Raw genomic sequence first — 46,158 nt, 5'->3', positions numbered from 1 at the left:
ATACACTCCATCCAGGGAGATAAGCGATAATGGACGCCGCCAGGCGCCCGAAGGGCTGAGTCCATGGATAGGCTCAGTCAAAGTAGGTCAGCGATAACTACTTATACGCTCTAGGCACACATTACCTTCCTGTAAATAAACTGCCAGGCTTTAATACAACAGAAAGGCACTTCGATAGGGGTGGCCTTTTTTATTATCTAAGGTTTAACAAGTAACCTTCTTGAATAAAGTGATGAATCAGCAAACTACTTGGTTAAATATCAACAAATTCTGTAGCGGAAACCACTACCTGATCCCGTCCATTATTTTTTGCTTCATAAAGAGCAATATCTGCTGCTTTAATAATGTCAGCTTTTTCGATAAGAGTGTTATGCAGATAAGCCACGCCAAATGATGCTGTGATAGGTGGAAGCGGTTTATTTTGATATAACAGTTCTAATGAGCTAATTTCATGGCATAGCAATTCAGCGCGCTTAATCAGATTGTCCTTGTCGATATCCGGCAGAATAATAATGAATTCTTCGCCACCATAGCGACAAATCACATCACTACTTCGAAAATGAGCTTTGAGAAGGTTGGCATATTCGACAAGTACAAGATCGCCAGCATCATGGCCGTATTCATCATTAAATTTCTTGAAATGATCAATATCAGACAGAATCAGACCGAGTCCATGCTGAGCTCTTGCACATCTATGAATCTCACGTTCAAGACTTTCTTCCATAAAACGACGGTTGAAAAGGTAGGTCAATGGATCACGGACCGATTGGGATTGCAGAGCTTCCTTAAGTTTTAAACTCACCAATGATAATGCAAGATTATCAGCAGTAATTTTTACCAGGCGTTTTCTGGATTCGACATAATAGGTTTTTTCTTCTCCGACTTTATGCTTTGCAGCATTAAATTCGATGTGCAGCATGCCCAACATTTCACCTTGCGCAATAATGGGTTCACAAATATAGGTGCTTATACCATCGCCGACATGTTTACATCGAAGACGGCCATCGTTATCCAGTGTTGTGTGTTCTTTACCTTGGCGAAGCGACCAACAGTCATCTGGCGCAATAACAGGAGCACTTTTAATTTCATCTGTGATTCCCCAGGTTGTCATCGATTCCACCAGGGTTTTCTTATCATTGAATAAATATAGAGCCCCAGTGCAATCGGGGAAAATCTGTTCAGCATAATAGGAAACAATAGGATATGTTTCATCAACTGAACGACAGACCTGAAGATAGGAATTCAGTTGATTGATCAGATTCATCTCATAGTTATATTGTGTTAACTCCTGATGAGATTTTTTAAGTTCGTCTTCGGATAGTTTTTGTTCTGTGATATCAGTTGAAGAGCCAACAAAACCAGAAAAGCGGCCGTGCCCATCAATATAGGGTTCGCCATGATCAATAAAATGTCTGTATTCACCATCTCGCCGACGTAACCGATATTCCATCGTGAACGGCTTATATGTCTCAAATGCGTCTTTGAAAACCGTCAGGCAATAGTCACGATCATCTGGGTGTAAAGCATTGAACCATGCTTTACCTCCAAGCCTCTCTACCTTTTCCCGTCCAATAAAATTTTTATATTGGTTGTTGGTAAAAATTATATTGCCATGAATATCAGTTAGCCAGAGAGTAACCGGTGCATCTTCAGCCAGTGTTTGAAAGTTAATTTCTTCCAGCGTTATGGCTGGTATTTGGAGATTTTCTTCACTCATACCTGTATCCAACTCCATTGTTGAATTGTTTCCTTGTTTCATAATTCATATCCATTGAAGGTAATAATTAAAGCAAACAGACCCTATATATTCATATTTTGGTGAAAGTATTCACTAATTAATAATTAAGTCATACACCATGGCTAGCGAATTAAATTAAGTCAAGTCAGACTGATAATTCTCTACTTCAAAACGAGGGGTACATAAGGCAAGAAAAATAAGATCTTTGGAGCTAATATTGGTAATTCGTTGACGGGTATTCGGCGGAATAATGACCACATCACCGGGTTTTACTGTCTGAGGCACATGATCTCCAATTTCTACAGCGCCACTACCGTCCAGAATGACGTAGCGTTCGGTTGTTTCTCTTAACTGGTGCCACTGAGTGGTTACACCTGGTTCAACCCGGGCTTGAGCAATAGAGAGTTCTGGGTCTTCTGACTGGTTAGACAGCTCATTGATATAACATCCTTCAACAAAATAGTATTCATTGTTGGATTGAAAACGTTGGATATGTTGTTTCATAAGCGTATAGGTGTCCTTGTGAGTAACAAACTGATTTAGTTAATTAGAAACGTCATCACAATAATTGGCATCTTTGATGCAGAATTTTTCGTGTCACCCATTTTGGAGGTGTTCCATGAAAATGTTCATGTTGCTATTTGTCATGTCATTTACCGTGCAGGCCAATGATATCTCATCCTGGAATCGTCTGATTCTGTCTGGTGGTTCACATATCATGATCGGCTTTGTTCCTCCTGATTTAAAGCAGGCCGAAGTGCTGAATATTTTTATTGAAGGGGATGGTGAACCTGGTGTCGCATTACGACTAGCGCAGGAGACCGGAGGTAATAGTGTCTATATTGGGCGTCCCTGCCAATATCTCAAAGCTACCCGATTTAATTCCTGTAATCGTGAACTATGGACATCACACCGCTATTCTCAAGCCGTAGTGGATTCGATGGATAAGGCTATTTCTGCATTGAAACAGCAGTATCAATCAAGTCAAATTCGACTTGTAGGCTATTCTGGCGGTGGGGCTATCGCCTCAATTATTGCATCAAAAAGGAGCGATGTTGCACTATTATTGACCGTGGCAGGTAATCTGGATCATAAATGGTGGACCGAGTTTAATAATTCAGCACCACTGTCTGGCTCTTTAAACCCAATTGATTACAGCGCAGCATTAGAGGCTGTACCTCAAGTACATCTGATAGGTGATCATGATTTTGTGGTACCCGGCTCGGTATTAATGTCTTATCTGTCAAAATTTAAAACGCGTGACAAAGTAAAAAGCTATCTGGTGGGAGGAGCGGATCACACTTGCTGTTGGTCAATGGCTGTAGCTGCAGTACTGCCTGAATAAATTCAAATGGCTGATTAGCCTAAGCTGCTCAGCCATTCATCATCTGAACCTTCATTCATTCCTTCGAACAAATAAGTGGATAAGTAGCGTTCTCCAGTATCAGGAAGCATAGCCAGAATAACCGAACCATCGGCTGCATTCTCAGCGACTTTCATTGCTGCTGCAACGGTGCCGCCACAAGATAATCCGCAGAAGATACCTTCTTCACTGGCTAATCGTAATGCCCAGTTTTTGGATTCCTCATCAGTAACTGGATATAGCTCATCGTAAACATCACGGTTTAAAACATCTGGAATAAAATCTGGAGTCCACCCCTGAATCTTATGTGGATGCCAGTCATCCCCAGCCAGCATGGAAGCTGCAGCAGGTTCTGTTGCAACAATTTTGGTATCTGGTCTGGCAAGTTTAATCATTTCTCCTGCCCCGGTTAATGTACCGCCAGTGCCCCAACCCGAGACCCAATAATCGAGTTGTTTACCTGCGAAGTCACGTAGGATTTCAGGGCCGGTAGTATTTCGATGAAAAGCAGGATTGGCAGGATTTTCAAATTGTCGAGCTAGGAACCAGCCATGTTTCTCAGCGAGTTCCTCTGCTTTTTTAACCATGCCAGTGCCTTTTTCAGCTGCCGGAGTAAGGATTACCTTGGCTCCCATAGCTCGCATGATTTTACGACGTTCAACCGAGAAGGTTTCGACCATGGTGGCAACAAAAGGATATCCTTTCGCTGCACAGACCATTGCTAAAGCAATACCTGTATTACCCGAAGTAGCTTCAATAACTGTTTGACCGGGTTTTAATACTCCACGTTTTTCAGCATCATCGATAACTGCAAATGCCAGTCGATCTTTTACAGAAGCCATCGGATTGAAGGCTTCGACCTTAACGTACATTTCGACGTGATTGGGGGCTATATTGTTTAGACGAACAATAGGGGTATTACCGATTGTGTCGAGTATGCTGTTATAAATCATAAAAACTCAGTCGATTTGATTGGAATAAACCAAGCTTACACTAAATTGCTTATGCAAAAAAATCCTGCAGCAAAATCAGTCGTGAATAGTTTAAAACTGTCGGTTAGCGGTTGTTTTAAAAGGAAAGTTATCTATCGGTCAGGAAACACTGTTACTGACATGAATATTTTGTTTTGTAGATTGCTTTGCTGGTTGCTTGCTATCAGGATTCGACGTCAGCTCAAGTGCTTTAAGAATATTCTGTCTGGTAATTGATCCGACTAAACGATTTTCTTTAATCACGGGCAAACACTTGTAGGCAGTTTTTAAAAACTTTTCAGCGACCTCAATGATTGATGCTTCAAAATCTATGGTCTCAACCTGATTATGCATATACTCTTCAACTTTTCCCGCTGATTCGCCCTGATAAGCAGCATTAAGCGCCACTTGCATACAGTCTTTTTCAGACAGAAAACCAATCAAATTACCATGTTGATCGATAACGGGAGCACCGGAGATTTTAAATTCAATCAGCTGATGAATTGCACGTAATACATCCATCTCAGGTGTAAAAGTGATCTTGGTGCCATTCATATGATCTTTGACTTTGAGTGATGCAAGCATGGGCTACTCCCTGACGCTGTTTAGTTTTGTTGTTGTGCCCGCTTACGGGCTTCACACTCTTCTTTTTCCTGAATCGAGCAGGCCCCGCCACAACTTCCCGACAGCCCAACCTGATTCAATCCACCACAACTGCCTTTTATTGCTGAGCGACCAAATATTACCCCGATGGCCATGGCTGTAACAGCCAGTAGAATAATCACAAATGCGGCAAGAAAAGTATTCATCTTAGCCTCCAAAGTCATCAAGCATGATGTTTTCCGGTTCAACACCCAAATCTTCAAGCATTTTGATCACCGCAGCATTCATCATCGGTGGCCCACACATATAATATTCACAATCTTCCGGTGCAGGATGATCTTTCAGGTAATTTTCGTATATGACGTTGTGAATAAAGCCTGTGTAGCCCGTCCAGTTATCTTCTGGCAAAGCATCGGATAAAGCGACATGCCAGGTAAAGTTGTCATTTTCCGCGGCAAGTTCATCAAAATCTTCGGTATAAAACATTTCACGCAAACTGCGAGCACCATACCAGAAGGTCATTTTACGCTTGGATTTCAGGCGGCGTAACTGATCAAAAATATGCGAACGCATTGGTGCCATGCCGGCACCACCACCAATAAATACCATTTCTCTATCCGTATCTTTGGCAAAAAACTCACCAAATGGACCAGAAATAGTCACTTTGTCACCCGGTTTGAGATCAAAAATGTAGGAAGACATGATGCCCGGTGGAACATCATCGGCATTTGGCGGTGGTGAAGCTATCCGCACATTCAGCATTACAATGCCTTTTTCTTCCGGATAGTTAGCCATAGAGTAGGCTCTAACCACATTTTCTTTCACCACTGACTTATAACGCCATAAATCAAATCGATCCCAATCCGGGCGGTATTCATCGGCAATGATGAAGTTTTTATATTCAACGGTATGCGGCGGACATTCAATCTGGATAAAGCCACCGGCTCGGAAATTAACGCTTTCACCCTCAGGTAATTCAAGAATCAGTTCTTTAATAAATGTGGCGACATTATCATTGGAACGAACGGTACATTCCCATTTCTTAACACCGAAAACTTCTTCCGGTACCTGAATCCGCATATTCTGCTTAACGGCAACCTGACAAGATAAGCGATCACCCTCTGCGGCTTCACGTTTAGTGATATGCGATTCTTCAGTGGGGAGAATTGAGCCACCACCTTCAAAAATCTTTACTTTGCACTGTGCACAGGTGCCACCGCCACCACAGGCAGAAGAAACAAAAAGATTCGCGTCAGCCAAAGCACCTAAAAGCTTACCGCCGGCCTTGGTTTTTATGGTTTTTTCATCATTAACGATAATTTCGATATCACCCGTTGCCACTAGCTTGGAGCGGGCGCTGAGAATTACAAATACCAGCACCATGATGATAAGTGTGAACAGAACAATGCCTAAGATGATTTCCATTAGAGTTGAATCCCCGAAAATGCCATGAACCCTAACGCCATCAATCCAGCTGTAATAAATGTAATGCCAAGACCTTGTAAACCATCGGGGACATCGGAATATTTAAGTTTTTCTCTGATGCCTGCAATTGCTGTAATCGCCAGAGCCCAACCAAAGCCACTACCTACACCATACACCGCACTTTCAGCCAGATTGTAATCACGTTCAACCATAAACAGCGTACCACCTAAAATGGCGCAGTTGACCGTAATTAATGGCAAGAAAATACCCAGAGCGTTATAAAGGGCCGGCACGTATTTATCCATTGCCATTTCAATGATTTGCACCATCGCGGCAATAACACCGATATAGCTTATAAGCCCCAAAAAGCTTAAATCTACATCCGGTAAGCCAGCCCAGGACAAGGCACCTTCTTTAAGCAGATATTGATAAATCAGATTGTTGGTCGGCACTGTGATGGCCTGAACCAGGACAACGGCGATACCCAGCCCCAAAGCAGTTTCGATTTTTTTAGAAACCGCGAGAAAGGTACACATGCCCAAAAAGAAAGCGAGCGCTAGATTTTCAACAAAAATTGAGCGAATAAATAGACTGAGGTAATGCTCCATTTACAAGACCTCCGTACGGTGTACTTGGTGAATCTGATAATCTGGTGCCTCAACTTGCTGTGGTTTCCAGCTTCGGATAGCCCAAATCATCAGACCGATAATAAAAAAAGCACTTGGCGGTAACAGCATCAACCCATTGGGGACATACCAGCCACCTTCATTCGCTACCGGAATAATGGTGTGGCCAAACAGTTTGCCAGCCCCAAATAATTCACGGAAGAACGCTACGACTAATAAGACCATGCTATAACCCAAGCCATTTCCGAGTCCATCCAGAAAGCTCATACCGGGAGAGTTTTTCATAGCATAAGCTTCGGCACGACCCAAAACGATACAGTTGGTGATAATCAGTCCGACGAATACAGATAACTGCTTACTGGCTTCATACGCATAAGCTTTGAGAATCTGGTCAACAATAATTACCAATGAGGCAATGACCGTCATTTGAACAATGATACGGATACTTGAAGGGATGTGATGACGAATTGAACTGATGATGGCTCCGGAGAAAGCTGTAACCGACGTAAGCGCAATACACATGATCAGCGCTGCGGTCATATTGGTGGTTACTGCTAGAGCAGAGCAAATTCCTAAAACCTGTAACGTTATCGGATTATTATCAATAATTGGATCAATAACATTATTTTTTGCTTGGCTTGCCATCAGTTAATCCCCTGTTCGGAACGCATACTTTGCAAATAAGGGCCAAATCCATCTTCACCTAACCAGAATGAAATCATATTGGAAACGCCTTTACTGGTCAGTGTGGCACCAGATAATCCATCGACCTTGTATTCTGCCTGTGGTGAATTGTTATCCACATAACCACGGGCAACCCTGAATTCCACATTGCCGTTTTCGTCATATATTTTTTTGCCTTCCCATTTGGCTAACCAGCGCGGGTTTTCTATTTCACCACCTAAGCCGGGCGTTTCTGCATGTTCGTAAAAACGCAACCCTTGAATAGTATTGAAATCACTACCTAAAGAAAGAAATCCGTACATGGTTGACCATAATCCATAGCCATGAATAGGAATAACCAGTTGTTGGATTTTATCGCCATCCCGAAGAATATAAACTGGGGCATATTTAGCTCGTGAACCAATTCCGGCTACATCCTGCTGATTATCTAGACGTACTCCCAAATCTGGAGAACCAGATGCTTTACGCTGATCATAAGTGGCTGGATCAAGATCTGTTTCAGCGTATTGGCCAGTGGCCAAATCGACTAAACGAACCTCAAATTTTTCAAAAGCTGCTTCCATATCCATACCTGGCTCAAACTGATCGGTAACGGCCAGAATATTTTGTCTGATATCGTTTTTTTGATTCACAATCTGGCGGGACTTCAATGAAACCGCAGCTGTTGAAACCAGAACCGAACAAACTAGACAAAGCACAATGGCAATGAATATAGTCTTTTTAGGATCATCGTTTGGCAGCTGCATCAGCTGGCCTAAAAACCCTTTTTTCTGCGTAATTTCTGCCATGATTAGCTTCGCTGTAGTCTTCGTTTAATGTTGGACTGAACGACAAAATAGTCGATTAGTGGGGCAAATATATTGGCGAACAGAATGGCTAACATAATACCCTCTGGGAAGGCAGGATTGACGACACGTATTAGTACCGTCATAAAACCAATTAAAATACCGTAAATCCAGCGTCCTTTATTGGTCATGGCAGCAGACACCGGATCGGTCGCCATGAAAACCATACCAAATGCAAAGCCACCCAGAGACAAATGCCAGTACCAGGGAAGTCCAAACATTGGATTGGTATCGCTGCCAATCATATTGAAAAGCCAGCTAGTGGCCACCATGCCGAGGAATACCCCGAAAATGATACGGAAAGAGGCAATACGCGTATAAAGCAGGAAAGCTGCACCCAGCAAAATAGCCAGGGTAGAGGTTTCACCTAATGAGCCGGGCATATGACCTATGAATGTCTGTGTCCAGGTGTAGCCTGCTTCGGTGACGGACTCCAAACCACCTAATGCTGCCAAAGCGAGGGGGGTCGCTCCTGTATAGCCATCAATAGCTGTCCATACTGCATCCCCGGACATTTGTGCTGGATAGGCAAAATATAGAAATGCACGACCCGTTAATGCCGGATTCAGGAAGTTTTTACCAGTACCACCAAAAACTTCTTTTCCAATTACCACACCAAAAATAATACCCAGCGCAACCTGCCAGAGGGGGGTAGAGGGCGGAAGCGTAAGGCTGTAGAGCATTGAAGTCACCAGGAAGCCTTCATTTACTTCATGGTTTCTCACTGCAGCAAAAATAACTTCAAATGTACCACCGGCGATTAGGGTGGTCAGATATATCGGTAAAAAGTAGAGCAGGCCATGGAACATGTTAGAGAACAGGCTATTAGGATCGTAACCAATACCAAAGCTGGTCAGGATCCAGCCGCGCCAACCTTCAATTGTCGACATGCCCAGTTGCGCCATGGCACTGTTGGCCTGAAAACCGGTATTGCACAACATCAGCATTAAAACAGGAAAAGTCGCTAGTACGACATAACTCATAACCCGTTTAAGATCGATACCATCACGAACATGTGGCGAGCCCCGGGTAACATCGCCAGGGCTATAGATGAATGTATCGATCATTTCATAAACGGCAAAGTACTTCTCGTAAGCTCCGCCTTTTTGGAATGACGGCTCTATCCGGTCTAGGAATCTTCTTAAACGCGCCATGGTTATCCTTCTTTTTCTATTTGTGTAAGGTTGGCTCTCAGCGCAGGACCATAGTCATATTTTCCAGAACAGACGTATGAACATAAGGCCAAGTCTTCTTCATCCAACTCAAGACACCCCAATGCCTGAGCAGAGTCAGTATCTCTGACCAATAAAGCTCTCAGCAGTTGCGTTGGTAAAATATCCATAGGAACAACGGTTTCAAAAACACCCACCGGAACCATGGCGCGTGGACTACCATTCTGTGAAGTGGTGAGCGGTAAATCTTTCTTGCCAAATATTTTGCTGAAAAAAACGTTCAGGGCAGAGTATTTATTGGTGCCACCTGGCCGGATCCATCCAAGTATCTCACGATGTGTCCCCTCTTCGAGAACAGATATCTGGGTATGAAAACGACCAAGAAATGCAGCCCAGTTATTGGCGGTATGACCATTGAATACTGATCCGGAAATTACACGGGAGCGAATATTCTGGACTTCTCCACGAACCAGTTCTTCAGTGTTGGCTCCAAGGCGGGTACGGATGAGCCGTGGCTTATTTACCATTGGTCCTGCCAGTGAAATAATCCGTTCTACCCAAAGGTGACCTGTGGTGAAAAGTTTGCCAATGGCGATGACATCCTGATAACCGATATGCCAAACTGTTTTTTTACTGCTGACAGGTTCAATAAAATGTATGTGAGTACCCACCAGTCCTGCAGGGTGTGGACCTGAGAATGTTGGAGTTTCAAGATTTTTCAGATCTGGAGTGGGTAGAGCTGCCTTCGGTGATTGACAGAGATAAAGTTTACCGCTGGTCAGATGACTCAATACTGTTAGACCGTTACGAAAATCGTCAGCATATTCGTTAATAATCAGGTTGGGATCAGCAGCAAGCGGATTAGTATCAATCGCATTTATAAAGATTGCCTTGGGCTCACTGTCCAGTTCAGGTGTTTTGCTGTAGGGACGAGTGCGTAGAGCGGTCCATAATCCAGATTCAACCAGATTCTGTTGAACCTGCTCTCGGCTGAGCGTCGGTAATTCATCCAGTGAGTAGTATTTAAAAGTGACTTCCTCGTCACCTTCAAGCTCAATCACCACTGATTGCAAAGCCCGTTTGGCCCCACGATTAATCGCTTTGATTATGCCAGCGCCGGGAGCCGTATAGGTTACGCCGGGGGTTTTTTTATCGGTGAATATGGCTTCACCCAGTTTAACCCGCTGACCCTCTTCAACCAGCATCGTTGGTTTCATGCCGACGTATTCGAGCCCCAACACAGCAACTGAAGCGACCGGATTAGCCTGGCTAATTTTTTGTTCCGGCGCACCAGCAAGGGGCAATGTCAGCCCTTTCTTAATTGAGAAATGCATATCCCACCTAGTCAGAAGCAGTGCATGAGCACTGTTGGCTTTGAAATTATCAATGCAGGAGTATAGCGGCTTTGCGGTACTTAAGGGAAGCTTACCATGTCAATAATGTGGTTGTTTTTCCGCAGAGGATTTGCTGCTTTTAAGCCAGATAAAGCCGATTAAAAAAGCACCTATCGCAGTTACAGCTGCCAGCATAAAAGTCATTTCCGGTCCCGGAGTCAGCCATAGATAGCCACTCAATAAACTTCCTACTGCGCCACCAGCACCAAAACTCATACTGCTGTACAACGCCTGTCCGCGGCCTTGATTACGACCAGTGAAGTGCTGATGTACCCATGCAATAGAAGCAGCATGAAAAGCACCATAACTGGCAGCGTGTAATGATTGTGCGGCGATAAGCATAACAACCTGGTCAGCATAAAGCGCAATCAGCAACCAGCGAAAAGCTGCCAGTAGCAGACTACCGAGTAATACCTTGCGAATGCCAAAGCGGGGTAGCCAGCGATGCATTACCAGAAAAACCATTAATTCAGCGACTACCCCTAAGGCCCATAATTGACCAATCAAAGTACGGCTATAGCCATGCTGTTCCAGATAAATACTGTAAAACGTGTAGTAAGGCCCATGGCTGACCAGCATTAAAAAGCAGATAGCTAAAAAGGCGCGAACAGCAGGTTGTTTGAGCACCTGTCTGATAGGGATGTGATTGAGACTCAGGTGACGACTGGCAGATTCAGGAACCGTGAGGCTGATCAGCCAGATACCGCTGATGGACAATAACAACGCATAGGGAACGATGCCGGCATCATAACGATCCATTAGCCAACCCAGTAAGACCACAACACAGATAAAACCAATAGAACCCCAAACGCGGATCTTACTGTAATGATGACTATGTTCACCAAGGTGCTGCAGTGTAGTGACTTCAAATTGAGGAAGCGAAGCGTTCCAGAAAAAACTGAAGACCATTAATACAACGGCAATCCAGTAATAACTCTGTGAAATAAAAATGCCTGAGAACGCCACGATACTCAGTAAGCTGGCCAGCCGAACGATTCGCAGACGTTGTCCGCGGTGATCAGCAATCCAGCCCCAGACATTCGGAGCAATGATTCGGGTTGCCAATAGAATGGCGGTTAATTCACCGATTTGTCGGGCGCTGAATCCTTCCCATTGCAGATAAAGCCCCCAATAGGGCACAAGAATGCCCAGAGTGGCAAAATAAAATAGATAAAACCCTGACAGCCGCCAGTAGGGTAGTCCGGAAAAAGGCACCAGCGATCAGGTTAGGCTTGTGCCGGGATAATCGGGGTGTCAGTGGTTACATCCATATTCTGGGCCCGATGACGTAACATATGATCCATCAATACCAGTGCCAGCATGGCTTCTGCAATTGGAGTGGCACGAATACCGACACAAGGATCATGACGACCATGAGTGACGACTTCGATGGCTTCTCCACGTGTGTTGATACTTTTCCCGGGAATTCGCAGACTGGAAGTAGGTTTGAGCGCCATGCTTACCAGCAAATCCTGTCCACTGGAAATACCACCTAATGTTCCGCCAGCATTATTGGTCAGGAAACCTTCCGGTGTCAGTTCGTCCCGATGTTCAGTACCTTTCTGGGTAACCGATTCAAAACCGGCACCAATTTCCACGCCTTTTACCGCATTGATACTCATCATCGCATGGGCGATATCAGCATCCAGACGGTCAAAAATAGGCTCACCCAAACCCGGAGGTACATGGCGTGCAATGACATTAATGCGAGCACCAATGGAGTTGCCTTCCTTACGCAAGGCATCCATATAATCTTCCAGCTCGCTTTCAATATTGGGATCAGGATTGAAAAACAGACTATTTTCGATATGCGCCCAATCCAGCGTTTCAGCTTTAATCGGGCCAAGCTGGCTCAAATAACCCTGAATTTCGATACCATAACGTTGTTTAAGAAATTTTTTGGCAATACCACCAGCGGCAACGCGCATTGCGGTCTCACGTGCTGATGATCGGCCACCGCCACGGTAGTCACGGAAACCGTATTTGTGGTGATAGGCATAATCAGCATGGGCCGGGCGGAATTGCTCGGCAATATTGCCGTAATCCTTTGATCGCTGATCCACGTTTTCAATCAACAAACCAATCGGGGTTCCAGTAGTCTTGCCTTCAAAAATACCGGAAAGAATTTTGACCTGATCAGGTTCACGGCGCTGTGTTTCATGGCGACTTTTACCCGGTTTGCGCCGATCCAGATCATTCTGAAGATCGGCTTCGGATAATTCCAGTCCTGGGGGGCAACCATCGACAATACACCCCAGAGCGGTGCCGTGGCTTTCACCAAACGTGGAGACTGTGAAAAGTTTTCCGAAACTGTTGCCTGACATAATCAAAAATCCGAGTTAAACGATAAATAGAGTAGCAAAACCGAGGAAAGCCATAAATCCGACTACATCGGTGACAGTGGTTAACAGAACGCTGCCGGACAATGCGGGATCAATGCCAATACGTTTTAATCCCAGGGGAATCATTACTCCGGCAACGGCAGCAGCCGTCATATTAACAATAATGGCTGCACCAATCATGATTCCCAGTAAAAAATTACCGAACCAGAGGTAGGTTACAAAAGCGATAGCAATTGCCCAAATCACCCCATTGGCCATGCCCACCAGAAATTCTTTGCGTAATAACCAGCGTTGATTTTTATCATTCAACTGGTCCAGAGCCATAGAACGGATGACCAGTGTTAATGTCTGGCTGCCGGCAATACCGCCCATGCTGGCAACTATTGGCATTAATACAGCCAAAGCCACCAGTTTTTCAATGGTGGTATCAAATAGCCCTATAACCCATGCCGCTAAAAATGCAGTCAACAGGTTGATACCAAGCCATACCGAGCGGCGATGAATACTTTTTTTGACCGGGGCAAACGTATCTTCGTCTTCACTTAAGCCGGCCATACTCAGTAAAGAGTGTTCTGCTTCATCCCGAATAACATCCACCACGTCATCGATGGTAATGCGGCCCAGCAGGTGATTATCTTTATCGACGACAGGTGCGGAGATCAGATCATGTTTTTCAAAACGGTGGGCGACATCATGGTCCGACATATTGGCGGGAATAGGATCGACCTGATGCGACATTGCTTCGCGTACAGTAAGTGAACGGCTGCGGCTGACAACCTGTGACAAGCGCAGCGTTCCAAGATATTTATCCTGATGATCAACGACATAAAGACTGTCAGTGTTTTCGGGTAACTCCCCATACTTACGTAAATAACGTAAGACCACTTCCAATGTGATATCCGAGCGGACGGTGACCACATCGGTGTTCATCAAACCACCGGCGGTATCTTCTTCATAAGCCAGAATGGCTTCAATCCGACGTCGACGTTGCGAGTTCATGGCGCGCAACACTTCCTGCATCACATGGCCAGGGAGATCCTGAAGAATATCGACAACATCATCGGTATCCAGATCTTCAGTAGCGCTCAACAGATCAGCAGTATCCATGCCGGTCATCAAGCCGGTACGAACATCTTCCCCAATATAGGAAAGTACCTCACCTCGTAATTCGGGATTGATGATTGGCCAGCATACCAGCCGTTCATTGGGAGGGAGGGATTCCAGTAAATGAGCGGTTTCAGCAGGGTGCAAGCTGGCTAATAAGCGACGCATTCTGACAAAGCGGCCGCTTTTCAGCGCCTCGGAAAAGGCATTCAGCGAGTGATTGAGACTGCGGTGTTGGTCCAGCTCAGACATATCCGGCTCCAGAGGGCGTCGGTACTTTTAGGGGGAGGTTACGCAGGCTATTTTAGCCTGCTTACCTGGTGCTGAATAGCTTTAAATGATTAGCCTTAGCGAAACAAATAGCAGCTAATGATGAATCGGTGCGTTGATTTGTTCCAATAACATATCGGCTTCAAGTGCATCTGACACTTGCATAATACTCAGCGTGTTATCCGGTAATAAACTCAAATCGGTTTCGTTAATGATTTGCTTTATTTCCAGCAACGCATTGGGATGCATACTGAAGTGTTCCAGTCCCATTGCCAGCAATAGCCGGGCATAGCGGGGATCACCAGCCATTTCACCACACATTGATACTGGAATATTAAATTTCCTACCCGCTTCCAGCGTCATATGAATCAGCCGTAAAACAGCAGGATGTAAAGGGTCGTAGAGATAGTTGACCGTGTCATCAATACGGTCGATAGCCAGAGTATATTGAATCAAATCGTTGGTGCCGATAGATAGAAAATCTACATGACGGGCAAACATTTCTGCGCAGACTGCACTGGCCGGGATTTCGATCATTGCGCCAATTTCTACCTGACGATCATATTCCAGACCTTCCCTATCCAGTTCGATCTTGCATTGTTCCAATAAATTACGTGCCTGTAACAATTCATGCATGGTGGATATCATTGGAAACATGATTTTGATTTTGCCATAGGCCGATGCTCTCAGGATGGCTCTTAACTGGGTGCGGAACATAGCGGGCTGAGTCAGGCAAAGTCGAATAGCACGCAACCCCAGTGCCGGATTAGTGACCACTGTCTGAGTCAGGTGCCGACCACCATCAACGGTCTTATCTGCCCCCAGATCGAAAGTCCGAATGGTGACTGGTTGATTATTCATACCTTCGACAACATCACGATAAGCGGCGAGCTGTTCTTCCTCTTCCGGTGGTGCCAACCGATTCATATAGAGAAATTCGGTCCGATACAGCCCGATGCCCTGTGCCCCGGCATTGGTGATAGTGGAAATATCTTCTGGCAATTCCGCATTGGCCAGCAGCGTAATGGTCTTGCCATCACGGGTACGCGTAGGCTGGGATTTATAGCGACTCAGAGATGAAATATGTTCATCAAACGCAATACGCCGTTGTTGATATTCCCTGAGTGTTCCTTCATCGGCACCGGCAATCATGATGCCAGCTTCACCATCGACGATCAGTGGTTCATTATCCTGCACATAGCGACGAACAGATTCCACACCGACAATTGCCGGAATACCCAGGCTGCGTGCCAGGATTGTGGTATGCGAAGTGGCGCCACCATGTTCGGTAACAAATGCGGCAATACCCTGATGTTGCATTAAAACGGTATCTGCGGGCGTCAAATCCTCAGCAATGATGATATGGCCTTTCAGGCGTCCATCAGCAATTTCGTGATCCGCTACTTCCTGATCGGCGAGAATCCGATGGATACGATTGACCACATGATCAACATCATCCCGTCGTGTCCGCAGATACGGATCATCCATTTCGTTGAATACGTTGATTAATGCATCACGTTGCAATTGCAACGCCCATTCAGCATTGCAGCGACGTTGACGGATCATATCGACCGGAACTTTGGTCAGTGATGAATCGTTGAGCATTAAGATATGCGTATCAATAAACGACGTCACATCAGCCGGCGCGTTGGCAGGGATATGGTTACGAATCGATTTAAGCTGTTGCTTGGCCTGTTCAATCGCATCAAGTAAACGTTCCACTTCCTGTTCAATGGAAAACGCCGGGATCAGATATTCACGAACATCCGGCTGGTTGTGAAACAGAATATGGGCACGACCGATCGCGATACCTCTAGAAACACCAATGCCTTGTAGCTCGAGCGTCATTGGCCTTCTCCGAAGTAATTGGCAATCAACTCCCCGATAGCTTTTAACGCAGATTCGGCATCATCACCTTCCGCGGTGACCTGAATTTCAGTGCCTTTGGCAGCGGCTAACATCATCACTCCCATAATACTTTTGCCATTAACCTGACGATTATCCTTTGATACTTGAATATCCGCATGGAACTCAGAAGCAGTGGTGACGAATTTTGCCGCAGCACGGGCATGTAATCCCAGGCGGTTTATGATGGTAAATGTTTGTTCCTGTTTCATGGACGATACCCTGAGTGATGACAACGTACAATGCCTTCCTGGCCACCACTAACCGCTTTGTGTTCAAGTTCATCAAGGCTTAGGGTTGGATAGTTTAAAACACGGATTAGCATGGGGAGATTGAGCCCTGAAACAATTCGGATATCTTCACGATCGGAGACTGCGCAAGCAATATTGCTGGGAGTAGAGCCAAACATATCTGTCAAAATCAAAATTCCATTACCCTGATCCAGTCCAATCAATTCACCATCCAGCTGTTTGCGTATGGCGTCTGGATTATCTTTGACTTCGATAGAGATAACTTTAGTGGGCAACGGGCAGCAGGAAAGCATTTGTCTGGCCGTGTTTATCAACTCGGTGCCGATATGATTGTGCGATACGATTAAAATACCTACGGTCATCTTGGTTCTCTTGGTCACCAGCGAAAGTCAGACTGGAAGGGCAGTTTACCGCCAATGAATGTAATGTATATGAGCGTTTTAGGCAAATATTGCTGCTTAAAATGCCATTTTATCAAGCTGCCAAAGCTGCATTTTTTCATGGTTGCCTTTATGTGACGCCTGCATTGTCAGCCAGCTATCAATTCGGGTTTTAAATGAGGCTGGATTTTCAACAGATAATGTCAATACAACTAAAGCTTTACCAAGAATGTCTTTGTGTTGTGTCGGAGTGTTAACACTGGCTTTAGGGTGATGGACTCGTTTCAGTTCAATGCACAAATCTGCAATGGTGCTGGCATGCCAGCTAGCTTCACCACAGACTTTGCGGATATCCATCAGTCCTAATTCACGGGTATGCAGTAAACCGGAAAGCAGTTTGGGGCAATGTGCTATAAGATCTTCATTTTTCAGGGAAAAATCCACCACATCATCGGCAATTAGTATTGCGCCATGATGAATTAATTCGAGTGCCAGACTACTTTTTCCAGCACCAGCTTCACCAAAAATAAAGATGCCTTTATCCCGATAATGAATCATCACACCATGATGACTATCCATGGCTGCTGGCAAAGACATAACAGATTATTCTTCGTCGATGGAAAGCAATAATTCAAAAATGGCTTCAGCACTGGAAGCCTGTCGAATACGGCTACAGATTTCTTCATCTCTAAACAATGTCACCAGACGTGACAAATGTTGTAAATGATGTTCGGTATCATCCTCCGGCACCAATAAACCAAAGGCGATATCAATCGGTTTACCATCAGCCGCTTCAAATTCGACCGGCGTTTCCAGTGTCAGCATTGCGGCCACGGTGTGGGTAAGATCCGGGACACGGGCGTGGGGAATTGCCACGCCCTTGCCTAATCCGGTACTGCCCAAACGTTCACGTTCGAGTAGAACTTGAAAGATTTTTTCAGCAGTCGCTGCACTCGTATTGGCTGCCAGCATACGACTGAGATTTTCGATCACCCGTTTTTTGCTGGTAGCTTCATCGTGGAAACTGATGTTGTCCGCATTTACGAGCAGTGCAGCGATAAGCATGAAATTTCCCGCTCCTTAACTAGCGTTATGTTTTTGAATGACACCATCAGCTTGATGGTGGTTAGTAATTTTATCTTTGTGCTTGATGATTTGTCGATCCAGTTTTGCAACCAGATTTTCAATAGCGGAATACATATTTTCCTGCTCGTCAGAAGCAAATAAGTCGGCGCCACTGGCATGAACAGTTGCTTCAGCTTTTTGCCGAAGTTTCTCGACAGATAACACTACATGCACGTTAGTCATGTGATCAAAATGACGAGTCAGTTTCTCGAATTTTTTATTGACGTGGTCCCGAAGGCTGTCAGTGATATCTATATGTTGTCCGCTTAGATTTAATTGCATAATGCATCACTCCTGTTGGTGGACTAAAACTGGTATTACACCAGTCGCTTACGCTCATTTGAGGGCGCTATCGCTAATGTTTCGCGGTACTTTGCAATAGTACGACGAGCGACATTAATACCCTGTTCTCCCAGAATATCAGCAATTTTGCTGTCACTCAGGGGTTTTCTCGGATTTTCCGCGGCGACCAGTTTTTTGATGATCGCCCGAATGGCTGTTGCAGAACATTCTCCACCACTTTCAGTACCGACATGGCTGGAGAAAAAGAATTTAAGTTCAAAAATTCCCCGTGGCGTGTGCAGATATTTGCGAGTCGTTACGCGGGAGATAGTGGATTCATGCATTTCCACGGTTTCGGCGATATCTGCCAATACTAAAGGTTTCATGGCCTCTTCGCCGTGATCAAGAAAGTCACGTTGACGTTCCACAATTGCTTGGGTGACTTTAAGTAATGTCTCATTACGGCTTTGTAAACTTTTCAGAAACCAACGTGCTTCCTGCAAATTATTTTTCAGATAAGTGTTCTCTTCACTACTATCGGCCCGGTTAATTAACGAGGCGTAATGTTCGGCAATCTGCAGTTTAGGTGCGTTGTCAGGATTGAGCGACAATTGCCATTTGCCGTGAACTTTTATCGCATAAACATCCGGTACGATATATTCAGTTTTGTCAGTTTGGATACTACTGCCGGGGCGCGGGTTAAGCAACTGAATTGAGCGAACCAGATCGGTTAATTCATCATCGCTGACTTTCAAAGCACGTTTGATCAGGGCGTAATCACGTTTAGCCAATGTATCCAGATGTTTGTCTATCAGTTCTGTAAGCAACTCAACATGCTTTAAAGCGACAGTCGATTCGTATAATCGTAATTGGATCAGTAAACACTCACGCAAGTCCCGAGCACCAACACCGACGGGATCAAAATGATGAATCCGGTGCAATACCGTTTCAATTTCATCAAGTTCTACTTCAGCAAATTCTTCGCCAAGGCTTTGCTGAATTTCTTCCAATGTGGTTTTCAGGTAGCCATCGTCTTCAATGGAGTCAATGATAGTGGTGGCAATTGCCTGTTCAGTTTCACTAAATGGAGTGAGGCGCATTTGCCAGAGTAGATGCTGTTGCAGGCTGTCACTGCTTTCGTCCTGATTATCCCGCTCAAAATCACTGTCTCCGGATGGGCCGGAACTCGTCATGCTCTGGGAATTATCGTAGGTATCTTCCCATTTGCTATCGACTGGCAGATCTTCGGGAATATCAGTATTTTCCAGTTCGCTGATTTCGCGGCTACCGGTATCTTCATCACGACGGACAGAGCTTGGTTCGTCGTAGTCGTATTCTTCCTCAACCTCCAGAAGGGGATTGGTTTCCAGTGCTTCCTGAATTTCTGTCTGCAACTCCAAGGATGATAATTGCAACAAACGGATCGCTTGCTGCAACTGTGGAGTCATCGACAGGCTTTGACCAATGCGTAGCTGTAATGAGGGTTTCACTTAATGTTTTGATTTAATGTTGTGACCATGAGTTTATGTTACCGCAATCGTCGCGCCGTTGCCTATACGTCTTTCTAAAATAAAAATCACAACAGTGTAACTGCAGTGGCTTTAAAACTAATCCATAGTGAATCGCCCAGAGAAAGCCCTAGTGAAGATAAAGCCTGGTGACTGATAATCACTTCAAATTTGTCACCACAATCAACTGTCAGGCGCACCGCTTTGCCCGCTTCGCTGATGCTGGTAAGTCGTCCGGGTAACTGGTTACGGGCGCTGCTATCCGAATGAGCATGGGTACTAATCGTTATCGCCAGCGGATCGATTGCAATATGTCGGGCAGAAAGAGAGCCTTCCGCGGCAAAGATTTTCAGTGTTTTGGTATGAAAGATTTCGCCATCATAATGACCATGGAACAGGTTCAGCAGGGGAGCCGAAACCGGTTTGCCCTTAAGCAGTTGTATTGTATGAGGTGTGATAGCGGAAGCCTGCAGACGGTCATGGGTTGAAAACAGTACTGTGCGCTTAGCATCGTTAGTCAACATGGTGATCACATCTTCCAGCTGGCGCTGGTGAAAGCTGTCCAGATTGGCAAATGGTTCGTCTAGCAACAGGATATCCGGTTTAAATGCCAGCACCCTGGCAATCGCAACACGCCGTTGTTCTCCACCCGACAGAGTGCTGGCGGTCTGATCAGCCAACTGGATCAAGTTGACGGTTTCCAATGCCTGTTGCAGTTGAGATGTATGTCGGGCTTTATCAACTTTTTGTAACTTCAGCGCCAGGCGAATATTGTCTTTTACCGTGCCGGGTAGCATATAGGGATGTTGGGGGACCAGCCCAATTTTCTGACGTTGTTTGGCTTGTGAATCAGTGATTTTATCGCCCAATACGCTGATATCACCTGAATCGGGCTTTTGTAATAAAGCCAATAAGTGAAACAAGGTGGATTTCCCCGCGCCATTTTCACCTAGTACAGCCATGCATTCATTGGCGGGGATATTGAGTTGCTCAATATCCAGGGCCAGCTCACCGTTATAACGAACTTTAATGTTGTCTAGTTGAAAGGCGTAGTTCATGTCAGTCGCCGGTTAATCCAGGACAAAGCAAAATTCAGGATAAAAGCGATCATTAGCAACACTATGCCGAGCGCCAATGCCAGTTCAAATTCGCCTTTACTGGTTTCCAGTGCGATGGCGGTAGTCATCGTACGAGTATAGCCTTCAATATTCCCCCCCAGCATCATTGCAGCACCAACTTCACCAATGGCGCGTCCAAAGCCTGTAAGAATAGCTACCAGCACCGCCAGTCTAACGGCTTTTAATACCTGAAAGCATTGTTGCCATTTATCTGCACCGAGACTTTTCAAGGTCAAAATAAGTCGGGGATCAGCGGTGTTGACGGTCACCAGAGTCAGATTCATCATGATGGGAAATATCAGGATGCTCTGCGCAATAATCATGGCGGATTGGGTATAAAGCAATCCCAATTCCCCTAATGGTCCCATTCGACTGAATAGACCATAGAGTAATAACCCAATCACCACGGTAGGCATGGCCATTAAAGTATTGAGGATATGTTGCAGTGTCGTTTTACCGGAAAACTCCGTTAATGCCGTAAACACTCCCGCAGGGATCGCCAGTAAAGCGGCAATGAAAGCAGCAGCAACGGAAATACTGACCGATGTCTGAATAATCTCCCAGACAGTAGCATCAAAAGCTATCAGCAGTTTAAGCGCTGCGGTAAAAGATGTACCAAAAAAGTCCATGGCTAATGAAGCCTAATAATCAGCGAACCAATCCCAGTCGTTCGCAAACGGTTAATACAGGCTGTGTTTTATTCATTGAATAAAAGTGTAAGCCGGGTACGTCCAGTTTAATCAGTTTTTCAGTAAATTCAGTCAGGTAATCGGTAGTAAATGCCTGCATCGAGACACTGTCATCATAAAACTCTTCCAGACGTTTTTTTAGCCAACGAGGAATTTCTGCACCACAGGCTGCAGAGAACCGCGCGAGTTGAGTGTAATTATTGATGGGCATAATGCCGGGAATTATCGGAATATCAATGCCTTTTTTCTGGCAGCGTTCTACAAAATACAGATAAGAATCAATGTTGAAAAAATACTGTGTAATGGCGCTGTCAGCACCGGCATCAACTTTACGTTTGAAATTTTCCAGATCGACACCAGCATCCTGTGCCTGAGGATGTACTTCGGGGTAAGCTGCAACTTCAATAGTGAAATGATCGCCGGTTTCTTTGCGAATAAATTGCACCAGTTCATTGGCATAACGAAAATCACCCGGATCACGCATGCCAGAGGGTAAATCACCTCTTAATGCCACCACGCGGGAAATTCCATTATCGATATAGGTTTGCAGGATAGTACGGATGCGTTCTTTTGATGATCCCACACAGGATAAATGCGGAGCTGCATCAATTCCGGTCTCTGCTGCGCGTTGTTGTATAGCGATAACCGCTTCAAGCGTATTATCCTGAGTCGATCCCCCTGCACCAAAAGTCACGGAGTAAAATTCAGGTTTTAATACAGCTAATCGCTCTTGCACCAATAAAAGATTTTGTGCACCTTTTTCCGTTTTTGGCGGAAAAAATTCACAGCTGATAACAGGTTGTTTGGACATGATGCTTACTTTAGGTAAAAGAAAAAGGGCTAACACTTAGGTTAGCCCTGCTTAACTTAGTAACGGTAGTGTTCAGGTTTATAGGGGCCTTGTTGCTCAAGCCCTAAATATTTGGCCTGTTCAGCATTTAATTCGGTCAGATTAGCACCGATTCGGCCTAAATGCAGCCGGGCCACTTTCTCGTCCAGACGTTTTGGCAAGACATACACTTTATTCTCGTAGTTGGCACTGTTATGCCATAACTCGATTTGCGCCATGACCTGATTAGTGAAAGACGCTGACATTACAAAGCTTGGATGACCGGTTGCACAGCCCAGATTGACCAGACGACCTTCAGCCAACAGGATAATACGCTTACCGTCAGGGAAAATAACGTGGTCAACCTGAGGCTTAATGTTTTCCCACTCGTAGTTACGTAGTGAAGCTACATCAATTTCGTTATCAAAGTGACCGATGTTACAAACGATAGCTTCGTTACGCATCGCTGCCATATGATCATGATTAATGACATTGATATTACCGGTAGCCGTCACAAAGATATCGGCCTTATCAGCGACTTCATCCATGGTGACAATACGGTAACCTTCCATTGCTGCCTGCAGGGCACAAATTGGATCGATTTCAGTAATCATCACGGTAGCGCCCATGCCACGGAAAGCTTGTGCACAACCTTTACCGACATCGCCGTAACCTAACACCACGCAGATTTTGCCAGCAACCATCACATCGGTTGCACGCTTGATACCGTCAAGCAGTGATTCACGGCAACCATACAGATTGTCGAATTTTGATTTGGTGACTGAGTCGTTAACGTTGATCGCCGGGACTTTTAAGGCACCTGCTTTCATCATTTCATACAAACGATGTACGCCGGTGGTGGTTTCTTCCGACAAACCTTTAACATCGTCGAGTAATTCCGGATAGTCTTCATGCATCATCGTGGTCAAATCACCACCATCATCCAGAATCATATTCGGGCGCCAGCCATCAGTGCCAATGATGGTTTGACGAATACACCAGATAGCTTCTTCTTCGGTTTCACCTTTCCAGGCAAAGACCGGGATGCCCTGATCGGCAATCGCCGCTGCAGCGTGATCCTGTGTTGAAAAGATATTGCAAGAAGACCAGCGCACTTCAGCCCCTAATTCAACCAATGTTTCAATCAACACGGCAGTTTGTATCGTCATATGCAGACAACCTGCAATACGCGCACCTTTCAGCGGATGCTGGCCAGCATATTCTTCACGTAAGGCCATCAATCCAGGCATTTCGCTTTCAGCGATTTTGATTTCCTGATGGCCCCATTTCGCCAGACTGATGTCGGCAACTTTGTAATCTGGTTTTAAGTTTTCTACTGCTGATTGCATGATAATTTCCTGTGTTAGTTGATTTTTGCTGCTTCACGTAAGACGGGAGCGAGGTCAGTTCGTTCCCAACTGAAGTCAGCGTCTTCACGTCCAAAATGACCATATGCGGCAGTTTGCTGATAAATGGGACGTACTAAATCCAACATTTTGATAAGGCCAACCGGGCGCAAATCAAAATGTTCACGAACTAATTCGACAAGTTTATCTTCAGCAATTTTGCCGGTACCAAATGTATCCACGCTAATGGAGGTAGGTTCTGCAACGCCGATGGCATACGAAACCTGAATTTCGCAACGATCAGCAAGTCCGGCGGCAACAATGTTTTTCGCTACATAGCGACCCGCATATGCTGCACTACGATCGACTTTTGAAGGATCCTTGCCGGAGAATGCACCACCACCATGGCGGGCCATGCCACCGTAGGTGTCGACGATAATTTTACGACCGGTCAGGCCGCAATCACCCACAGGACCACCAATAATAAATTGGCCGGTGGGATTAATATGGTAACGAGTATTTTTTGTTAGCCATTCAGCTGGAAGCGTTTGTTTGATAATGAGTTCCATTACCGCTTCTTTTAGATCAGCTTGGCTGATTTCAGGGTTATGTTGGGTTGATAGGACCACGGCATCAATACCCACCGGTACGCCATTTTCATAGGCAAATGTCACCTGACTTTTGGCATCAGGGCGTAACCACGGTAATTCACCGCTTTTACGTACTTGGGCCTGACGTTTGACCAGACGATGTGCATAAGTGATAGGAGCTGGCATAAGCACTTCAGTTTCATTGCTGGCATAGCCAAACATCAAGCCTTGATCACCGGCACCTTGATCTTCTTCTGTTTCACGATCCACACCCATGGCGATGTCACCGGATTGTTTACCGATAACTGACATGACCCCGCAGGTCTGTCCATCAAAACCGACCTCGGAGCTGTTGTAACCAATATCCGTGATGGTTTTACGAACAATGTCTTCCAAGTCTACCCAGGCGCTGGTTGAGATTTCGCCAGCCACAATCGCTACACCGGTTTTAATCAGAGTTTCGCAGGCAACACGAGCGTGGGGATCTTTGGACAGGATTGCATCTAAAACAGCGTCGGAAATTTGGTCTGCTACTTTATCTGGATGACCTTCTGAAACAGATTCAGAGGTAAAAAGATAAGCATTACTCATAGACAACTTCCTCATTAAAATTCAAATAAGGTAATGATAGTTTAACTATGGGTAAAGTTCGGATGAAACGCCCATTACTACCAGTGACCTGTAATAATGAACGCCGTTTGGAATGTAAAATTGAATAAGCCTAGCAGAGGGTTCTCTGTCGCAGCGTTCCTTATCCAATGTGGCATATATTAATTCATAATGAAAAAATTACCAAGTTAAGCCTTTCTTAAAGGCTTTGTTGATCTTTCATAGCCCCAAACCGTGGTGACTATGAAATATCATGGACCCTAGATAACGAGCTGATGTCCATGCTGTTTCAACCAACGGCGATGTTCACGGAAATTGGGGTCAAATTGTTCAACCAAATCCCAAAAGGCCTTTGAATGGTTATGCTGAAGCAGATGACATAATTCATGAATGATGACGTAATCATTTATCGACTGTGTGGCCTGAACTAATTGCCAGTTAAGTTGGATATCTCCTCTCATAGTACAACTGCCCCAGCGAGCTTTATAGCTTTTAATCTGAACCTGATTGGGTCGCAGGCTAGTTTGCTCAGCAAGCTGTTTTACTCGTTCAGGCAGTAACGATTCTGCTTGACGTCTGTACCATCTTGTTAACGCCTGTCTTATTTGCAAGGCTGTGACATTGGGCGGTGCCATAATCACCAGTTTCTGTTGATCAAGCAGGACATGCAGTCGCTGGCGTTGTGGCTCCTGAATAATATGTAATGGATATTGCTCGCCCATAAAAGGTTGTAACTCACCTTCAATAAATTGTCGTTTGGGTGGACGCTGCTGGAAATTTTTTAATTTATCCTCGATCCATTGCTGTTTGCGCATCACAAATTGTTTTGCCAACCATAACGGCATTAATTTGGGTAAGTGCACCGTTACGTTGCCATCCTGAATTTTGATCGCAATGGTCTTTCTGCGTGCGCTTCGGACAACGGCAACGGAGTGATCATTAATCTTGATGGTGCTCATCGACTGACTTAAATAACGTATTAAATGGGCATTTTAACGGCTGATTTGCGAAAATGTCGGATTAAACAGGTTTTATTATGACTTTGACAGCCAATATTAAATTCGCCCATCGCTTATCACTGGCACCGATGCTGGATTGGACCGATCGGGATTTCCGTTATTTGTGCCGAATCATTTCCAAGCATACTTTGCTATATACCGAAATGATCACCACAGGCGCATTGCTCCACGGCGATCATCAACGCTTTCTGGCCCATGATGAAAATGAATATCCCATGGCATTGCAGCTGGGTGGCAGTGACCCTGCAGAATTAGCAAAATGTGCCAAGTTAGGCGCCGAGGCTGGTTATCAGGAAATTAACCTGAATGTCGGTTGCCCCAGTGATCGTGTACAGAATGGTCGTTTCGGTGCCTGTTTAATGGCCGAACCCCGGTTAGTGGCTGAATGTGTGGTTGCGATGAAGCAGGCAACTGATATTCCCATCACGGTCAAAACCCGATTAGGGATTGATGAGCATGACGGTTATGAATTTGTCAGAGATTTTGTCGACGCAATTTATCAGGTTGAAGTCGATGCAGTGATTCTTCATGCCCGTAAAGCCTGGTTAAAAGGTTTAAGCCCGAAGGAAAATCGGGATATCCCTCCACTTGAGTATTCAAAGGTGTATCAAATCAAGCAGGAGTTTCCTGATTTGCATCTGGATATTAATGGCGGCATACACACGCTGGACGAAGCTGAAAACCATCTGCAAAGAGTAGATGGAGTAATGATGGGGCGGGCACTTTATCACCAGCCATATCTATTGGCTGAAGCGGATAAACGAATTTTTAATGATGATCGGTCAATCCCTAGTCAGCATGAAATAGTCGAATTGATGCTGCCTTATATTGAAATGCGTATGAAAGAGGGGAGACCCTTGAAGTCCATTACCCGCCATATGTTGGGTTTGTTTCAAGGCTTGCCAGGGGCTCGTCGCTGGCGGCGGCACTTAAGTGAAAATGCGCATTTACCTGGCGCCGGGATTGAAGTGGTCCGCGATGCGATTAAATTAGTAGGCTGAGACTAAAAGTAACCACAGAGACACAGAGGCTTTTGGTTGTTATATCCGCAGATTACGCAGATTTTCGCAGATGTTTTATGAATGCTTTAACAAGTCGGTTTGAAAGAAGCTAGCCCTCAGAGTTCTTTTGTGATGCATTACTGCATCAACCTGAAAACCATTTATTTAATCTGCGTGCATCTGCGTAATCTGCGGATTATTTTTTAAATGCCTTAAAACACCACTTAAACGTCAGTCAACATAAGCCACAAGCTATTTATAAAACTCTGTGCCCTCTGTGTCTCTGTGATTAATGCTCTTCAATTCCTTAAGCCAGTACCTTTATGCAGCAGATAAAGCGCATAGCTTGTCAGTGCAGCGATAAAGGCCAGGATGATGGCAAAAGCAGCGGCTACCGGAATATCCGAAACACCTAAAATGCCATAACGGAATGCATTGACCATGTATAAAACCGGATTCAGCATGGAAACGTTTTGCCAGAACTCGGGCAGTAGTGATATCGAATAAAATACGCCACCCAGATAAGTCAGCGGGGTGAGGATAAAGGTTGGAATGATTGAGACTTCATCAAAGCTGCGGGCGTATAAGGCGTTAATAAATCCGCCTAATGCAAACATGACGGCACTGAGAAAGACCATGCTAATGGTAATACCGATATGTTGAACGGTAAGTTTGGTAAATATCAGTGAAACCAATGTCACAATGAGTCCAACAAACAGGCCGCGGGCTGCTCCACCGACAACATATCCTGCGAGGATAATATAGTTGGGAACGGGAGAAACCATCAGCTCTTCAATATGATTTTGAAACTTGGCACTGAAAAAAGACGAAGCGACATTGGAATAGGCATTGTTGATAATCGCCATCATGATGATGCCGGGGGCGATATATTCCATATAACTGAAACCCTCCATCTCACCAATTCGGCTACCAATCAGATTACCGAAAATAATGAAATATAACGTCATGGTTATCGCTGGTGGTAACAGCGTTTGAGCCCAAATCCGCAGGAATCGCCTGATTTCCCGGGTGACGATGGTTGAAAAGGCAATCCAGTGATGCTGGCGGCGGTTATTCATTCAACAGACTCCGGACGTTCAACCAGGGTTAAAAATAATTCTTCGAGACGATTCACCTTGTTTTTCATACTGCCTACTTTTATGCCGCGTTCGGTTAACACCGTGAATAAATCATTCAGGCCCTCCTGGCGCTGAAGTTCGACCTCTATAGTTGTTGGATCTACCTGATGATATTCAATCCCCTGTAGCAAACTGCTGTCAGTCAGAGGTTCCAGCAGATCCAGTACAAAAGTTTCTTTATCCAGGCGATTTAATAACGATTTCATATCAGTATTTTCAACGATACGGCCCTTGTCGATGATGGCAATATTGCGACACAGATTTTCCGCTTCTTCAAGATAGTGCGTCGTCAGGATGATAGTGGTGCCACGTTGATTGATTTCACGTAAAAACACCCACATTGAGCGCCGCAGCTCAATATCCACACCCGCTGTTGGCTCATCCAATATAAGCAGGCGTGGATTGTGTACCAGCGCCCGGGCAATCATCAATCGGCGCTTCATACCTCCAGATAATGATCTTGAAGGCGTATGACGTTTTTCCCAAAGTCCTAATTGTTTCAGCAAGACATCGGCTCGCGGTTCGGCCTCTTTTGCTGGAACTCCGTAATAGCCTGCCTGCGTCACCAGAATGTGTTTAACCTGCTCAAAACCATTAAAATTAAATTCCTGCGGCACCAACCCGATATAACTTTTAGCCAACTCGGTTTGACTGTCCAGATCGGCATCAAAGATGGTTACCGAGCCACTGGTTTTTGTGACTAACGACGTTAGAATGCTGATGGTAGTGGATTTGCCAGCGCCATTTGGCCCTAACAGTGCAAAAAAATCACCTTCTTCAACCGTCAGATTGATATCTTTGAGTGCTTCCAAGCCATTGCGATAGGTTTTATTCAGATGTTCTATAGTAAGCGCTTTCACCGGAATCGCCTTAAGCAGATTTAAACGTACTAGATTATCATGTCACTCATGTCTGATCATATTTACCCGGAACCGGTTCCAGTTTCTCCCCCTGCCTCTGAAGCTGAACTGATGCATCGTTGCCAACAAATAGCTGGCAAAACGGTGGGTCAGCTTGCACAGCAATCCGGCCTGACGGTTCCTGTAGATTTGCGCCGTCATAAAGGTTGGTTAGGGAATCTACTGGAGCGCATTCTGGGCGCCGATGCCGGTAATCAAGCGGAACCGGATTTTGTTGCTTTGGGTATTGAATTAAAAACCATTCCATTGAATACCCGCGGTGAGCCAAAAGAATCGACATATGTCTGCACGGTGACTCCCAAAGCTCTGTCTGAAACGCATTGGCAGACATCATGGTTACGTCGTAAACTGAGCAAGGTTTTGTGGTTGCCGGTTGAAGCCGATAACGCTATAGCATTAGCGGATCGATTTATTGGACAGGCGATTTTATGGCAGCCTTCAGAACAGCAGGAAACAGTGCTGCAGCAGGACTGGGAAGAGTTGATGGAAATAATGATAGCTGAAGGTGCCGTGACAGCGAAACTGGGACGTTTTTTACAGATAAGGCCCAAAGCAGCCAATAGTCGGGTAATTACCCGGCAGATAGGGCATGACGGCGAGGAAGAATGGTATCATCCTTGTGGTTTTTACCTTCGGACAAGTTTTACGCAACAAATTCTGTCAGGGAAAGCTTGCTGTTAATGTTCAGCAACAGGCAGAATGCACATTAGAATAAAGGATTGGCATAGTGCAAAAACTCAATGCATTAGTAGTAGACGCATCTACTGAATTTCGTAATAAGGCTCGTGCACTATTATCGGCTGCCGGGTTTGAAGTGGACCACGCAGAGACTGGGAATCAAGGTCTTGAACATGCTCAGCAGACACGATATCGATTAGTTTGTTGCAGTGATGATCTGTCGGATATCGCTGGCAGCGAGTTCTGCGGTCAATTACGAGCAATCAACGGCTATGATTATGCTGCTGTGCTGGTGATGACAGAAACGGATAACGCCCGAACCCTCAAGCAGGCATTGCTGGCCGGTGCCACCGACATTTTCAGCAAGCATGACGAATCCGAATTAGGTATTTATGTGCAACGCCTGGCTCAGCGCGAAACCCGCCAGTTATCCGGCCGAGTACTGTTTATCGAAGATTCCCGGGTTTTACAGACCATCATTATCGATTTATTAACCGATATGGGGCTGGATGTTGATGCTTATACCTTTGCAGAAGAAGCATGGGAGGCCTTCAGTGGCGGCGATTATGATCTGGTGATTACCGATATCATGCTGGAGGGCAGTATGAGCGGAATTACGCTGGTGAGAAAGATTCGTCGTTTGCGTGAAGACTATGGCAATGTACCCATCATCGCGACTTCCGGCTTTGATAATGTGTCACGCAAAATTGAGTTATTTCATCTCGGCGTAAATGATTTTGTTTCTAAACCGATTGTCCGTGAAGAACTGCGTCAACGGGTGTTTAATCACATTACCAGCTATCAGAATTTCCGAGAACTGCGGGCACAGCAAAACTCACTATGCAGTCTGGCAATGCTGGATGAGCTGACGCAATTATTTAACCGTCATGCACTACGGGAATTTGCCGGTAAATATTTAAGTGAGGCCTATCGATTCAAACGTGATTTGGCGATGGCGGTTATCGATTTAGATCATTTTCGAGCCATCAACGAACAGTATGGTTTTGTCCGTGGCGACAATCTGCTGGCGGAATTGGGTAACTGGCTCAAACGCCACGTTCGTGATGTTGATATGATTGCCCGCTGGTCCGGTGAAGAGTTTGTCTTGCTTTTACCAGGTTGTGACAATCAGACTGCGGCACTGTTGATGCAACGTATGCAGAAACGGCTGACGCGATTTAAGCCCGCTGGTATCGGTATTACAATCAGTGTTGGTGTGGCAACGCTTCGACAGGATAAACAGGACACGCTTAACAGCCTGTTTGAAATGGCTGATCGGGCAATGTATCAGGCTAAAATGGCGGGCCGTAATTGTGTAAGGATTTTTGAGTCAGAGTCTGAAAGTCCGGTCAGTGAAACTCAGGAATAAGCGGCTGCAAACTCAGCACATTGTGCTTGGGTCAGCATAAAGATCCCATGACCACCTTGCTCCAGATCCAGCCATAAAAAATGTGTTTCCGGCCATCTTTCATCCACTGCGAGATCGCTATTGCCTACTTCAACAAACAATAATCCCTGTGGCGAAAGAAACGTCGCTGCGCCAATAATGATCTGTTCTACCAGAGCAAGACCATTATCATCAGCCTGCAGCGCATGGACCGGTTCATGATGATATTCCGCTGGTAAGCTGGACATCTCAAGATCCCCCACGTACGGGGGATTACTGATAATCAAATCATATTGGCGAGATTGATTTAATTCCGTCCATAGATCTGATTTTATAAGCGACAGCTCATCTCCGAGCAAATGTTTGTTTTTATTAATCTGGGCGACGCTCAACGCTTCATCACTGATATCAACAGCATCAACTTCAGCACCTTCAAACGTCATGGCCAGTGCAATTGCGATGCAGGCACTGCCAGTACACATATCCAGAATACGTTCGACCGAATCTGCATCCTGTAACCAGGGAGCAAATTGGCTATCAATTAATTCGGCAAAAGGAGAACGTGGAATGAGTACACGTTCATCGACATAAAAAGGCAGGCCAGCAAACCAGGCTTCATGCGTCAGATAGGGAACAGGTACCCGTTCTTCAATTCGCCGTTTGACCAAATGCAATAAAGCCTGTTTTTCAGCACTACACAGCCTTGCATCGAGAAACAATTCCGGTAATTTAGTTACCGGAAGTTTCAGGCTATGCAGAATCAGTTGTGTGGCTTCATTAAACGCATCGTTATTGCCATGACCAAAAAATAATCTGGCTTCTTCAAACCGTGAGGTGGTCCATCGCAGAAAATCACGCAAGGTACTGAGTTCAGCCTCAGCGGCTTGATAATTGGTCGCCATTAATGCGTAGTAATATCAACAAAGTGGCCGGCAATTGCCGCGGCTGCCGCCATTGCAGGACTCACCAGGTGTGTACGACCACCTTGCCCCTGACGTCCCTCAAAGTTGCGATTGGATGTAGAGGCACAATGTTCACCTGCTTCCAGACGATCTGCATTCATTGCCAGACACATCGAGCAACCTGGATCACGCCATTCAAAGCCTGCTTCTACAAAGATTTTATCCAGACCTTCCTGTTCAGCCTGTTGTTTCACTAATCCCGATCCCGGAACAACCATCGCTTGCTTTACAGTAGCGGAGACCTTTCCGCCTTTAATTGCTGCAGCAGCTTCGCGTAAATCTTCAATACGTGAGTTGGTGCAGGAACCGATAAATACTCTGTCCAGACGAATCTCCTGAACTGGCTGATTCGCATTCAAGCCCATGTATTTCAGTGCTTTCAGCATGCCATTGCGTTTCACAGCATCACTTTCTGCAGCGGGATCTGGAATATTGGCATCAACGGGAACCACCATTTCTGGGGAGGTGCCCCAGGTAACCTGAGGTTTGATTTGGTTGGCATCCAGTACCACGACCTTATCAAAATGCGCATCAGCATCACTGTGTAAGTCACGCCAGGCTGCCATGGCTTTATCCCAGTTTTCCCCCTTAGGCGCAAAAGGGCGATCTTTCAGATAATTAATTGTTGTGTCATCCACAGCGATCATTCCAGCACGGGCACCTGCTTCAATCGTCATGTTGCAAACAGTCATCCGTCCTTCCATGGATAAATCCTGAATGGCTTCACCGGCGAATTCAATGGCGTAGCCGGTACCGCCAGCGGTACCAATTTTACCGATAATGGCCAGAACGATATCTTTCGCCGTAATACCTGGGTTTACATGTCCTTCGACTTTTACCAGCATGTTCTTGGATTTGCGTTGAATCAGGCATTGCGTTGCCATTACGTGCTCAACTTCCGATGTACCAATACCAAAAGCTAATGCACCAAAAGCACCATGCGTAGAGGTATGCGAGTCACCACAAACTACCGTCATACCAGGTAGGGTAGCGCCCTGTTCCGGGCCGACAACATGCACAATGCCCTGACGTAAATCATTCAGGCCAAACTCAGTAATACCAAATTGTGCGCAATTTTGATCCAGCGTTTCAACCTGTAACCGTGAAATTGGATCGGCAATACCTTGTTCACGATGGCTGGTTGGTACATTGTGATCCGGCGTTGCCAAAATTGAATTCAAACGATATGGAATACGGCCAGCCAGGCGCAAGCCTTCAAAAGCCTGCGGAGAGGTGACTTCGTGAACCAGATGACGATCAATATAAATCAGTGCAGTACCATCCTGTTCGCTGCGGATAACATGTTGATCCCATAATTTGTCATAAAGTGTTTTGGCGGACATAACTCTCAGAACCGATTTAATTTAAATAGCCAGATATTATACCGTTTTGAAGGACGAGAACGACAGACATAAAAAAACGGGCAACCCGAAGATTGCCCGTTTTTTATTTTTTGCTAAGGAAAGTGGTTATTCCATATTAGCGTGTCTATATTTCATTTCTTCTTCTGGAATACCTTTCTCATGAATTAAATGAGAAACGATGGCTTCCAGGAAAATCAAAGTAGACAATTCAAACATGGTTCCCATTGGCATGCCCTTTGTTGGGGCAAAGCTATTATCAGTACCAATCTGAATTGTTTTATCTGCGATATCACCAATCGTTGAACTGGATTTTGAACAAATCAAAACCACTTTAGCATTCTCAGATTTAGCTTTATTAGCAAATGAAACCAGCTGTGTTGTTTCACCAGAACCGGAAATAACGATTAACAAATCGCCTTCACGGATACTTGGTGTACTGATTTCACCTTGAACATAGACGGTATAACCACTATGCATCAATCTCATACCCAGAAAGTTGCCTACCAGTCTTGAACGACCTGCGCCTGTGATGAAGATGCGCTTGGCATCATCACACATAGCAACAAATTCGGCTTCAAGTGAACTGTCAGTTGCCTTCAGAATATCAGTGATTTTGTTTACAACTAGATCACGATGCATTGTCATTTTACTAATCCTTATGCTGCGTCAACCAATGCACGCAGTTCTTTAGCAGATTCTGCTGGAGAAGGTGCGCCATAGATTGCAGCACCAACAACAACGATATCAGCACCAGCACGAACTGTGCTTTGAATGGTGTCTTTGTTGATACCACCAGCAACAGAAACTTTAACATTCAGACCCAGACCAGCGATGGTTTTCAGATCTTCGAATGGAGTTTGACCAGCAGCTTGAGCGTCCAGACCAGTGTGAACACCGATGATGTGCGCGCCGTTAGCAGCAGCTTGTTTTGCAACAGCAGATTTGTCTTCAACACCGATCAAATCGATTTGAGCTTCTGCATTGTTAGCGTTTGCAGCTTTGATAACACCTTTCATGGTCGCTTCATCAGAAGCACCCAATACAGTAGTGATATCACCACCAGCTTCAAAGAAAGGAGTTGCTTCGTATTCACCAGCATCCATAGTTTTCAGGTCAACCAGAATTTTCTTGTCTGGGTGAGCAGCTTTCAGAGCTTTAACTAATTTCAGACCGTTGTACTTGATGCAAGGTGTACCGATTTCCAGAATATCGACGTAAGGTGCGACTTGTTCAGCCAGCGCCATAGTTGCGTCAAAATCCAATGAATCCAGAGCCATTTGAATTTCAGCCATGTGTATTTACTCCTAAAAATTTTAATAAAAATTATTGCCACGTTTCGCAGTGCGAGCGGGACTATAGTTCAGAATTTGGCGATAAGTCAATTGAGCCAAAATCTGTTGAATCAGGTTGCGGATAATCCGCAACCTGATTGCAGATTGCTAATCAATAATTAGCTTTCCAGATTTGCCAGACGTGTAGCCAGCAGTTCTTCCAGTGATTCCAGTGCTTTGGCAAAACCATCGATACCTTCTGACAGTTTTTCTGCTGCCATGCGGTTTTCAGCATGCATGGCATCGAAAGTGGCTTTGTCCAAATTCAGTTTTGCAACATCAGATTTAGCTGCGACTTCTGGAGACAGTTTACGCTCCAGAGTGCCTTCTGTGTTTTGTAATTCATCCAACAGAGCTGGAGAAATGGTCAGCAAGTCAACACCCGCCAATTCAGTGATTTCACCAACGTTACGGAAACTTGCACCCATAACTTCAGTGTTATAACCAAATTTTTTGTAGTAGCTGTAAATTTCTGTGACTGACAGTACACCTGGATCTTCGTTTGAAGGATATGAATCACGACCAGTATCTTTTTTATACCAGTCAAGGATACGTCCAACAAATGGAGAAATCAGCGTAATACCATTTTCAGCACAGGCTACGGCTTGGTGCAGACCAAACAGCAGAGTCAGGTTACAGTGAATACCTTCTTTTTCCAAAACGGCTGCAGCCTGAATGCCTTCCCATGTTGAAGCAATTTTGATCAGAATGCGATCACGTGAAACACCTGCTGCTTCGTATTGTGCAATCAGGTCACGACCCTTAGCGATAGTGGCTTCAGTGTCATAAGAAAGACGGGCATCTACTTCAGTAGAAACACGACCTGGGATGATTTCCAGAATTTTCAGACCAAAAGATACGGCCAGACGGTCAAAAGCCAAAGAGACAACTTCAGATGCAGGTGCATCAGCGCCAAGTGATTGACGTGCTGCTTTCAATGTATCGTCAACAATGCCTTGATACTGAGGCATTTGCGCTGCAGCTGTAATCAGTGATGGGTTGGTTGTTGCATCACGTGGAGTGTATTTTTCAATTGCTTGAATATCACCCGTATCAGCAACAACGACGGTCATTTGCTTTAATTGATCAAGTAAATTCGCCATTTTCTTACCTTCTTGAGTTAGTTTGTAGAGCTGTTGAGCTTAAAATTTTTTTAATATCACGACGACCATAGCCGGTTTAATACCGATTATTTTCCCACCATCATTAGGTGGCGGGTAAGTTATTCGTAATAAAGGCTAATTAAGCTTTGCTGCGAATATAACGCTCAACACCGGTTAATGGAGCGGCATTAGCTTTGCTGCGAATGTATCTTTCAACACCTGTCATCGGTTTATTTGCTGACAGTTTGTTGCGAATATATTTTTCAACACCAGTTAATTTTGAACCGCTTTGTGATTGGTTGCGGATGTAGCGTTCTACACCTGTTAAACCATCATTTGTATTTTTCGGTGCTGCTGCAGTTTTTGATTCCGGTTTACAACAACTGTCATTGTCAGACGAAAACAAGCCTTTAAAAAAGCTGCAGATTGAAGCAAAAAATCCTTTATCACTCATGAGTATACCCCTGTTACATTTTTAACCCCATCTGCCCAACATGATGAGGTTGGTGCAACGGGTAAATTACTATTTTAGATTCTGTGTGGCAAGCCAGCAGGATTGCAGACTACGGATTATAATCACGCTCTGCTGTTTTTGACCAATTTATCTGCATGGTCAATAAGTTATACCGGCAGAACTTGCAACATTAAATCCGGATGAGTCAGCTAAGCGTAAAAAAAACGAGTGGCACAGGGCCACTCGTTTTTATTTATGCTACTGTTTGTTCTGCTTACGCAGCATCAACCAATGCGCGCAGTTCTTTAGCAGAATCTGCTGGAGAAGGTGCGCCGTAGATAGCAGCACCAACGACAACGATAGTTGCGCCAGCTTGGATTGTTTTCTGGATGGTGTCTTTGTTCAGACCACCAGCAACAGAAATACGTACACCCAGATTCAATGAAGCGATTGCTTGCAGATCAGCAAATGGTGTTTGACCAGCTGCTTGCGCATCCAAACCAGTGTGAACACCGATGATTTGCGCACCGTTTTTAGCGGCTTCAGTTGCAACAGCTTTTTTGTCTTTAACGCTGATCAAGTCAATTTGGGCTTCTGCATTGTTAGCATTGGCTGCTTTGATTACGCCGCCCATAGTTGCTTTATCAGATACACCAAGAACAGTACAGATATCTGCGCCTGCTTCGTAGAATGGAGTTGATTCATATTCACCAGCATCCATTGTTTTCAGGTCAACCAGAATCAGGTTGTTAGGGAATTTGGTTTTCAGGGCAGTGACGATTTCCAAGCCATTGTATTTAATGCAAGGTGTACCGACTTCAAGAATGTCGACATAAGGTGCAACTTGTTCTGCCAATGCGAGAGTTTGATCGAAGTCCAGAGAATCCAGAGCCATTTGGATAAGTGCTTTTGCCATGCTGACATGCTCCTAATAATTGATTTAATTTGTAGTTTTACGTTGAAAATACGCTCGCAGACTATAAAGCACAAGGTTCATTTATGTCAATTTTTCCGGGTTTTTAACGATTTTCGCGTTCGTTTATAACTGGACAGCCTATTTTGTTCTGTGCGACGCTTTTTCAAGTTTCATTTCAATAACATTATTTGATAAGCAGGTAATCATGCAAACAATCAACGATCTGGGTGCATTCATCATCGATATGGATGGTGTCTTATGGCAGGGTAGTAAACCGTTGCCAGGATTAACAGAGTTTTTTTCTACATTGCGCGCCAAAAAAATTCCATTTGTACTTGCGACAAATAATGCCAGTTTGACGCAACAGCAATATCTAAAAAAACTCGCGGACATGGGGGTTGAGGTATCAGCCAACGAGATTCTCACCTCCAGTATGGCGACTGCCCGCTATCTGGTGGATACATTGCCTGCAGCGAAACGGAGAGTATTTGTCATTGGTGAGTCCGGTCTTATCGAACCTTTGCAACAGCAGGGGTTTACCGTGACCTCAACCTATTATCCTGCTGATCCTGATGCAGAAACAGATGATATCTGGGCGGATATTGTGGTTTCTGGTCTGGATAGACAACTTAACTGGAACAAATTGGCCACAGCAACCTTAAATCTCCGGGCTGGTGCAGAATTCTATGCGACTAATGCCGATACGACCTTACCCACTGAATTGGGTGAAGTGATGGGAAATGGTGGTGTGCTGGCAGCATTAACCGCTGTGACGGGGATTGAGCCCATTGTCATTGGTAAGCCTGAACCTATTTTGTATCAACAGGCTTTTGAGATTCTGGGTACTGATAAACATAATACAATCGCCATCGGTGACAGGTTGAACACAGATATTTTAGGGGCCGTGAATGCCGGTATGCGCAGCATTATGGTGTTAACCGGCGTGTCATCTGAAGCTGATCTGGCGGAGATTGATTACAAACCGGATTGGGTTTTCCAGGATATTCAGGAAATAACAGCGTTATTAAAACAGCTTTAAAGAAAGGGGAGTGAGAGAATGAAAAAAATAATTAATCACGTTGATAATCTGCTTGATGAAAGCCTTAATGGTTTCGCCAAAGCACATCAGGATATTGTTTCTCTGCAACAGCAGCCTGCATTTGTGCGTCGTGCAACCATATCAACAGAACCAAAAGTTGCTGTTATCTCTGGTGGTGGTTCAGGTCACGAGCCACTGCATACCGGACTGGTAGGCAAAGGTATGCTTGATGCTGCCTGTCCCGGACAAATCTTTACCTCTCCGACACCGGATCAAATGCTGGCCGCGGCAGAATCCGTTGAAAATGGTGCTGGCGTGTTGTTCATTGTTAAAAATTACGCTGGCGATGTGATGAACTTTGAAATTGCCGCGGAAATGCTGGAATGTCAGCACGAAACAGTATTGGTAAAAGATGATGTTTCGTTACCTGAAGCACATAGTACTGGCCGCCGCGGGGTAGCCGGAACATTGATTGTCGAGAAAATGGTCGGTGCTGCGGCAGAGCAAGGAAAAGATCTAAACCAATGTAAAAAACTTGGCGATCGTGTAGCCAATAACACCGCATCAATGGGCTTTGCGTTAACCAGCTGTACCGTTCCAGCCGCGGGCCGCCCAACATTTGAACTTAGTGAAAACGAAATTGAAATGGGCGTGGGTATCCACGGTGAAAGAGGGCGCGAACCGATGACCATGAGCTCCGCTGAAGAGCTGGTTCAGCATGTTACTGCTGCTATTGATAAAGAATTAAATCCTAAAGCCGGTCAACAGGTGCTTTTGCATGTAAATGGCTTTGGTGCGACACCATTGATGGAGCTATATCTGGTATTCGATCTGGCCGCTAAATTTTGGGAAGAAAAAGGTGTTGAAATCAAACGCTCATTAGTGGGTAACTACACAACATCTCTTGACATGGCCGGTTGCTCGGTGACCTTGACCTTACTGGATGAAGAAATGATTGCCTTATGGGATGCCCCCGTGCATACCGCAGCACTTCGTTGGGGCTGTTAGTTTTTAATTAATCGACATGGATGTCGCTGTGGTTTGAGCTTTTATTAGTGATCCGCAGATTATGCAGATGGACGCAGATTATGCAAAAGGATATGCAAACATACGAAATTATCGGTGCGGCAATGAGAGTTCACTCTGCATTAGGTCCGGGGTTCTTAGGGTCTGTTTATCAGGAAGCACTGGAGATTGAATTTAAAGACAGATGCATAGACTATGTAAGAGAAATGTCGCTACCGATTTACTATCGAGGGCAACAACTTAACACTTTTTATAAAGCTGATTTTGTTTGTTTCAAGTCATTGATTCTTGAGCTTAAAGCACTTCAAAAACTGTCAGGGTTAGAAGAAGCCCAAATGATTAATTACCTAAAAGCCTCGCAATTGCAAAAAGCACTATTACTCAATTTTGGGGCAACTATTTTGCAACACAAAAGATTAGTTCTTAATCTGCGTCCATCTGCGTAATCTGCGGATAAATCTCTACTAAAACTTTGTGTCTCTGTGGTTAATGATTTTCAATAATCACATCAGCAATAGCACACAACATCAGCTGGCTGGTGCGGGCACCGGCATCGATATGTCCCCGGGCGCGTTCACCCAGAAAGGATGCACGGCCTTTGGTTGCAAGCATATCCTTAGTCGATTCCATTCCCTCAGTCGCGGCTTTTTTCATATCATCCAGAGCGATGGACAATTCAACTTCATTGCTAACGCTTTGTTGCAGGCTGGTTGATGCCGGAATTAAGCTATCAAGCATGGTTTTTTCACCAATGTCGGCTTTCCCTCGGGCTTTGATAGATTCAACCCCGGCGGTAAATATTTCGGTCATACCCGTTAAATCTAATGTTTTATCTTTCGCTGTTTTGCCCATGGTGACAAACATGGAGCCAAATAAAGATCCTGATGCACCGCCCATGGTCGACATCAAAGTCATACCGATTTTGCTCAACGCGGCGGGAAACTCAAGCTGCTCCAAATCTTCAATGTTTTTCAGCAATGCCTCAATTCCACGTTGCAGGTTAATCAGATGGTCGCCATCGCCAATCGCCTGATCCAGCTGCGCAATTTCGTCAGCATGAGCATTTATTGATTCTTTGATGGCATGGATAAAGGGCAATAGCGACATATTGTTTGACATACTTACCTCAGCGTTTACGGATAATAACATCTGATACTTTAGCGTAAATACCAAGGTTTTTTTACACACTGCAGAAAGTGAAAGCAAAAAAAAGCCCCAACCCGAAGGTTGAGGCTTTTTATCAGTTTTAAACTAAACCCGAGGGTTTAGAAAATAACTTCTTACCAGCTGACGAAACCACCGATAGCAAAGACATCAACTTCATCATCATCTGCAGCAGAGTGATATTCAGTTTCAAGACTTGAATATTCAGCAACCAGTTTCAGGTTAGCAGTTACGTCATGATAAACACCAATTGTCACACGACTATTTTTGTCGAAATCATCATAGACTCCGCCAGCAGCAAATGGACCAATAGAATCATCTTCGTCAAGTGTTGATTCACCGTAAGATGCTGCTACTAATGTTTGACCACCGAAACGGTAACCAGCTTGTGCGTAGTAACCATCGCCTTCACGAGCACTACCATCAGCATCATAAGCACCGAGGCCACCTAAGCCTGCAACACCTTGACCTTTACTGTCATAGTAAGCAGCAACAGCTTCGAAGCCACCCAATATTAACTGACCACCCAAAGTCCAAGCATCAGAACGCTCATCACCAGCCGCACCAAGTTCAACTTCAGAAGTCATGCCGTCCAACCAAATTTTGGTAGAACCACCATCAAATGCTGTTGCGTAGCTCAAAGAAGCTTCATAACGCGGAGCTTTTTCTGATACTTGGGAAGGCATGAAGGTTGTGTCGTTATCAACAACAGCTAATGCGAGTTTGAAGCCATTCATGTCAGCTGAAGTCCAACGGATTTGTGAGCGCCAGTAAGCGTACTCATAACCCCAACCGATACCGCCTAGAGAAGTAGCACCAGTGTTTTGGCTGCCGTTAGCAGTGAAACCTGTCGCACCAACACCGTATAATGTTTGATCCAACAAGATGTTGTTTGCAGAGTACAGGCCTAAAGCTTTACCCATCAAGATTTGACCAAAGGCACCGTCAACCGTAGCAAACGCTTCACGTTGCTCCATAGCGTTACCGTTTTGCAGGTAGCTGCCATTGTTAGTTGATGGAGAGATAGATACGCGCGCAGCTACTGTCAAACCATTAATTTCAGGAGCTTTAACGTTAAAACCGAAGAATGTTGGTAACAGACCGTTGGCAACTTGTGAGTTGTCTTGGCCGCCTGCACCGTTAGCATTATCTTGATCCGTTTGGATGAAGAATTGGTTGATGTTACCGTCAACGCTAAATTCATATCCGTTTTCGCCGCCAACAACGATTGTCGCGTTAGCTGCGCCGGCTGCTGCGAATGCCGCTGCGCCGACTAATGTAGCAAGTGTAGTTTTTTTCATGTCTGTTCACCTTCTAGTTGTTAACAGATTACTTTAAGTTTCTCTCGTAACCGGAATGTTTCGCGGTTAAGAGTGTATTTTCCACATCTACAAAACCTTTGCAACACTTTTACAACAAAAAAATGTGAATTTGGTCATTTTGATACGAATGTGTGTGTTTTTTACAACAACGTAGGTTTTCTATCTATATTATGTAGGGCAAAATTAAATTAACCACGGAGGCACAGAGGACACAGAGATTAAGTTTTTACGACTAAAGCCGTTGGGCCTTGAATATCAGTGAGAAAAAATGTCATCCGCAGATTTCGCAGATGAACGCAGATTAAACTTTGAAAACTTAATTGATAGGTATTTTGGCCTATCAACAGAGCATAGCTCGATTTTGATTAATTTAGCGCTGTAGAAAATACTTATACTGCGCCAACAATTTATATAGAGCTTCGTGGTTTCTATTTGTCCCTGGTTAATATTCATGTTCAAACATAGAAGAGCTGCATAACAACTTCCATGAAAGCATCTTTAAATATCATCTGCGTAATCTGCGGATAAATTTCTATTAAAACTCCGTGCCCTCTGTGTCTCTGTGGTTAATCATCAAAGAAGATATAGATGTCAGAATAACGGGCAATAAAAAAGCCCGGGTTGCAAGGCAAACCGGGCTTTGAATTCGATGGTGGCTCGACCTGGAATCGAACCAGGGACACAGGGATTTTCAATTACAAAGCCCAATATTTTTTAAAGTAATGTTTTTAGATTTAAAACTGTTTCTGTGTATAGGTTTGTAAGGTTTTCTCTTTAGCTGATGATGCTATCAAATTATCTCAAGATCTCCTAGAATGAACTAAAAAAGTAGCCCCAGAGTAGCCCTGGGTTTAATTCATTGCTCAGGATAAGACTTTTGAATAAGCATTTTCTTTTTACTCAGGAAAGATTGAGTAAGCTCTCACCACCTTCATCTGGACGTGTTGAATATTTCGATACAAAGCAACAGAAGTTAAGGTTGAGAATTACATCTACAGGGACTATCTCATTTGCGGTGGTGAAGAAGCTTTTTGATAAGCCTAAACGTGTAACGATTGGAACATGGCCTGAGATCTCCATCGCTAAAGCTAGAGAGCAGGCAATCAAGATACTTGATGATATTCGTCAAGGGGTCGACCCAGTTGCTATGAAACGGAAAAAAGTTTTGGCCACTACAACGCTGAACGATGTGATGGAGCAATATCTTTTAGAGCGAGATCTTAAGCCTTATACAGTGAATAACTATCGTTACAAACTGAAGCTGGGCTTTTCCGATTGGCTCGATATGTCTATTTCAAAAATTGATGAGGACATGCTTTTAAAGCGTCACAAACAATTGACACTTAAAGGTAAAACAACAGCAAATACGACTATGAGGGTGATGAGATTAACTTTAAATTATGCGGTAGCTATAGGGATGATAGAAAAGAATCCTACCAGCATTCTGAGTAAAGCTAGGCTTTGGCACAAAAATAAACGTAAAAATAGAACGATTCCGAGTGACAAACTTATGGCATGGCATGAGGCTGTAGATGCTCTGATTAATCAGCAAGCCAAAGTTTATTTGCTGATACTTTTATATATGGGGTTTAGGAGTAGCGAAGCCTTGACTCTTGAATGGTCAAATGTAGACCTAAAAAGAAAACTGATAACACTATCCGATACTAAAAATAGAACCGATCACACGCTTCCCATACCAGATTTTTTAACCGATTACCTAACAAATCTATACAAACAGAACGCTGACAATAATTGGGTTTTTCCAAGTATAAATGGACCTAATCCTATGTCGATACCCATAAAGCCAATAAAAAAAGTGATTGAAGCATCAGGGGTAGATTTCAGTCCACACGACTGTAGGCGAACATTTGCAACCATTGCAGAAGCCATAGGGCTGCCGATGAGTATGATTAAACGATTAATGAATCATGTCACAACCAATGACGTGACTGGAGGTTACATTGTGACCGAAGAAGAAACCTTAAGGACAGTGATTAATAAAATTGCGGATTATATTCAGGCTAAGGTCACCACAAAATAAATTGAGAGGAGTTGTTATCTTTGAATGTTTTACTTAAGCCTTACTATACCCTGGAAGCAGTTTATAACGAGCTAAAAAACTTTGTTAGTTTAGATAGTGCTGAGGATGTATTGCTACTTGCTAAAGACAAAAAAATTGCTGTGAAATTGCTTTGTGATAGACCCATTACCTTGATTAAGGCCAGAACATCTCAGTTATTAAAAATACCCTATATAGATACAAATGAATTAGCAGAAGAGCTAGTAGCTACAGAGGCTGTACAAGAGATATTAAAATCAGAAGCGTTAAATGCCGTTTGGATTAGCAACGATGTAGATGACTTCATTTACTTTGATGGCGCTAACCAAGAGATATTCTTGCGACCAATTAATTGTATTCCTACCGGTCCTCCCACATCACTAAACTATGAATATGCCGAATCTCGTTGGCTTAAAGGTTTTAGTCCACCTGTAGCCGGTGAAAACTTAGTGGCCGTTGAATACGAAAATGAAATCTTTTTTGTTTGTAAAAGCATGGCTTCAAATCCATTTGGAGCAAAGATTCTGAATTATGGTGATGAACAGAGAGCATTGGAATATAGATTAGATAACTTTTTTGTTAATAATCTGATATCGAATAATAAGTATATTGTCTCTCAAGCTGAATTGAACTCTTTTATTAGTTCACATAAAGATGCTTTTAAAGAATCTGCTTCTTCAGAGTTGGTTCCAAGTTGGGAAGATCTACTCAATGCTCCAAATAAGTACAGCGAAATTTTTGAATGCTGCCAGTCTGGTGTGATCAAATTTATTGAAAGGGAAAAAAGACTCCCAGGACGAAAAGAATTATGGGAAGAGTTAAAGAAGCATTATAAATATGATGAACAAAAAAAAGTATTTTTGAATATATCTAGTACAGATACTGATTGGGTGACTTTCCGCAGGTATTTTAATCGAATCAGTAAAAAACAGGTTTAAATCGGGATAATTGAGACACTATCGGGATATTTGAGATCGTTAAACTATTCTCTAACACAAGCAATCATCATCCATTTCATCGCTGGTCATGCAACGGAATCACCAGCGACCTCTACTATTGAATGGAAATGAAATGATGAAAAAACAACGAAGTAATTTAAAACGTGATATCAGATTAAAATCTATGACACCTGAGGAGCTTGCTTCTCACCTGAATGTATCTGAACGAACATTAGCCAAATGGCGTTCTATTGGCCACCCAAACATTCCTTATATGAAAGTAGGACGTTGCGTAAGGTACAACATAAGTGATCTTGAAGATTATCTAGCTAAACATACCATTAATAATGTGGAGGTTTAGCATGAAATTACCTTTGCCTAATACAAAAATACGTTCTGTGCTGGATGCTCTCATGACGGGCGATAGTTTTAATCGCTTTGAATCTGAAAGGAAATTGCATGACCATTGCCTACATAGCACTATTTCCACATTGCAGAATAAATATGGTATTCAAATTGAACGCGCAATGGAAAAAGTGACCAACTTCTTAGGTAAAAAAACAACTTGCAAAAGATATTGGCTTTCCAAAGAGATCATAAATTTACTCCTTAAAAATAGTTCAGATGAGTTTGAGAAACGTTCGACAAGGGGATATAGAGAGTAATTAAATGTCCCGGAATAAAAAAAACAAACTCCCCTTCGATAGTAGGGGGGGAGTTGTTGTTATATCAAGAAGAATGCTTTCTCATCCAAACTATTTGAATTTAATGCCCCAGGCAAAAGTATTGATCACAATGTTACAAAGTCTATGGAGAAACGATAAACCTGTTGATTTTGGAATACGTGAAGCATCCGAAAAAATCCCATGTGATAGGAGAACCGCTATGAAAGCCTTTAAACAATTAATAGAGCGTGGATTTATAGTTTGTGTTGAGGAATCATTCTTTAGTAGCCGCACTGAGAGTAGAACAAGAAGCTGGCGACTAGAGTGGATGCCTTTTAATGATCAAAAACCACGTAATACATGGGAAAACGTTGAGTGAAAATTATCGTACCGGTGTATTTATGCCACCTATACAAGACAGCGAGATGCCAAAAATGACACCTACACACATAAAAACCTTTTTCACAGGTGCTGTTTATACACCATTGGCCTATACAAATCA

Annotated in this window: 50 protein-coding genes and 1 riboswitch; of the genes, 12 read left to right on the top strand and 38 right to left on the bottom strand. The window is 44.3% G+C overall.

The window, feature by feature from the left end:
* Positions 1-253 precede the first annotated feature (253 nt).
* Both B3S93_RS01495 and B3S93_RS01490 read right to left on the bottom strand, forming a co-directional pair.
* On the bottom strand, positions 254-1,759 hold the full coding sequence (locus B3S93_RS01495) for a sensor domain-containing diguanylate cyclase (RefSeq protein ID WP_292401423.1): 1,506 nt from the start codon (positions 1,757-1,759) through the stop codon (positions 254-256).
* A gap of 114 nt (positions 1,760-1,873) precedes the next feature.
* The gene (locus B3S93_RS01490) at positions 1,874-2,242 is read right to left on the bottom strand and encodes a cupin domain-containing protein (protein ID WP_292401420.1); all 369 of its coding nucleotides are present in this window, start codon (positions 2,240-2,242) and stop codon (positions 1,874-1,876) included.
* A 115-nt stretch (positions 2,243-2,357) separates the two neighbouring features.
* Here B3S93_RS01490 and B3S93_RS01485 point away from each other — a divergent pair, with 115 nt between their 5' ends.
* The gene (locus B3S93_RS01485) at positions 2,358-3,083 is read left to right on the top strand and encodes a lipase family protein (protein WP_292401417.1); all 726 of its coding nucleotides are present in this window, start codon (positions 2,358-2,360) and stop codon (positions 3,081-3,083) included.
* 14 nt (positions 3,084-3,097) lie between these two features.
* Here B3S93_RS01485 and cysK read toward each other — a convergent pair whose 3' ends face one another.
* The 25 genes from cysK to B3S93_RS01360 form a co-directional block, all read right to left on the bottom strand.
* Positions 3,098-4,054: a cysteine synthase A gene (cysK, locus tag B3S93_RS01480; RefSeq protein WP_292356704.1), complete on the bottom strand. Its 957-nt coding sequence runs from the start codon at positions 4,052-4,054 to the stop codon at positions 3,098-3,100.
* A gap of 138 nt (positions 4,055-4,192) precedes the next feature.
* Complete coding sequence (locus B3S93_RS01475) at positions 4,193-4,657, bottom strand: CBS domain-containing protein (protein WP_292356702.1); 465 nt, start codon at positions 4,655-4,657, stop codon at positions 4,193-4,195.
* A gap of 20 nt (positions 4,658-4,677) precedes the next feature.
* Positions 4,678-4,881, bottom strand: a complete 204-nt coding sequence (gene nqrM, locus B3S93_RS01470) for a (Na+)-NQR maturation NqrM (protein WP_292356700.1) — start codon at positions 4,879-4,881, stop codon at positions 4,678-4,680.
* Position 4,882: 1 nt separating this feature from the next.
* Complete coding sequence (nqrF, locus tag B3S93_RS01465) at positions 4,883-6,100, bottom strand: NADH:ubiquinone reductase (Na(+)-transporting) subunit F (RefSeq protein WP_292356698.1); 1,218 nt, start codon at positions 6,098-6,100, stop codon at positions 4,883-4,885.
* Positions 6,100-6,708, bottom strand: coding sequence for an NADH:ubiquinone reductase (Na(+)-transporting) subunit E (gene nqrE / locus B3S93_RS01460; RefSeq protein ID WP_292356696.1), 609 nt, complete (start codon positions 6,706-6,708; stop codon positions 6,100-6,102). The genes nqrF and nqrE overlap by 1 nt, the downstream gene beginning before the upstream one ends.
* The gene (locus tag B3S93_RS01455; protein ID WP_292356694.1) at positions 6,709-7,371 is read right to left on the bottom strand and encodes an NADH:ubiquinone reductase (Na(+)-transporting) subunit D; all 663 of its coding nucleotides are present in this window, start codon (positions 7,369-7,371) and stop codon (positions 6,709-6,711) included.
* Positions 7,371-8,198 carry a Na(+)-translocating NADH-quinone reductase subunit C gene (locus tag B3S93_RS01450; protein WP_292356691.1) on the bottom strand — a complete coding sequence of 276 codons (828 nt, stop codon included), beginning with the start codon at positions 8,196-8,198 and terminating at the stop codon, positions 7,371-7,373. Before B3S93_RS01450 ends, B3S93_RS01455 begins: the two co-directional genes overlap by 1 nt.
* 2 nt (positions 8,199-8,200) lie before the next feature.
* Entirely contained in the window at positions 8,201-9,409 is a 1,209-nt protein-coding gene (locus tag B3S93_RS01445; protein WP_292401412.1) for an NADH:ubiquinone reductase (Na(+)-transporting) subunit B, read from the bottom strand.
* Between the two features lie 2 nt (positions 9,410-9,411).
* Complete coding sequence (locus B3S93_RS01440; protein WP_292401410.1) at positions 9,412-10,761, bottom strand: Na(+)-translocating NADH-quinone reductase subunit A; 1,350 nt, start codon at positions 10,759-10,761, stop codon at positions 9,412-9,414.
* Positions 10,762-10,860: 99 nt separating this feature from the next.
* On the bottom strand, positions 10,861-12,036 hold the full coding sequence (locus tag B3S93_RS01435; RefSeq protein WP_292401407.1) for an MFS transporter: 1,176 nt from the start codon (positions 12,034-12,036) through the stop codon (positions 10,861-10,863).
* An 11-nt stretch (positions 12,037-12,047) separates the two neighbouring features.
* Entirely contained in the window at positions 12,048-13,145 is a 1,098-nt protein-coding gene (aroC, locus tag B3S93_RS01430) for a chorismate synthase (protein WP_292401403.1), read from the bottom strand.
* A 15-nt stretch (positions 13,146-13,160) separates the two neighbouring features.
* Positions 13,161-14,519, bottom strand: a complete 1,359-nt coding sequence (gene mgtE / locus B3S93_RS01425) for a magnesium transporter (RefSeq protein WP_292356682.1) — start codon at positions 14,517-14,519, stop codon at positions 13,161-13,163.
* 114 nt (positions 14,520-14,633) lie between these two features.
* A complete protein-coding gene (ptsP, locus tag B3S93_RS01420) occupies positions 14,634-16,385 on the bottom strand; it encodes a phosphoenolpyruvate--protein phosphotransferase (RefSeq protein WP_292356680.1) in 1,752 nt (583 codons plus the stop codon).
* Positions 16,382-16,654 (bottom strand): HPr family phosphocarrier protein, encoded by a 273-nt coding sequence (locus B3S93_RS01415; protein ID WP_292401400.1) that lies wholly within the window; start codon positions 16,652-16,654, stop codon positions 16,382-16,384. Before B3S93_RS01415 ends, ptsP begins: the two co-directional genes overlap by 4 nt.
* Positions 16,651-17,055 carry a PTS sugar transporter subunit IIA gene (locus B3S93_RS01410; protein ID WP_292356677.1) on the bottom strand — a complete coding sequence of 135 codons (405 nt, stop codon included), beginning with the start codon at positions 17,053-17,055 and terminating at the stop codon, positions 16,651-16,653. Before B3S93_RS01410 ends, B3S93_RS01415 begins: the two co-directional genes overlap by 4 nt.
* Before the next feature lie 96 nt (positions 17,056-17,151).
* Positions 17,152-17,670, bottom strand: coding sequence for an HPr kinase/phosphorylase (locus B3S93_RS01405; protein ID WP_292401397.1), 519 nt, complete (start codon positions 17,668-17,670; stop codon positions 17,152-17,154).
* A 6-nt stretch (positions 17,671-17,676) separates the two neighbouring features.
* On the bottom strand, positions 17,677-18,138 hold the full coding sequence (locus B3S93_RS01400; protein ID WP_292356673.1) for a PTS sugar transporter subunit IIA: 462 nt from the start codon (positions 18,136-18,138) through the stop codon (positions 17,677-17,679).
* A gap of 15 nt (positions 18,139-18,153) precedes the next feature.
* Complete coding sequence (hpf, locus tag B3S93_RS01395; RefSeq protein WP_292356671.1) at positions 18,154-18,480, bottom strand: ribosome hibernation-promoting factor, HPF/YfiA family; 327 nt, start codon at positions 18,478-18,480, stop codon at positions 18,154-18,156.
* A gap of 35 nt (positions 18,481-18,515) precedes the next feature.
* Entirely contained in the window at positions 18,516-19,970 is a 1,455-nt protein-coding gene (locus B3S93_RS01390; protein ID WP_292356670.1) for an RNA polymerase factor sigma-54, read from the bottom strand.
* A gap of 86 nt (positions 19,971-20,056) precedes the next feature.
* A complete protein-coding gene (locus B3S93_RS01385) occupies positions 20,057-21,046 on the bottom strand; it encodes an ABC transporter ATP-binding protein (protein WP_292401394.1) in 990 nt (329 codons plus the stop codon).
* Positions 21,043-21,735 (bottom strand): ABC transporter permease, encoded by a 693-nt coding sequence (locus B3S93_RS01380; protein ID WP_292401391.1) that lies wholly within the window; start codon positions 21,733-21,735, stop codon positions 21,043-21,045. Before B3S93_RS01380 ends, B3S93_RS01385 begins: the two co-directional genes overlap by 4 nt.
* A 19-nt stretch (positions 21,736-21,754) precedes the next feature.
* A complete protein-coding gene (gene metF / locus B3S93_RS01375; RefSeq protein WP_292356665.1) occupies positions 21,755-22,606 on the bottom strand; it encodes a methylenetetrahydrofolate reductase [NAD(P)H] in 852 nt (283 codons plus the stop codon).
* A gap of 56 nt (positions 22,607-22,662) precedes the next feature.
* Positions 22,663-23,973, bottom strand: coding sequence for an adenosylhomocysteinase (gene ahcY / locus B3S93_RS01370; RefSeq protein ID WP_292356663.1), 1,311 nt, complete (start codon positions 23,971-23,973; stop codon positions 22,663-22,665).
* Positions 23,974-23,987: 14 nt separating this feature from the next.
* Complete coding sequence (metK, locus tag B3S93_RS01365) at positions 23,988-25,151, bottom strand: methionine adenosyltransferase (protein ID WP_292356660.1); 1,164 nt, start codon at positions 25,149-25,151, stop codon at positions 23,988-23,990.
* 91 nt (positions 25,152-25,242) lie between these two features.
* Positions 25,243-25,319: riboswitch (S-adenosyl-L-homocysteine riboswitch) on the bottom strand.
* A gap of 110 nt (positions 25,320-25,429) precedes the next feature.
* The gene (locus tag B3S93_RS01360) at positions 25,430-26,128 is read right to left on the bottom strand and encodes a M48 family metallopeptidase (RefSeq protein WP_292401388.1); all 699 of its coding nucleotides are present in this window, start codon (positions 26,126-26,128) and stop codon (positions 25,430-25,432) included.
* Between the two features lie 77 nt (positions 26,129-26,205).
* Between B3S93_RS01360 and dusA the strand changes: the two genes are divergently transcribed.
* Positions 26,206-27,189 (top strand): tRNA dihydrouridine(20/20a) synthase DusA, encoded by a 984-nt coding sequence (gene dusA, locus B3S93_RS01355; protein ID WP_292401386.1) that lies wholly within the window; start codon positions 26,206-26,208, stop codon positions 27,187-27,189.
* 299 nt (positions 27,190-27,488) lie between these two features.
* Here the strand turns inward: dusA and B3S93_RS01350 are convergent, their stop codons facing one another.
* Entirely contained in the window at positions 27,489-28,268 is a 780-nt protein-coding gene (locus B3S93_RS01350; protein ID WP_292401383.1) for an ABC transporter permease, read from the bottom strand.
* Entirely contained in the window at positions 28,265-29,188 is a 924-nt protein-coding gene (locus B3S93_RS01345) for an ABC transporter ATP-binding protein (protein WP_292356651.1), read from the bottom strand. Before B3S93_RS01345 ends, B3S93_RS01350 begins: the two co-directional genes overlap by 4 nt.
* Positions 29,189-29,236: 48 nt before the next feature.
* Here B3S93_RS01345 and mutH point away from each other — a divergent pair, with 48 nt between their 5' ends.
* Both mutH and B3S93_RS01335 read left to right on the top strand, forming a co-directional pair.
* Complete coding sequence (gene mutH / locus B3S93_RS01340) at positions 29,237-29,929, top strand: DNA mismatch repair endonuclease MutH (RefSeq protein ID WP_292401380.1); 693 nt, start codon at positions 29,237-29,239, stop codon at positions 29,927-29,929.
* A 46-nt stretch (positions 29,930-29,975) separates the two neighbouring features.
* Positions 29,976-31,295, top strand: coding sequence for a diguanylate cyclase (locus tag B3S93_RS01335; RefSeq protein WP_292401378.1), 1,320 nt, complete (start codon positions 29,976-29,978; stop codon positions 31,293-31,295).
* On the opposite strand, the gene prmB is transcribed toward B3S93_RS01335, so the two are convergent.
* From prmB to hxlA (B3S93_RS01300), 7 genes are all read right to left on the bottom strand, one after another.
* Positions 31,286-32,215, bottom strand: a complete 930-nt coding sequence (gene prmB, locus B3S93_RS01330) for a 50S ribosomal protein L3 N(5)-glutamine methyltransferase (RefSeq protein WP_292401376.1) — start codon at positions 32,213-32,215, stop codon at positions 31,286-31,288. The two genes, B3S93_RS01335 and prmB, sit on opposite strands and share 10 nt — an antisense overlap.
* The gene (gene leuC / locus B3S93_RS01325; protein ID WP_292401373.1) at positions 32,215-33,618 is read right to left on the bottom strand and encodes a 3-isopropylmalate dehydratase large subunit; all 1,404 of its coding nucleotides are present in this window, start codon (positions 33,616-33,618) and stop codon (positions 32,215-32,217) included. Before leuC ends, prmB begins: the two co-directional genes overlap by 1 nt.
* A 126-nt stretch (positions 33,619-33,744) precedes the next feature.
* Positions 33,745-34,284 carry a 6-phospho-3-hexuloisomerase gene (gene hxlB, locus B3S93_RS01320; protein ID WP_014707665.1) on the bottom strand — a complete coding sequence of 180 codons (540 nt, stop codon included), beginning with the start codon at positions 34,282-34,284 and terminating at the stop codon, positions 33,745-33,747.
* Between the two features lie 11 nt (positions 34,285-34,295).
* Positions 34,296-34,931, bottom strand: a complete 636-nt coding sequence (gene hxlA / locus B3S93_RS01315) for a 3-hexulose-6-phosphate synthase (RefSeq protein ID WP_014707664.1) — start codon at positions 34,929-34,931, stop codon at positions 34,296-34,298.
* A 158-nt stretch (positions 34,932-35,089) separates the two neighbouring features.
* Positions 35,090-36,073 (bottom strand): transaldolase, encoded by a 984-nt coding sequence (locus tag B3S93_RS01310; RefSeq protein ID WP_292356641.1) that lies wholly within the window; start codon positions 36,071-36,073, stop codon positions 35,090-35,092.
* A 139-nt stretch (positions 36,074-36,212) separates the two neighbouring features.
* A complete protein-coding gene (locus B3S93_RS01305) occupies positions 36,213-36,527 on the bottom strand; it encodes a hypothetical protein (RefSeq protein ID WP_292356639.1) in 315 nt (104 codons plus the stop codon).
* Between the two features lie 274 nt (positions 36,528-36,801).
* Positions 36,802-37,443 (bottom strand): 3-hexulose-6-phosphate synthase, encoded by a 642-nt coding sequence (gene hxlA, locus B3S93_RS01300; RefSeq protein ID WP_292356637.1) that lies wholly within the window; start codon positions 37,441-37,443, stop codon positions 36,802-36,804.
* A gap of 205 nt (positions 37,444-37,648) precedes the next feature.
* On the opposite strand from hxlA (B3S93_RS01300), the gene B3S93_RS01295 reads away from it, so the two are divergent.
* The 3 genes from B3S93_RS01295 (at position 37,649) to B3S93_RS01285 (ending at position 39,954) form a co-directional block, all read left to right on the top strand.
* Entirely contained in the window at positions 37,649-38,482 is an 834-nt protein-coding gene (locus B3S93_RS01295; protein ID WP_292356634.1) for an HAD-IIA family hydrolase, read from the top strand.
* Between the two features lie 18 nt (positions 38,483-38,500).
* Positions 38,501-39,490, top strand: coding sequence for a dihydroxyacetone kinase subunit DhaK (gene dhaK, locus B3S93_RS01290; protein ID WP_292401370.1), 990 nt, complete (start codon positions 38,501-38,503; stop codon positions 39,488-39,490).
* A gap of 80 nt (positions 39,491-39,570) precedes the next feature.
* The gene (locus B3S93_RS01285) at positions 39,571-39,954 is read left to right on the top strand and encodes a GxxExxY protein (RefSeq protein WP_292401366.1); all 384 of its coding nucleotides are present in this window, start codon (positions 39,571-39,573) and stop codon (positions 39,952-39,954) included.
* A 40-nt stretch (positions 39,955-39,994) separates the two neighbouring features.
* On the opposite strand, the gene dhaL is transcribed toward B3S93_RS01285, so the two are convergent.
* Together dhaL and B3S93_RS01275 are read right to left on the bottom strand one after the other, a co-directional pair.
* The gene (gene dhaL, locus B3S93_RS01280) at positions 39,995-40,627 is read right to left on the bottom strand and encodes a dihydroxyacetone kinase subunit DhaL (RefSeq protein WP_292401363.1); all 633 of its coding nucleotides are present in this window, start codon (positions 40,625-40,627) and stop codon (positions 39,995-39,997) included.
* Positions 40,628-40,788: 161 nt separating this feature from the next.
* Positions 40,789-41,973, bottom strand: a complete 1,185-nt coding sequence (locus B3S93_RS01275; RefSeq protein ID WP_292401360.1) for a porin — start codon at positions 41,971-41,973, stop codon at positions 40,789-40,791.
* 898 nt (positions 41,974-42,871) lie between these two features.
* Here B3S93_RS01275 and B3S93_RS01270 point away from each other — a divergent pair.
* The 5 genes from B3S93_RS01270 to B3S93_RS01250 all read left to right on the top strand — a co-directional run bounded on the left by B3S93_RS01270 (position 42,872) and on the right by B3S93_RS01250 (position 46,035).
* The gene (locus tag B3S93_RS01270; RefSeq protein ID WP_292401358.1) at positions 42,872-44,035 is read left to right on the top strand and encodes a tyrosine-type recombinase/integrase; all 1,164 of its coding nucleotides are present in this window, start codon (positions 42,872-42,874) and stop codon (positions 44,033-44,035) included.
* Positions 44,036-44,055: 20 nt separating this feature from the next.
* Entirely contained in the window at positions 44,056-44,991 is a 936-nt protein-coding gene (locus tag B3S93_RS01265) for a hypothetical protein (protein ID WP_292401355.1), read from the top strand.
* A gap of 133 nt (positions 44,992-45,124) precedes the next feature.
* Positions 45,125-45,352, top strand: a complete 228-nt coding sequence (locus B3S93_RS01260; RefSeq protein ID WP_292401352.1) for a helix-turn-helix domain-containing protein — start codon at positions 45,125-45,127, stop codon at positions 45,350-45,352.
* A 1-nt stretch (position 45,353) separates the two neighbouring features.
* The gene (locus tag B3S93_RS01255; protein WP_292401350.1) at positions 45,354-45,656 is read left to right on the top strand and encodes a hypothetical protein; all 303 of its coding nucleotides are present in this window, start codon (positions 45,354-45,356) and stop codon (positions 45,654-45,656) included.
* A gap of 4 nt (positions 45,657-45,660) precedes the next feature.
* Positions 45,661-46,035 (top strand): hypothetical protein, encoded by a 375-nt coding sequence (locus tag B3S93_RS01250; RefSeq protein ID WP_292401347.1) that lies wholly within the window; start codon positions 45,661-45,663, stop codon positions 46,033-46,035.
* The last annotated feature ends 123 nt before the right edge of the window (positions 46,036-46,158 follow it).

The organism is Methylophaga sp. UBA3613 (assembly GCF_002375415.1).
GTDB lineage: Bacteria > Pseudomonadota > Gammaproteobacteria > Nitrosococcales > Methylophagaceae > Methylophaga.
Note: the sequence above shows the minus strand (reverse complement) of the source record. Positions and strands in the feature narration are given on the sequence as shown.

Coding starts and splice junctions, on each gene's coding strand:
- B3S93_RS01495 (WP_292401423.1), bottom strand. CDS start 1,759: ATGAAACAAGGAAACAATTCAACAATGGAGTTGGATACAGGTATGAGT.
- B3S93_RS01490 (WP_292401420.1), bottom strand. CDS start 2,242: ATGAAACAACATATCCAACGTTTTCAATCCAACAATGAATACTATTTT.
- B3S93_RS01485 (WP_292401417.1), top strand. CDS start 2,358: ATGAAAATGTTCATGTTGCTATTTGTCATGTCATTTACCGTGCAGGCC.
- cysK (WP_292356704.1), bottom strand. CDS start 4,054: ATGATTTATAACAGCATACTCGACACAATCGGTAATACCCCTATTGTT.
- B3S93_RS01475 (WP_292356702.1), bottom strand. CDS start 4,657: ATGCTTGCATCACTCAAAGTCAAAGATCATATGAATGGCACCAAGATC.
- nqrM (WP_292356700.1), bottom strand. CDS start 4,881: ATGAATACTTTTCTTGCCGCATTTGTGATTATTCTACTGGCTGTTACA.
- nqrF (WP_292356698.1), bottom strand. CDS start 6,100: ATGGAAATCATCTTAGGCATTGTTCTGTTCACACTTATCATCATGGTG.
- nqrE (WP_292356696.1), bottom strand. CDS start 6,708: ATGGAGCATTACCTCAGTCTATTTATTCGCTCAATTTTTGTTGAAAAT.
- B3S93_RS01455 (WP_292356694.1), bottom strand. CDS start 7,371: ATGGCAAGCCAAGCAAAAAATAATGTTATTGATCCAATTATTGATAAT.
- B3S93_RS01450 (WP_292356691.1), bottom strand. CDS start 8,198: ATGGCAGAAATTACGCAGAAAAAAGGGTTTTTAGGCCAGCTGATGCAG.
- B3S93_RS01445 (WP_292401412.1), bottom strand. CDS start 9,409: ATGGCGCGTTTAAGAAGATTCCTAGACCGGATAGAGCCGTCATTCCAA.
- B3S93_RS01440 (WP_292401410.1), bottom strand. CDS start 10,761: ATGCATTTCTCAATTAAGAAAGGGCTGACATTGCCCCTTGCTGGTGCG.
- aroC (WP_292401403.1), bottom strand. CDS start 13,145: ATGTCAGGCAACAGTTTCGGAAAACTTTTCACAGTCTCCACGTTTGGT.
- mgtE (WP_292356682.1), bottom strand. CDS start 14,519: ATGTCTGAGCTGGACCAACACCGCAGTCTCAATCACTCGCTGAATGCC.
- ptsP (WP_292356680.1), bottom strand. CDS start 16,385: ATGACGCTCGAGCTACAAGGCATTGGTGTTTCTAGAGGTATCGCGATC.
- B3S93_RS01415 (WP_292401400.1), bottom strand. CDS start 16,654: ATGAAACAGGAACAAACATTTACCATCATAAACCGCCTGGGATTACAT.
- B3S93_RS01410 (WP_292356677.1), bottom strand. CDS start 17,055: ATGACCGTAGGTATTTTAATCGTATCGCACAATCATATCGGCACCGAG.
- B3S93_RS01405 (WP_292401397.1), bottom strand. CDS start 17,670: ATGTCTTTGCCAGCAGCCATGGATAGTCATCATGGTGTGATGATTCAT.
- B3S93_RS01400 (WP_292356673.1), bottom strand. CDS start 18,138: ATGCTTATCGCTGCACTGCTCGTAAATGCGGACAACATCAGTTTCCAC.
- hpf (WP_292356671.1), bottom strand. CDS start 18,480: ATGCAATTAAATCTAAGCGGACAACATATAGATATCACTGACAGCCTT.
- B3S93_RS01385 (WP_292401394.1), bottom strand. CDS start 21,046: ATGAACTACGCCTTTCAACTAGACAACATTAAAGTTCGTTATAACGGT.
- B3S93_RS01380 (WP_292401391.1), bottom strand. CDS start 21,735: ATGGACTTTTTTGGTACATCTTTTACCGCAGCGCTTAAACTGCTGATA.
- metF (WP_292356665.1), bottom strand. CDS start 22,606: ATGTCCAAACAACCTGTTATCAGCTGTGAATTTTTTCCGCCAAAAACG.
- ahcY (WP_292356663.1), bottom strand. CDS start 23,973: ATGCAATCAGCAGTAGAAAACTTAAAACCAGATTACAAAGTTGCCGAC.
- metK (WP_292356660.1), bottom strand. CDS start 25,151: ATGAGTAATGCTTATCTTTTTACCTCTGAATCTGTTTCAGAAGGTCAT.
- B3S93_RS01360 (WP_292401388.1), bottom strand. CDS start 26,128: ATGAGCACCATCAAGATTAATGATCACTCCGTTGCCGTTGTCCGAAGC.
- dusA (WP_292401386.1), top strand. CDS start 26,206: ATGACTTTGACAGCCAATATTAAATTCGCCCATCGCTTATCACTGGCA.
- B3S93_RS01350 (WP_292401383.1), bottom strand. CDS start 28,268: ATGAATAACCGCCGCCAGCATCACTGGATTGCCTTTTCAACCATCGTC.
- mutH (WP_292401380.1), top strand. CDS start 29,237: ATGTCTGATCATATTTACCCGGAACCGGTTCCAGTTTCTCCCCCTGCC.
- prmB (WP_292401376.1), bottom strand. CDS start 32,215: ATGGCGACCAATTATCAAGCCGCTGAGGCTGAACTCAGTACCTTGCGT.
- leuC (WP_292401373.1), bottom strand. CDS start 33,618: ATGTCCGCCAAAACACTTTATGACAAATTATGGGATCAACATGTTATC.
- hxlB (WP_014707665.1), bottom strand. CDS start 34,284: ATGACAATGCATCGTGATCTAGTTGTAAACAAAATCACTGATATTCTG.
- hxlA (WP_014707664.1), bottom strand. CDS start 34,931: ATGGCTGAAATTCAAATGGCTCTGGATTCATTGGATTTTGACGCAACT.
- B3S93_RS01310 (WP_292356641.1), bottom strand. CDS start 36,073: ATGGCGAATTTACTTGATCAATTAAAGCAAATGACCGTCGTTGTTGCT.
- B3S93_RS01305 (WP_292356639.1), bottom strand. CDS start 36,527: ATGAGTGATAAAGGATTTTTTGCTTCAATCTGCAGCTTTTTTAAAGGC.
- hxlA (WP_292356637.1), bottom strand. CDS start 37,443: ATGGCAAAAGCACTTATCCAAATGGCTCTGGATTCTCTGGACTTCGAT.
- B3S93_RS01295 (WP_292356634.1), top strand. CDS start 37,649: ATGCAAACAATCAACGATCTGGGTGCATTCATCATCGATATGGATGGT.
- dhaK (WP_292401370.1), top strand. CDS start 38,501: ATGAAAAAAATAATTAATCACGTTGATAATCTGCTTGATGAAAGCCTT.
- B3S93_RS01285 (WP_292401366.1), top strand. CDS start 39,571: ATGCAAAAGGATATGCAAACATACGAAATTATCGGTGCGGCAATGAGA.
- dhaL (WP_292401363.1), bottom strand. CDS start 40,627: ATGTCAAACAATATGTCGCTATTGCCCTTTATCCATGCCATCAAAGAA.
- B3S93_RS01275 (WP_292401360.1), bottom strand. CDS start 41,973: ATGAAAAAAACTACACTTGCTACATTAGTCGGCGCAGCGGCATTCGCA.
- B3S93_RS01260 (WP_292401352.1), top strand. CDS start 45,125: ATGATGAAAAAACAACGAAGTAATTTAAAACGTGATATCAGATTAAAA.
- B3S93_RS01255 (WP_292401350.1), top strand. CDS start 45,354: ATGAAATTACCTTTGCCTAATACAAAAATACGTTCTGTGCTGGATGCT.
- B3S93_RS01250 (WP_292401347.1), top strand. CDS start 45,661: ATGTCCCGGAATAAAAAAAACAAACTCCCCTTCGATAGTAGGGGGGGA.